This is a genomic window from Mesorhizobium sp. M1273 (genome assembly GCF_040318195.1).
Taxonomy (GTDB): domain Bacteria; phylum Pseudomonadota; class Alphaproteobacteria; order Rhizobiales; family Rhizobiaceae; genus Mesorhizobium.
Window position 1 is genome coordinate 57169 of the sequence record NZ_JAMYLV010000004.1, and the last position, 57671, is coordinate 114839.

The following is a 57671-nucleotide window of genomic DNA, read 5'->3' on the forward strand; positions in this document are numbered from 1 at the left end:
TCGGAGGCGATTTCCAAAGGCGACGTGCAGGCGCTCAACTACTTCGTCGCGCTGAAATACACCGAAGCGCTGACCAGGATCGGCTCGGCGACAAACAGCAAGCTCGTGCTGATGCCGATGGAGGCCTCATCGCTGATCGGCACGCTCGGCGGTATTGGCGAAATCGCCAAGGAAGTTTTCCGAAGCGAAGGCACCGCCGGTGCCGCACGACAGGCCGCCCGCCCGCCGGTCGTTCGTCCGAGCGAAACCTGAGGCCACAGCCATGCTCGGCCGCATTGTTTCCGAACTCGGCCCGTGGAGCTGGATGGTCCTCGGCTTCGTCCTGCTGGTAATGGAGGTCATCGCGCCGGGCATTTTCATGCTGTGGATCGGCATTGCCGCGCTGTTGATCGGCGTCGTCTCACTGCTCGTCTGGGATGCCGGTTTCTGGACCTGGCAGATCCAGGTCCTCGCCTTCCTCGCGCTGTCGCTGGTCTCGGCCTATGTCGGAAAGCGGCTGGTGGGCGGGCGCCATGATGAAACCGACCAGCCCCTGCTCAACCGTCGCGGCGCACAGATGGTCGGCCGGACGGCGACCCTTGCCGAGCCGATCAAGGACGGGCGCGGCCGCATAAAGCTGGGCGACACGTTGTGGCGCGTCTCCGGCCCTGACCTGCCGGCCGGCACGCAAGTGCGCGTGACGGGCGCCGCTGATACCGACCTGGAACTGACGGTCGAGGCGGTCTAGGAACCCGCTAGGCAGCACCGATGCGCAGCAGGTCGTGTAGATGGACGAGCCCGATCGGCCGCCTGCCTTCGACCACCATCAGGCTGGTGATAGCCGAGTCGTTGATTGTCTGCAGCGCCGTCGCAACAAGCGTGTCGGGCGAAGCCATTTTCGGCTCTCTGGTCATCACCTGATCGACGCTCATTGCCAGGAGATCGCTGCCGATATGGCGCCTGATGTCGCCATCGGTGATGATGCCGATCAGCTTGCCGTCCGCGGCAGTCACGGCCACGCAGCCAAACCCCTTGCGCGACAATTCGAGGATTGCCTCGCGCATGCCGGTACCTGACGACACCAGCGGCAGCCTGTCGCCGACATGCATGATCTCGCGGATCTGCGTCAGGTTGGCTCCGAGCTGGCCGCCGGGATGGAACGTGCGGAAATGGTCCGGGGTGAAGCCGCGTGCCTCGAGGAGCGCGATGGCCAGCGCATCGCCCATCACCATTTGCAATAGTGTCGAGGTCGTCGGCGCAAGCCCGTGCGGGCAGGCTTCCGGTGCTCGCGGCAGCAGAAGCACAACGTCGGCCGCGCGCGCCAGAGCCGATTTTTCACCCGCGGTGACCGCGACCAGCGGGATCGAGAAGCGCCTCGAATAGGCGATGATGCCCTTGAGCTCAAGGCTTTCGCCCGACCACGAAAGCGCGATTATGGCGTCGTTTCTGGCGATCATGCCAAGGTCGCCGTGATTGGCTTCGGCAGGGTGGACGAAGAAGGCCGGCGTGCCGGTCGAGGCGAGCGTTGCGGCGATCTTCGAGCCGATATGGCCGCTTTTGCCGACCCCGGTGACGATGACGCGGCCATCGATCTGCGACACCATGCCGACGGCTCGTGCGAACGGCTCGGCCAGCCCGTTTTCGAGAGCGTCTGCCAGTGCCGCGACGCCGGCCTGCTCCGTCGCCACGGTTCTCAGCGCCGAGGCAATCGCGGCCTGCCCGTCATGCCGCTTCCTGTCTGGGGATTTCACGTCCATGGACGATGCGATTAGCGCTTCGGCGCGCGCCTGTCCAACGGAATTGCCGTCCCGAACCTCCTGACGGGCCATGCCTCAACGCTCCGTTAACCATCCCCATTTACGGTTTCGTAAGTATGGCGCGCGTGCGCCGCGCAAGCAGTGGTGCCGATGTCCGGGTTTCAGCCTCAAAACAAAATGGGACGAAAGGGCAAGGCGGTCTGCGCTTTGCTGCTGGCAACCAGTGTCTTTGCGTTGTCGCGGCCGGCACTGCTTTGCGCCCAGGAAACCGAGCTGCGCGGCGAGGTTTCGGAATCGACAATCCTGGACGAACAGCAGTACAAGATCAGGCAATCGAGCATAGCCGGAACCCAAGCCGCGCAGGCTGCTGCAACCGCCAACGACAATACGCCGCTGCCTACCTATCGCCCGGCCAGCCAAGGGGCGTTGCCTGACGACGGCACGGGCGAGGCGGCCACAACCGGCGGCACTTTCGATCAACCAGCGGCCAGCGGCGACCCATTTCCCGACAACCCTGCTCCGCCACCCCGACGGCGGCCAAGCGCGACGCCACGCGCCGCCAATGCGGCCAACGCCGAAGACGAGACCGCTGACAGCCAGAAGCGCATGAGAGCCGCGACTGCAGCCGCGGCGGCGACCGATGACACCGATACCGCCGCTATAGACGAGCAGGATACGGTCAACCGCCGTGCCGTCACCATCGATTCCGCCGAGAGGCTCAGGCTCGACCCCGGCGCCGAGCGCACCGAAGCCATCGACGGCCAGAACAAAAAGAACGAGGACGACCCGTTCGCCGCCACCGGCATCAAGCTCGGCTCTTTCGTAATCCGGCCGACGCTCGAGCAAGGCCTGACGTCTTCGACAAACGCCGATTCGAGCAGCCTCGGCAAGCCGGCCTTGCTGTCGGAAACGACTCTGCGCTTCAACGCCGTCTCCGACTGGCGGGAGAATTCGGCGACGGTTGAGGGCTATGGCATCTTCCGCGAAACCTTGTCCGGCTATGACATTCACGAGGCGCAAGGCCGCGTCGACGGCACACTCAACATCGATCTCGACAATGATCTGCGCGCCATCGCCAAGCTGGGCTATGAGGCCGTGCCCGAATCGGCCTCGGCGCCGGACGCGGTCGTCGGCGCCGTTGGCCAGCCGGTGCGCCAGACCATGAACGGCAGTCTCGCCGTCGAGAAGGATGCCGGCAAGATGCGCTTCGCGCTGACCGGCGCGATCGAGCACGACATCTTTGGCGACGCCAAGCTTTCGTCGGGCGGATCGCTGTCGCAGAAGGGCCGCGACTCGACGCTCTACACGGCCATTTTGCGTACCGGTTACGAGATCTCGCCTGCCATCACCCCGTTCACCGAAATCGAGATCGGCCGGCGCGCTTATGATTTGCGCGTCGATCCAAACGGCTTCCAGCGCTCCTCGACCAGGCTTGGCGCACGGGCCGGCGTCGAGCTCGATCTCCGCGAGAAGCTTACCGGCGAGTTCTCGGTCGGCTGGCTGCGCGAAGCTATCGACGACGATGCCCTGCCGGCTATTTCGGGCGCGACGGTCAATGCCGATCTCAAATGGTCGCCGGAACGCGGCACCACGATCGGGCTCACCGCACAGACGACCGCCGAGAACACGACGAATGCGGGCGAAAGCGGCGACATGCTCTATTCCGGCAGCCTCACCGGCGAGCGGCAGATCCGCGCCAACCTGACCGGAAATGCCGCTCTCGGCCTCGAATGGCGCGACTATACCGGCTCCGACGATCATGATTTGACGCTGAGCGCCGAGGCTGGGCTGACGTGGTGGCTGAACCGCTACACCGGGCTCACCACCCGCGCCAGGACTGAAAAACTGACCAGCAACCTGATTGGGCGCGACTACACGGCCAACAGTATCTTCGTCGGCTTGAAGTTGCAGCGCTAAATGCATGTCGCGCAAAAGTGTGCAGCGGTTTTGCGATAACGACTTGCCTAAAACAAGAACCTAAAGCGCGTCGCATGAGGCCGGTCGAACGCGGCGCGCTTTAGCCGATCAGCGCGGCAACCGGTGTTGAAACTACAAGGCTATGCCGCGGCGTTCTGACGGCGCGAGTTCGTCGAGAAGCGTGCGAATGACACCGGCCATGCTGGCATTCATGTCTCTGCGCCACAGTGCGAAGGCAACGTTGGCCTCGACGAAGCCTTCGGGCGAGCCGCAGTCGAACGTCCGCCCGCGGTAGTGGTAGCCGTAGAAGGGCTGTTGCTTCTGCAGCTTCAGCATTGCATCGGTGAGCTGGATCTCGTTGCCGGCGCCTTTTTCCTGACCTTCGAGTATCTTGAATATCTCCGGCTGCAGGATATAGCGCCCGTTGATGTAGAGGTTCGACGGCTCCGTGCCGGTCTTCGGCTTTTCCACCATGCCGGTGATGCGGAAACCGTGATGCGCGTCCTCGCCGCGGCCGACAATGCCGTATTTGTGCGCCTCGGCCGGATCGCATTCCTGCACGGCGACGATGTTGTTGCCGGTCTCGGCGTAAAGCTCGACCATGTCCTTCATGCAGCTTTTTTCCGACTGCATGATCATGTCGGGCAATAGCAGCGCAAAGGGCTCGTCGCCGACGAGCTCGCGCGCGCACCAGACGGCGTGGCCAAGGCCGAGCGGTACCTGCTGGCGGGTGAAGCTGGTCTGCCCCGGCGCCGGTTGCAGCCGCTGCAGGCGGGCGAGCTGGTCGTCCTTGCCGCGCTGCGCAAGCGTGTCGTAGAGCTCGAACTGGACATCGAAGTGATCCTCGATGACCGCCTTGTTGCGGCCGGTCACGAAGATGAAATGCTCGATCCCGGCATCGCGCGCCTCATCGACCACATACTGGATGACCGGCCTGTCGACGACCGTCAGCATTTCCTTGGGAATGGCCTTGGTAGCAGGGAGAAAGCGCGTGCCGAGACCGGCAACCGGGAACACTGCCTTGCGAACTCTCTTCATGTGCCAATTATCCATTTGCATGCCTGTTCGGCAATCCCGATTCGAGACATTTTCATGCCGAAATCGAGGATTACTGAACGGCGGGTCATAAATCTCAGCTGGTAAAGCATTGACGCATCTTTTCACCCCGCACGGCACCTATGGTAAACCAAATGCTAACCGGGTTCGGCGATGAATAGTCTTCCTGAGATGAAGAAGGAGGAAAAGATGTCCGTTCGCAACGCCGCAAGGCGCTTCACCAGCGTCCTGACGGCCGCCAGCCTCTCGCTTGCTTTGCTCATGCCCAGCGGGCCGGCTTTTGCCAATGCCGGCTTCCGCCAATGGGTCGCCAGCTTCCGTGCTACCGCCGTGGCGAGCGGCGTTTCCGGCTCCGTCTACGACCAGGCATTCAAGGGCATCAACGATGCTGACCCGGTGGTACTGGAAAAGGCCCGTACTCAACCCGAATTCACCGCACCCGCCTGGGATTATTTCGACAACCGCGTCCATGACCAGTCGGTCGCCGTCGGCCAGCAGATGGCAAGGAAATGGAAGCCTTGGCTGGACAGGATCGAGGCAAGATACGGCGTCGACCGCTACATCCTGCTGGCCATCTGGTCTATGGAATCGAACTACGGCGAAACCCTCAAGCGCGATGATATCATGCGCAATGTCGTGCGCTCGCTGGCGACGCTTGGTTATGCCGATCCGAAGCGAGCGAAATTTGCCCGCACCCAGCTGATCGCGGCGCTGAAGATCCTGCAGACCGGCGACATCGACGAAAGCCATCTCAGCGGCTCATGGGCCGGCGCGATGGGCCATACCCAGTTCATCCCCACCAGCTACCAGTCCTATGCGGTCGATATGGACGGCAACGGCAAGCGCGACATCTGGAATTCGATTCCCGACGCACTGGCGACAGCCGCCAATTTGCTGAGGAAGAACGGCTGGCAGGCAGGCAAGACCTGGGGTTATGAGGTCAGCCTTCCGGACGGCAAGAAGCTGCCCGGAGGCTCGAAGTCGCTGTCGCAATGGCAGGCGCTGGGGGTCAGCCGTGCCAACGGCAAGCCGTTCAAGAACGGTGCGGACAAAGCGACGTTGAAGCTGCCCGGCGGCAGCGGCGGGCCGGCTTTCCTGATGATCAAGAATTTCTCGGTCATCAAGCGTTACAACAATGCCGACAAATATGCGCTCGCCGTGGGCCTTCTTGCCGACGAAATTGCCGGCTATGGCGGGCTTGTGCAGGACTGGAAGCGACCGTTTACCAAGCTCTCCTTCGAGGAAAGGCAGGAGCTTCAGAAGCGACTTTCCGAGCACGGCTATTACGACGGCAAGTTCGACGGCAAGATCGGTGACGGATCGAAAACCGCCATCATGGCCTTCCAAGCAAAGGCTGGCTTGACCCAGGACGGGTATCCGAGCAAGGAAGTGCTCAAATGGCTCAGGCAGAACTAGAGCCGGTTGCGGGATGGAGAGGGTGATTGGTTTCGGCTGCGCGCATCCGGTTAATCGTTCGTCGCGTGCCGATCCTCGTTCTGGCGATCGCCGTTCTGGCGGTCGGCGGCGCCAGTGCCTTTCATACCGCGGCCATGGCGCAGGAGCCGGAAAGTCGTGGCTGGTCGCTGCGCGACCTGTTGTTTCCGCGCAGAAGCGAGCGGTTTGAGCAGCCGCCGCCCGAATTCCAGAGAGAATTCCAGAGAACAAAGCCCAGGCCCAAGCTGAGAAAGCCCCGGTCAGTTAGCCGGCCGCCGCCGGCCGAGCCGACAACCCCAGTAGTCGAGAAGGCGCCGGATGCACGCGTCGTTCTGGTGGTCGGCGATTTCATGGCGTCTGGGCTGGCTGAGGGGCTCGACGCCGCCTTTGCCGAAAACACTGGCGTCAGGATCGTCGTCCGTGCCAACGGATCGTCCGGCTTCGTGCGTGACGATGTCTACAACTGGCCAGAACAGGTCAAGTCGCTGATCGCTGCCGAAAAACCGGCAGCCGTCGTCGTCATGCTCGGATCCAACGACCGGCAGCAGATGCGCGTCGGCGATGTACGCGAGCAGCCGCGATCCGAAAACTGGACCAAGGAATACGAGCGCCGGACCGATGCGTTCGGCAAGGCCATCGCCGCAACCAAGGTGCCGTATCTGTGGGTCGGCATGCCGGCCTTCCGGGTCTCGAAAATGACCTCCGACATGCTGGCCTTCAACGACATCTTCCGCTCGTCCGCCGAAAGCCACGGCGGCGAATTCGTCGACGTCTGGGACGGGTTCGTCGACGAGAACGGCGCCTTCATCACCAGCGGACCGGACATCAACGGCCAATCGGTGCGCCTGCGCTCCGACGACGGCATCAACATGTCGAAGGCCGGCAAGCGCAAGCTCGCCTTCTATACCGAAAAGCAGCTGATGAAGATCCTGGGGCTGGCCGCGCCAGGAAGCGTGGTGACGGCTTCTGCCCCGGCCGGCGCTCCCGTCGAGGCGCCGGCACCTGCCGCGGCACCGATAGCTGTCGATCGCACCGTGCCGATGCTGCTCAGCGATCCGGCGCTGGACGGCGGCTCGGAACTTCTCGGCGCCGCCCCGCCGGCAAAAGCTGACAAGAATTTGCTGGGCGAAAGGCTGATCGTCGAGGGCAAGGCGCCCGACGCCTCACCGGGCCGCGCCGACGATTTCTCCTGGCCGCCCAAGACACAGCCTGCGACGGCGGCCGCATCCGATACGACGACGGCGATCCGCCAGTAAACAGAACCTCTTCGGAACGGGCTCAGCGCGGCAGCACGCTCGATCCCATCAGCGCCTCGTCGATGGCGCGCGCCGCCTGGCGACCCTCGCGGATCGCCCAGACGACCAGCGACTGGCCGCGCCGCACGTCGCCCGCCGCATAGAGCCTTTCGACGCTGGTCCTGTAGTCCCGGTCATTGGCCTCGACATTCTTCGAACGGCGGCTGTCGGTGACGATCTTCATCTGCCCGTCGAGTTCCGAGATCGGCCCGCGAGCGGCTGGCCCGGCAAAGCCGATGGCGATGAACGCGAGATCGGCGCGGATGACGAATTCCGTGCCCGCGATCGGCTTGCGCTTTTCGTCGACCTCGCAGCATTTGACCCCGGTCAGCTGGCCGTCTTCGCCGATGAATTCAAGCGTCGCCACCTGGAATTCGCGCTCGGCGCCTTCGGCCTGCGACGATGACGTGCGCATCTTGGTCGCCCAGTAGGGCCAGACCGACAGCTTGTCCTCCTTTTCCGGCGGCTGCGGCCGGATGTCGAGCTGGGTGACGCGTACCGCGCCCTGGCGGAAGGCGGTGCCGACGCAGTCTGAGGCAGTGTCGCCGCCGCCGACGACGACGACGTGCTGGCCGCCGGCGACGATCGGGCGCGACGGCCATGCCACCGACTGGATCGGCTCGCCGCCGATACGCTTGTTCTGCTGCACCAGATACGGCATGGCGTCGTGCACGCCGTCGAGATCGTCGCCCGGGATGTTGGCCGGGCGCGGCGTTTCGGAGCCGCCGCAATAGAGCACGGCGTCATATTCGGCGAGCAGTTCGGCGACCGGCTTGTCGACGCCGACATTGACGCCGCAATGGAAGCTGACACCTTCGCCCTGCATCTGCTCGATGCGCCGGTCGATATAATGCTTCTCGATCTTGAAATCGGGGATGCCGTAGCGCATCAGCCCGCCCGGCCGGCTCTCGCGCTCATAGACGTGAACGTCATGGCCGGCGCGGCCGAGTTGCTGGGCAGCCGCCATGCCTGCCGGCCCCGAGCCGATGATCGCGACGCGCTTGCCGGTCTTCCGTTCCGGCGGATAGGGCCGGATATGGCCGGTTTCATAGGCTTTGTCGGCAATGGCCTGCTCGATGGTCTTGATGGCGACCGGAATATCCTCGAGGTTCAGCGTGCAGGCTTCCTCGCAAGGTGCGGGGCAGATGCGGCCGGTAAATTCCGGAAAATTGTTGGTCGAATGCAGGTTGCGGATCGCGTTTTCCCAGTCGCCATTGTAGACGAGGTCGTTCCAGTCCGGGATCTGGTTGTGGATCGGGCAGCCGGTCGGTCCATGGCAATAAGGAATGCCGCAATCCATGCATCGCGCGGCCTGTTTCTCGACCTCCTTGTCCGACATCGGCAGCGTGAACTCGCGGAAATGCCGGATGCGGTCGGAAGCCGGCTGGTACTTGTGCACCTGCCGGTCGATCTCGAGAAACCCTGTTACCTTGCCCATAGTCCAGTCCCTGCTGTCCGGAAGGCACGCCTGGCGACGCACCCGTTAACCTCATAAGGCAGCTGTGGCAACCTTCAGTCCGAGGTCAGGATTGTTGATGAAGATGGTTGCCGGGACGCATGGCCTCCCGGCAATTTCCAAATCTATTCCGCCGCCACGTTCATGCGCATCCGCTCCATCTCGATCAGCGCGCGGCGGTATTCGACCGGCATGATCTTCCGGAATTTCGGCCGGAAAGTCGCCCAGTCGTCGAGGATTTCGCGACCTCGTACCGAGCCGGTGTAGTGGACGTGGTTGGAGATCAGCTGGTAGAGCCGCTCCTCGTCATGGCTGGTCATATCGCCGGATACGTCGACACGGCCCTTATGGTCGAGATCGCCGCCATGGTGGAGCAGCTTTTCCATCAGGTCGTCCTCTTCCGGAACCGGCTCCAGCTCGACCATCGCCATGTTGCAGCGTTCGGCGAAATCACCCGCCTCGTCGAGCACATAGGCGACGCCGCCCGACATGCCGGCGGCGAAGTTGCGGCCGGTCTGGCCGATGACGACGACGATACCGCCAGTCATGTATTCGCAACCATGGTCGCCGACGCCTTCAACGACGGCGGCGACACCCGAATTGCGCACGGCAAAACGCTCGCCGGCAACGCCGCAGAAATAGGCCTCGCCCTCGGTTGCGCCGTAGAGCACGGTATTGCCGACAATAATGGATTCGGCAGCAACGATTTTCGTGTTCTCCGGCGGGCGGATGACAATGCGGCCACCCGACAGGCCCTTGCCGACATAGTCGTTGGCGGCGCCCACCAGTTCGAACGAGACACCGCGCGCCAGGAAGGCGCCAAAGGACTGGCCGGCCGTGCCGGTGAGCTTGACCGAGATCGTGTCCTCGCGCAGGCCCTTGTGCTTGAAGCGCTTTGCCACCTCGCCCGACAGCATGGCGCCGGTCGAACGGTCGACGTTGCGGATCGGCAGTTCGATACTGACCGGCTGCCTGGCTTCGAGCGCCGGCTTTGCGAGTTCGATCAGCTTGCGGTCGAGCACGTCGTCGATCGGATGCTTCTGCCGCTCGGTCCAGTGCACCGCCTCGTGCGGCGCATCGGGCTTGTAGAACATCTTGCTGAAGTCGAGCCCGCGTGCCTTCCAGTGCTGGATCAGCTCGCGCTTTTCCAGAAGGTCGGTGTCGCCGATGATCTGGTCGAGATGGGTGTAGCCCATCTCGGCAAGCAGCGCCCGCACCTCTTCCGCCACATAGAAGAAGAAGTTGATGACGTGCTCGGGCGTGCCCTTGAAGCGCTTGCGCAGCACCGGGTCCTGTGTCGCGACGCCGACGGGGCAGGTGTTGAGATGGCACTTGCGCATCATGATGCAGCCGGCCGCGATCAACGGCGCGGTCGAAAAGCCGAACTCGTCGGCGCCGAGCAGTGCGCCGATAATGACGTCACGCCCGGTGCGCAGGCCGCCATCGACCTGCAGCGCGACGCGCGACCTGAGGCCGTTGAGCACCAGCGTCTGGTGCGTCTCGGCAAGGCCCATCTCCCACGGGCTGCCGGCATGCTTGAGCGAGGTCAGCGGCGAGGCACCGGTGCCGCCGTCATAGCCTGATATGGTGATGTGGTCGGCACGCGCCTTGGCGACGCCGGCCGCAACCGTGCCGACGCCGACTTCCGAGACCAGCTTGACCGATACGTCGGCCGCCGGATTGACGTTCTTCAGGTCGTAGATGAGCTGCGCCAGATCCTCGATCGAATAGATGTCGTGATGCGGCGGCGGCGAGATCAGGCCGACGCCCGGCGTCGAGTGCCTGACCTTTGCTATGGTCGCATCGACCTTGTGACCCGGCAGCTGGCCGCCCTCGCCTGGCTTCGCCCCTTGCGCGACCTTGATCTGCATCATGTCGGAATTGACAAGATACTCCGCCGTGACGCCAAAGCGTCCCGAGGCGACCTGCTTGATCGCCGAGCGTTCGGGGTTCTTGCCGCCGCCCGGCAGTGGCAGATAGCGATCGGCCTCTTCGCCGCCCTCGCCGGTGTTCGACTTGCCGCCGATGGCGTTCATGGCGCGCGCCAGCGTCGTGTGCGCTTCCCTTGAGATCGAGCCGAAGGACATCGCCCCGGTCGAGAAGCGCTTGACGATATCGGCCGCCGGCATCACCTCGTCGAGCTTGACCTTCTTGCGCCCGGTCTCTTGCGCAAGCTTGATCTTGAACAGGCCGCGAATGGTCTGCGCCTGTGCCGTCTCGCTGTCGATCTGGGCGGAATAGTCCTTGAACGTCTCCCACGAGCCTTGGCGCACGGCGTGCTGCAAGGTCGCCACTGCGTCGGGCGACCAGATATGGGCCTCGCCGCGCATGCGGAACATGTATTCGCCGCCGACCTCGAGGCTGTTGCGCAGCACCGGGTCGTTGCCGAAGCCGTCGGTGTGGCGGCTGACCGTTTCGGCGGCGATCTCGTCCAGCCCGACGCCTTCGATCAGCGTCGCCGTGCCGGTGAAGTACTTCTGCACGAAATCCGACTTGAGCCCGATGGCGTCGAAGATCTGCGCGCCGCAATAGGACTGGTAGGTCGAGATGCCCATCTTGGACATCACCTTGAGGATGCCCTTGCCGATCGACTTGATGTAGCGGGAGACGACCTCGTAGGCATCGACCTCCGCTGGCAATTCGCCACGCTTGTGCATGTCGAGCAGCGTGTCGAAAGCGAGATAGGGATTGATCGCCTCGGCGCCGTAGCCGGCGAGACAGCAGAAATGATGCACCTCGCGCGGCTCGCCGGATTCCACGACGAGCCCAACCGAGGTGCGCAATCCCTTGCGGATCAAATGATGGTGCACGGCCGCCGTTGCCAGCAGCGCCGGAATGGCAATGCGATCCGGCCCGAGCTGACGGTCCGAAAGGATGATGATGTTGTAGCCGCCGGCGACCGCCGCCTCGGCGCGCTCGCACAGCCGGTCGATGGCGCCCTGCATGCCGGCCGCGCCTTCATTCGAACCGTAAGTGATGTCGATCGTCTTGGTGTCGAAACGGTCTTCGGTGTGGCCGACGGAGCGCAGCTTCTCCAGATCGCCGTTCGTCAGGATCGGTTGGCGCACTTCGAGCCGCTTGCGGCGCGAATTGCCGACAAGATCGAAGATGTTGGGCCGCGGCCCGATGAAGGACACCAGGCTCATCACCAGCTCCTCGCGGATCGGGTCGATCGGCGGATTGGTGACCTGTGCGAAGTTCTGCTTAAAATAGGTGTAGAGCAGCTTCGATCTGTCCGACATTGCCGAAATCGGCGTGTCGGTACCCATCGAGCCGACGGCTTCCTGGCCGGTGGTCGCCATCGGCGACATCAACAGCTTGGTGTCCTCCTGGGTGTAGCCAAACGCCTGCTGGCGGTCGAGCAGTGAGACATCCCTGCGCAGGGCGCGCGGCTCGACCGGGTTCAGATCCTCGAGGATGAGCTGTGTGTTGGCGAGCCAGCTCTTGTAGGGATGCCTGGTCGCGATCTCCGACTTGATCTCCTCGTCGGAAACGATGCGGCCCTTGTCCAGGTCGATCAGCAGCATGCGGCCGGGCTGCAGCCGCCACTTCTTGACGATCCTTTCCTCCGGCACCGGCAGCACGCCGGCTTCCGAAGCCATGATGACGCGGTCGTCATCGGTGACGATGTAGCGCGCCGGCCGCAGCCCGTTGCGGTCGAGCGTGGCACCGATCTGGCGGCCGTCGGTGAAGGCAACCGCCGCTGGCCCGTCCCACGGCTCCATCAGCGCTGCGTGATACTCGTAGAAGGCCTTGCGGTCCTGACCCATCAGCTTGTTGCCGGCCCAGGCTTCCGGGATCAGCATCATCATGGCGTGGGCGAGCGAATAGCCGCCCTGCGTCAGGAATTCGAGCGCGTTGTCGAAGCAGGCGGTGTCGGACTGCCCTTCATAGGAGATCGGCCACAGCTTCGAGATGTCGTTGCCGAACAGTTCGGAATCGACCGAAGCCTGCCGCGCCGCCATCCAGTTGACGTTGCCGCGCAGCGTGTTGATCTCGCCATTGTGGGCGACCATGCGGTAGGGATGCGCCAGCTTCCACGACGGGAACGTGTTGGTCGAGAAGCGCTGGTGGACAAGGATCAGCGCCGTCTCGAAACGCGGGTCGGTGAGGTCCTTGTAGTAGGCGCCGACCTGATAGGCCAGGAACATGCCCTTGTAGACGATGGTCCGCGACGACATCGAGACGACATAGAAGCCGTTATCGACGCCTTTGGTCTCCTCATGGATGCGACCGGAGATGACCTTGCGCAGGATGTAGAGCCGCCGCTCGTAATCGTCGTCGTTCTCGATCTCGGCGCCGCGGCCCAGGAACACCTGCCGGTGCACCGGCTCGGAAGCGGCGATGTCGGGCGCCTTCGACAGCGATGAATTGTCGACTGGCACGTCGCGAAAGCCGAGCAGCGGCTGGCCCTCGAGCTGCGCCACCTCGGCGATGATGCCTTCGATATGCGCCTGCAGCTCCGGGTCGCGCGGCATGAACACGTGGCCGACGGCGTAGTGGCCGGGCTTCGGCAGTTCGACCCCTTGCTTGGCCATCTCCTCGCGGAAGAAGCGGTCCGGCAGCTGCACCAGCACGCCGGCGCCGTCACCCATCAGCGGATCGGCGCCGACCGCGCCGCGATGCGTCAGGTTTTCGAGCACGGCAAGGCCGTCCTCGACGATCTGGTGCGACTTCACGCCCTTCATGTTGACGATGAAGCCGACGCCGCAGGCATCATGCTCGTTGCGCGGATCATAGAGGCCGTGCGCAGCATAGCCGGTGCTGGTTCGCCGAATATTGGTCAGGGACGGATTTTTGACGGCTGCCGCTGTCGTCTGCGCGGCCTTCGTCGCAGATGGCGTCATGTCCGTCATCGTCCTGTCCTCCGTTCCGTCCCCTTCGGGCGCTGGTTTCCGTCGGGAAGCGCGTGGCTCCCCTTTCAATCTGCGGCACGTCTTGCGAAATTCTTGCCGACCGTGCGGCTTTCCGCATGGTTCGCATATGGTATTCGTACAGGCCGGAGCCAGACTGTCTAGCTGTCGCTCGCGGCAATGGCCGCAGAGGCGCAATCATATGCCAATGCGGCCAGTTTTGTGCGACAAAATAAGACAGCACTACTGTCCTAAATTTTTATGACAGAAATTTTGGATGCACACAAGACCGATTCACAAATTTCTTGAAGCTTTCGCGACAGAAAATTGCGCGGAACGCCGTGTCAGCGTAACCTTCCGTCGCTGCATCTACGCTCATGCGTTTCACTGGCTTTAGCGGATTTTCGGTATCTGCCCCTTGCGACCGGCATGCGAAAGCGGCCAAGCTCGCACCGATTTCCCCAGCATAGGCAGACGCATGATTTTCGCTTCCGACAATTGGGCAGGCGCCCATCCCCGTATCGCTGCCGGCCTGTCGGCCCATGCCGACGGCTTCTCCACCGCCTATGGCGACGGTGCCCTCGACAAGACCGTTTACCAGCGCTTCAATGAGATCTTCGAATGCGAAGTCGCGGTGTTTTTCGTCGCCACCGGCACCGCTGCCAATTCGCTGTCGCTGACTACCTATAACAAGCCAGGCGGCATTTCCTTCTGCCATCGCGAATCGCACATCATCGAGGACGAATGCGGTGCACCGGAATATTTCACCGGCGGTTCGCGGCTTTGTACAGTCGAAGGCGCACTCGGCAGGATCGATGCCGGCAATCTGGAACGGGCGGTGGACCGTTTCGCACCCGAAAACGTCCATTCCGGGCGGCCGGTTGCCGTTTCGATCACCCAGTCGACCGAAGTCGGCACCGTCTACACACTGAACGAAATCGCCAGGATTTCGGCGATCGCAAAGCAGCATGGACTGCCGCTGCACATGGATGGGGCCCGCTTTGCCAATGCGCTCGTCGCGCTGGAAACGACGCCGGCCGAAATGACCTGGAAGCATGGCGTTGACATCCTCTCCTTCGGCGGCACCAAGAATGGCTGTTGGTGCGCCGAGGCGATCGTGCTGTTCGACCTCGAGCGAGCCAAGGAATTGGCCTTTTTGCGTAAGCGCGCGGCCCAGCTGTTCTCGAAATCGCGCTTCATCGCCGCGCAATTCGATGCTTATTTCAGGGGTGGGCTGTGGCTCGACACAGCACGGCACGCCAATGCGATGGCGGCACGGCTTGCCGCGGCGATAGAAGATTCCCCTTCGGCCCGGCTGGCCTGGCTGCCGCAGGCGAACGAGGTCTTCGCAGTCATGAAAAAGGCCGAGGCCGAAAGAATGCAAGCGGCAGGGGCGGCCTTCCACGACTGGCACAGGCCGCTCGGCTACGACGGCTACATTGGCGAAGACGAAGCGCTCTATCGGTTTGTCACCAGCTTCGCGACCACGCCCGACGAGGTCGACCGTTTCGGCTACCTGCTCGCCGGATAGCAAGCCTTGCCCACCAGCAAAAAGAGCGGCGCATTGCTGCACCGCCCTTTCTTCCCGGGGAGTTGGCGTCCCGGAGTTTAGCTGCCTGGCTTAGGCGGCAGTCTTGGCCTCGATCTGCTTGGCCTTGGCCGGAGCCGAGGTGATCGCGATCTTGCGCGGCTTCAGCTCTTCGGGGATGTTGCGCTTGAGGTCGACGAAGAGCAGGCCGTTCTTCAGCGCGGCGCCGACAACCTCGACGTGATCGGCAAGCTGGAAGCGGCGCTCGAAGGCTCGGCTGGCGATACCGCGATAGAGCAGTTCGGAGCCTTCGCCATTGCCTTCCTCCTTGCGCTCACCCTTGACGGTCAGCACATTGCGGTGAGCTTCGATCGAAATCTCATCTTCCGAGAAGCCGGCCACAGCCATCGAGATGCGATAGGCATCCTCGCCCGTGCGCTCGATGTTGTAAGGCGGATACGTCTGGCCTTCCGGCTGCGCAAGCGAATCGAGCATGGTGAACAACCGGTCAAAACCGACGGTCGAACGGTAGAGCGGGGAAAAATCAACGTGACGCATGGTGTGTTCTCCTGTTGAGCAACAAGGTTGCGTATGGCCGGTGCGAAACCCGTGACGGCGTTCCGGATGGGCCAGCGGCCCCGACATTGGCGACCGCATTACAAATTTGGGAAGCCGGCGACGGCATTTCAAGATTTTCCCGCGTCCGAACGGGACCGGTCCCCGGCCCACGTCCCGATGCCGATGAACGGCAGATGAACCGTGGCTTCGGCGAGCGTTCAGCCAGGCGGCATTAAAACTGTTCTCGAGATAACGAACAGGTCGCGAAAAAGGCGACACGACGAGGCCGAACCGGGTGTAACGTCCCTTCCTCCCGGTCGACAGAGGCCGGAAGCACGCCAAGGCTGCTTCCGGCCTTACTTGTTCGCTGCCTGGCGGTCGACCTCCCCGGCGTCCCAAATTCCTTTGCTTTTGGCGCATGGGCGTTTATGCCTGACTTGCGCCCACGCCGGCACCGACACCAACCAAAAACCGCATGACCGATCTTCCCCACCAGCCCCCTCTCTTCCAGGAAACTCCGGGCAATCCGCTGCCGGAAAACGCGGCCGGCGGCTTCTTCACCACGCGCGACGGCAAGAAGATCCGCTATGGGCTGTTTGCCGCGGTTGCCCGCCCGATGAAGGGCACCGTCGTCGTCCTGACCGGCCGCAACGAGTGCATCGAGAAGTATTTCGAGACCATTCGCAACCTTGCCGACCGGGGCTTTGGCGTGGCAACCCTCGACTGGCGCGGACAGGGCGCTTCCGACCGGCTGATCGGCGACCGACAGCGCGGCTTCGTCCGGAGCTTCTTCGACTACACCGGCGATCTGGAGCAGTTCTTCGAGGAGATCGTGCTGCCCGATTGCCGAGGACCCTACTACATACTGGCCCACTCGGCCGGCGCGGTGATTGCGCTGCTCGCCGCGCCCTCGATGGCGAACCGCGTGCGCCGCATGGTGCTGATCGCACCGTTCTTCACCGTGCCGGACCTGCCGGTTTCGGTAAAAACCGTCCGCCGCCTCTGTTCGCTGTTCTGCCTTCTCGGCCTTGGCCGGCTCTATGCCGCATGGGGGCCGCGGCCCAAGGAATCGGTGCCCTTCGCCATAAACAAGCTGACCAGCGACCCGGAACGCTATCGGCGCAACACGCTGATCTACGAAACCTATCCGCAGCTGGCGCTCGGCGGACCGACGATCCGCTGGCTGAAGGCGGCCACCGAGGCATCCTTGATCGTCAGCGACCCGGATTTCATGGCCAAGATCCAGGTGCCCTTGCTGATTATCGCCGCCGGCGCCGACCAGGTCGTCTCGACCAGGGCAGTCGAAGCCTATGCGAGACGTCTGCGCGTCGGCTCGCTAGTGATGATCGACGGCGCCCGCCATGAGATTCTCCAGGAAGCCGACCTCTATCGCGAGCAGTTGCTTGCGGCATTCGATGCCTTCATCCCCGGAACCGGCGACGCTGTTTGACCGCTTCGCCGGCGCCCGCCAACAAAGCCCGCACGGGTCGCTTGTCCGACGCAGCGTGCCCCCTTATTCCCGTTAAGGCATCGAGCGCTAGGTTGCTGCCAAAGAGAATGGAGGCCATTTGCCGGGAGAAAAACGACCATGAACGCATCGAACACGCTGTCACGTCAGGGGCATCGGCTACTGCAGATTGGCGTCGCGCTGCTGCTGTTTTCGTCATTCGAAGGGTTTGCAATACCGTATCTCGCCGCACCGCGGCTCGGACTGTCCGCGCACACGCTCAGCGCCCTGGAGGGCGTTCTCTTGCTGGCTCTAGGCCTCACATGGTCTAGGCTCAATCTCGGCGCGGCGACGTCGCGGATTGCTTTCTGGCTGCTGATCTATTCGGCTTTGGCGATCCTGGCCGCCTACGTGATCGCCAGCGCCTGGGCGGCCGGCAACGAGACTATGCCGTTGGCGGCCGGAGCCTTCCACGGAAGTGCCTTTCAGGAAGCTGTGATCAAAGGTGTGGCGTATTCGTCCGCGCCGACCGGCCTCATCTCTTTCGTGCTCATTTTGTGGGGCCTGCGTCTCTCGGACGCTTGGCCTGCCGACAGCTAATGCATGTCGCGCAGCGGTTTTGCGATAACATGCATAAAACAAGCGCGTCACATAAGTTCACTCAAACGCGACGCGCTTTGCTTTAGGACCGTACCGCGGTTTCCGTCGGATTTGCGCAAAACAGACGCGTGGGTGCACCGGATGCTTAGCCGCGCAGCGCCGCCATCGCGGCTGCGTGCAGCTCAGGTGTCGCCGCCGCCAGGATGTCGCCGCCGTTTTCCGCCGGCCCGCCTTCGAAGGTGGTGACAACGCCGCCTGCCTTCTCGATGATCGGGATCAGCGCGACGATGTCGTACGGTTTCAATCCGGGATCGGCAACGATATCGACGCTGCCCGCCGCCACCATCGCGAAGGCATAGCAGTCGGTGCCGTAACGGGCGAGCTGGACCTGTTGCTCGAACAGGTCGTAGCGCAGGCGCGCGTCTCCCTTGAACAGCGCCGGCGTGGTGGTGAACAGCGTCGCCTCGGCGAGATTCGTCGTCTTGCGCGTAGCGAGTTTTCGGGAGCCACCGGGACCTTCATAATGCGAGCCGGAGGCATTGGCGTAGAACAACTCGCCGGTGAAGGGCTGCGACATCATGCCGGCGACGGCATCGCCGTCGACCGTCAGCCCGACCAGCGTGCCCCATACCGGCAGGCCGGAAATGAAGGCGCGCGTTCCATCGATCGGATCGATCACCCAGACATGCCGGCTGGAGATGTTTTCGCTGCCATGTTCCTCGCCGAGAATGCCGTGATCGGGGTATTGCGCTGATATCAGCGCCCGGATGGCGCGCTCGGCCTCGCGGTCGGCCTCGGTGACCGGGTCGAAGCTGCCGCGCTCCTTGTTGGTGACCGCGCCCTGGCTGCGGAAGCGCGGCAAGGTCTCCGCTGCGGCGGCACGCGCAATGCGCCGCATGAACTCGATGCTGATGTCCAACTGATTCTCCCGCTCCAGCATGTTTGGAGATACCCGTTTGCCTAGGGATTTATGCCGAAACAAGGGCGTTCGGAGCCTTTCGCATGGTGCCAACTGTTGCTCGAATGCAACGCCGTCGTCATGGAAATGCAGTTTCCACTTCACAGTGAATTAAAAAAGCCGGAACGCGCCTTGACATTTGTGCAGCGCACAATACGTTTGTTCTCGGACAGGGGTTCCTGTCCATGCCCTCCTTGGGCGTTTCCTCCCTAGACTTCGACCGTGTCGTGCAAACGATGCGGTCTTTTTTTACGCTGCCGCATGAGCGGCGGTACCGCGATTCCGCGGCTATTCGGCGGCCAGCGGCAGATCCATGAAATTGTGATCGGGCATCGCCATCAGTTCGGCCGAAAACCGCGCCAGATCGTCGGCCAGTGCGTCGAAACCAGCCGATCTCTGGAACGTCCGCTCATTCATGTAGAGCCCGCGATTGACCTCGATCTGCAGCGCATGCAGATGGCGCACGGGGCGGCCATAGTGCTCGGTAATGAAGCCTCCGGCATAGGGCTTGTTGTGGGCGACGCTGTAGCCCATGCCGGTGAGCAGGCCGATCGCCGTCTCGGTCAACGCCGCCGCGGCCGAGATGCCGAAACGGTCGCCGACGATGAAATCCGGCCGCAATCCGCTGTCGCCGACCCTTATGCTTGCCGGCATCGAGTGGCAGTCAATCAGCACGGCGTAGCCGAAGCGCGCATGGGTTCTGGTCAAAAGCCGTTTCAGCGTCTCGTGATAGGGCTTGTAGACCGCTTCGATGCGCGCCACGGCTTCCGCCAGCGGCAAGCGGCCGGAATAGATGTCGAGCCCCTCGCCGACCAGCTTGGGCACGGTGCCGAGCCCGCCGGCCACCCGCGCCGAGCGGATGTTGCAGAATGACGGCACCGGTTCGGCGAACATGCGCGGGTCGAGTTCCCACGGCTCCCGATTGACGTCGAGATAGGCGCGCGGGAAGTTTGCCGCCAGCATCGGCGCTCCGAGCGCGACGGCGCCGCCGAACAATTCCTCGACATAGCAGTCCTCGGAGCGGCGGATGGCGTTGCGGTCCAGCTTGGCCATAGCCATGAACCGGTCCGGATAGTAGCGGCCGCTATGCGGCGAGTTGAAGAGGAAGGGAACGCGCTGTTCGGCGCCCGATCGGATTTCGAAGGGTGGAACGACCGAAAAATCCTCGGCTGCCGTTTTCAATTTGGACGAACCCGGGAATACCAATGCATCATGATGGGAAAGTGCCACCTCGCCGCCCGCATGTCCAGCCGCCGAAGCGCCAGCCAAATCAGGATTGTGCGGCCAACGTTCACTTGATGTTTACCGTCACCTCCTCATATACAGCATGGTTAACGGGCTTGCCGCACGGCATTGTCGGTTGGGTGATTCGGACGGGACAACATGGCACGCATTCTGCTGGCGGAAGACGACGACGACATGCGCCGGTTCCTCGTCAAGGCGCTGGAGCGCGCCGGTTATCAGGTCAGCGATTTCGACAATGGCGCCAGCGCCTATGAGCGGCTGCGCGAGGAACCTTTTTCGCTGCTTTTGACCGACATCGTCATGCCCGAGATGGATGGCATCGAGCTCGCCCGACGCGCCACGGAGATCGATCCCGACCTCAAGGTGATGTTCATCACCGGCTTCGCCGCCGTCGCGCTGAACCCTGATTCCAAGGCGCCGAAAGACGCCAAGGTGCTATCGAAGCCGTTCCACCTGCGCGACCTCGTCAACGAGGTCGAAAAGATGCTGCAGGCCGCCTGACGCGCTTTTTGTCGCGTCTTGACCGACGCCGCAAGCCAGGCGTTCTTTCCCTTTTCCCGCTATTGACGTGCCGAACCAAAAATGGTGTATGCGCGGCTTCGGATGGGCGTGTAGCTCAGCGGGAGAGCACTGCATTGACATTGCAGGGGTCACAGGTTCAATCCCTGTCACGCCCACCATCCAAATAATCCCTCAATTGGCCGTCGGTATTTTTCGTCGACTGAGGTTCCCGGCCAATACCGGCCTCAGGCCGCACCGAGGCGCAGATCGCCGGTCTCGACGTGCTCCAGAAACCAGGCATAGGTCTGTTCCAACCCGCTGCGCAGCGAGTAGCGCGGGCGCCAGCCGGTGGCGAACAGACGCGACACGTCCATCAGCTTGCGCGGCGTGCCGTCCGGCTTCGTCGCATCGAATGTTATTGCGGCATCGGCGCCAGCGACCGACACGATGGTGCGGGCAAGATCGGCAATGGTGATGTCTTCCCCCGAGCCGACATTGATGTGGCTGTCGCCCGAATAATTCTTCAGCAACCAGACCAGCGCGCCGGCGGCGTCGTCGACATGCAGGAATTCGCGCATCGGCGTGCCCGATCCCCACACCTCCAGGCTCTTGCGGCCGGCGCGCCTGGCCTCGTGCGCCTTGCGCATCAGAGCGGGCACGACATGGCTGGAATTGAGGTCGAAATTGTCGCCCGGACCGTAGAGATTGGTCGGCATCGCCGAGATGTAGTCGACGCCGTACTGGCGCCGATAGGCCTGGCACAGTTTCAGCCCGGCGATCTTGGCGATCGCATACCATTCGTTGGTGGGTTCGAGCGGCCCTGTCAGCAAGGCGTCCTCGGAGATCGGCTGCGCCGCGAATTTGGGATAGATGCAGGATGAACCGAGAAACAGCAGCTTCTGCACCTCGTTGCGGAAGGCGCTGTCGATGACATTGTTCTGCATGACGAGATTGTCCTGCAGAAAATCGACCGGAAGCCTGTTGTTGGCCAGGATACCGCCAACCTTGGCCGCCGCCATCACCACTGCATCCGGCTTGCGGTCTGACATCCAACGCCGCACGCCGGCCTGGTCGAGAAGATCGAGCTCGGCGCGCGAGGCGGTCAGGACCTCGCAATCCTCGTCGGCCAATCTGCGCAGGATGGCCGAGCCGACCATGCCGCGATGTCCGGCCACGAAAACGCGCTTACCCTGAAGGTCGAAGGTCATCAGCTTACCCCAATGCAGAACGGCAGCTATGCCAGTTGGCCGGCGGAGCGCCGGATCGGCTTCTCTGTTGCCCGACGCATACCGCATACAGATTTGCCCAGACAAGGCAAATCGCAAAGCCACCCGAAGCAACCTTTGGATCGGACACTGTAGCGCTCGCGATCAGACGCCCGCTACCGCGCACAGGCTTGTCATTCTGGCAATGGCAAGCCCGGGGTCGGCCAGCAACCCTGCCTGGTCGGCAAGGCGAAAGACATCGGCATAGTGACGGACGCCGCGCGCCGATTGCATGCCGCCGACCATCGAAAAATGCTCCTGATGGCCGTTCAGCCATGCCATGAAGACGATGCCGGCCTTGTAGTATTCGGTCGGCGCCTCGAAGATCTTGCGCGACAGCGGCACTGTCGGGGCCATCAGCGCGTCGTAGCCCGCGCGGTCGCCGTCGGCCAGCTTTGCCAGCGCCGCATTGGCGACCGGCGCGATGGCATCGAAAATGCCGAGCAGCGCGTGCGAATGTCTGTCGCCGTCGCCGGCGATCAGCTCGGGGTAATTGAAATCGTCGCCGGTGAACATCAGCACGCCCTCGGGCAGCCGATCCCTGAGCGCAATCTCCTTGCCGGCATCGAGCAGCGATATCTTTATGCCTTCGACCTTGCCGGCATGGCGTTCGATGATCGCGACCACCGTCTCCAGCGCAGTTTCGAAGTCGCTGCTGCCCCAGTAGCCTTTCAGCGCCGGGTCGAACATGTCGCCCAGCCAGTGCAGGATGACCTTGCCGGAGGCCTGGGACAGGATGCGGTCGTAGACGCCGATATAGTCGTCGGGGCCTTTGGCGACCGCCGCCAGCGCCCGGCTGGCCATCATGATCGCCTTGCCGCCAAGCCCTTCGATGAAGCCGAGCTGTTCTTCATAGGCCGCGATGACATCATCTAGCCTGCTGGCGCCCCCCGGCGCCAGATGGTCGGTGCCGGCGCCCGACGCAAGATCGGCGCCTTCGACGCTGCGCGCCTCGGCGATCGAGCGGCGGATCAATTCCTTGGCATTCGCCCAGTCGAAACCCATGCCGCGCTGAGAGGTGTCCATCGCTTCGGCGACACGGAAGCCAAGCCGCCAGAGGTGACGGCGAAACGCCATCGTCTTGTCCCAGTCGACCGCGGGCCTCGACCACGGATCGGTCATGGCGAGGGGATCGGCAACGACATGGGCGGCGGCGTAGGCGATGCGCGAGAAGCGAGCGCCGGCCACCGGCTGCACCGGCTGGCCGACAAGCCGGTAGCGGACACGGCTGGCGCCTTCCCCGGGCAAGGTGATGTCCATGGCTCTCTCCCCTACCAATGCCTATTAAATGGAACGTTCCAACAAATCAAGATATTTTGCCCCCTGCCTCGTGCAGCGAAAATTGCTGCATCGCAGTAGCCGAAAGCCCTGCTTGCCGGAGGATTGCGCCGCCGAGCCGCATTTTTCCCGGCTTCGCAAAAACGCGATTGACTCAAATGCGCCGCAGGATTAGATCGTTCCAATAAAATCGCACAAGAAACCACCGGGAGGACAGATCTGGATGGCCAGCCGGGCCAAGGCAACGATACTCGACATCGCCCGTGAGGCGGGCGTGTCCAAATCGACGGTATCGCTGGTGCTGCAAGGCAGCGGGCTGATCCGGCCCGAAACCGCGCTCAAGGTGCGCAAGGCGATCGAGGACGTCGGCTATGTCTACAACCGCGGCGCCGCCAATCTGCGCAAGGCCCATTCCAACGTCATCGGCATGGTCATCAACGATCTCACCAATCCGTTTTTCGCCGAGCTCGCGGTCGGCATGGAGCGCGTCTTCCAGTCGGCCGGCGTCGTGCCTTTCATCGCCAATACGGCCGAAAACCCGGTGCGCCAGGAAGAGGTTCTGAAATCGTTGATGGAGCAGGGTGTCGCCGGGCTCGTCGTGTCGCCGGCGCGCGGCACCACGCCTGGCGCGTTCCGTCGCCTTGAGACCGCAGGCGTTCCGGTCGTCTTCGTCATGCGCCGGCTTCCCGAAAGCCGCATCCCGGTGATCACGCCCGACAATCATCGCGGCGCTTATCTTGCCACCGCCCATCTGATCGGCAAGGGCCACAGCCGGCTGGCCTTCTTCGGCGGCTCGTCCGACCTTGTCGTCTATCACGAACGCCTGGGCGGCTTTCGCGAGGCCTGTGAAGCGCTCGGCATCGATCCGGCCGACAGGCTGGTCTTCGAGGGCGAAACCAGCCGCAAGGGCGGTATTGCCTGCCTGGAAACCGCACTTGCCATGGCCGCGCCGCCGACCGCGGCCCTTTGCTTCAACGATGCGGTCGCCTTCGGCGTCTTGCTGGCGCTGCGCAAGCGCGGCCTGGAACCCGGCGCGGACTTTGCCGTCGTCGGCTTCGACGACGTCGCCGAGGCCGAGCACTATATGCCGGCGCTGACCAGCGTCGCGGTGAACACCGCCGGCCTCGGCGAGCGCGCCGCCCATGTCGTGCTGAAGATGATCCAATCGCGCACCACGCGCGCCGAGGATCATATCGGCGCCGTCAACCTCGTGGTCAGGGAAAGCTGCGGCCCCGATCGCAAGGAGCATGGCTGCGCAGGAATGGGAGACGCGGCATGACCGTCAGTTGGGGGCTGATCGGCGCCAGCACGATCGCAAGACAGTTCATGATCGGCGCCATCCGCGCGCAGCCGGACGGCGAGATCGCCGCGGTGATGAGCTCCAGCCCGGAGCGGGCTACCGCCTATGCTCTGGAAAACCGCATTCCGGCGGCGGTCGCGACGATTGATGAATTGCTCGGCTCCGACATCGACGCCGTCTACATCTCGACCACCAACGAATTGCATCTCGAACAGGCACTCGCCGCCATCGAGGCGGGAAAGCATGTGCTTTGCGAAAAACCACTGGCGCTGACCAGCGCCGACGCGCGCAAGATGGTCGCGGCGGCCAGGGCCGCCGGCGTCGTGCTCGGCACCAATCACCACCTGCGCAATGCCGGCTCGCATCGGGCGATGCGCGAAGCGATCGCTGCCGGCCGCATCGGCAGGCCGATCGCCGCGCGCGTGTTCCACTCCGTCTATCTGCCGGAAAACCTGCAGGGCTGGCGCATCACCAGGCCGGACGCCGGCGGCGGCGTGGTGCTCGACATCACCGTCCACGATGCCGACACGCTGCGCTTCGTGCTCGGCGACGATCCCGTCGAGATCTCGGCATTCACGCAGTCGGCCGGCATGGCCGCCGGCGGGCTGGAAGACGGCGCCATGTGCCTCTGGCGCTTCGGATCGGGGATCATTGCCCAATCGCATGAGGGCTTCACCACCAAATTCGCCGGCACCGGCTTCGAGGTGCATGGCAGCGAAGGCTCGCTGATCGCCAAGGACGTGATGACGCAGAAGCCGCTCGGCTCTGTGTTGCTTCGCACGGCACAAGACGAAGAGGAATTGAGCTTCGACCGCGAAGACCTCTATGCCCGTTCGCTGCGCCAATACCACGCGGCGATCCGCGGCGAGGGCCAGCCTTCCGCCACCGGCGAGGACGGCGTCTGGTCGCTGACATCAGCCGAAGCGGCATTGCAGTCGGCCAGGTCCGGCAAGGCCGTTGCCATCGACCCGAAGCTCGGGAGCGCAGCGTGAGCAAACTCGTTTCCGCGGCTGAGGCTGCCGGCCTGATCAAAGATGGCGTGGTCGTTTCCGTGTCGTCGTCGAGCGGCCTCGGCTGCCCGGATGCGGTGCTTGCCGCGATCGGCGAGCGCTTCGACGCCGAAGGCCATCCTAGGGACATCACGACGCTGCACCCGATCGCCGCCGGTGACATGTACGGCATCAAGGGCATCGACCATCTAGCCAAGCCCGGCCTGTTGAAGCGCACGTTGTGCGGCTCCTATCCATCCGGGCCGTCATCTTCCGAACCGCCGCAGATCTGGAAGATGATCGGCGACAATATGGTCGCCGCCTACAACGTGCCGTCCGGCATCCTGTTCGACATGCACCGCGAAGCCGCCGCCAAGCGTCCCGGCGTGCTGACCAAGATCGGGCTCGATACCTTTGCCGACCCGCGCCATCAGGGTTGCGCCATGAACGCGGCCGCCAGCGAGCCGATCGTTTCGGTGCAGCAGTTCGATGGCGAGGAGTGGCTCTATTTCCGCTCGATCGTACCTCAGGTCGCGATCATTCGCGCCACCACGGCCGACGAGCGCGGCAACCTTACCTATGAGCATGAGGGTGCCTATCTCGGCGGCCTCGAACAGGCGCTGGCCGCCCGCAACAATGGCGGCATCGTCATCGCGCAGGTCAAGCGCATCGTCGAGAACGGCACGCTGAAGCCGCACGATGTGCGCGTGCCCGGCGTGCTGGTCGACCATATCGTGGTGGCGCCCGACCAGTTGCAGACGACGCTGACGCCCTATGATCCGGCCATCTCCGGCGAGATCTTCCGGCCGCTGTCGAGCTTTCGCAACGCCGAGATGAACGTCCAGAAGGTCATTGCGCGCCGCGTCGCCATGGAGCTTGCCGACGGCATGGCGGTCAATATCGGCTTCGGCATCTCGGCCAATGTGCCGCGCATCCTGCTCGAGGAAGGCCAGCACGGCAAGGTCACCTGGGTCATCGAACAGGGCGCGGTCGGCGGCGTGCCGCTGCTCGATTTCAAGTTCGGCTGCTCGTCGAACGCCGATGCCTTCATGCCTTCGCCGCACCAGTTCATCTATTTCCAGGCCGGCGGCTTCGACGCCTCGCTGCTGTCCTTCCTGCAGATCGACCGGCACGGCTCGGTCAATGTCTCGAAGCTTTCGGCGCGGCCCCATGTCACCGCCGGCGCCGGCGGCTTCGTCGACATCACCGCGCGGGCGAAGAAGATCGTCTTTTCCGGTTTCTTCAATGCCGGCGCCAAGTTGTCGCTTGCCGGTGGCGGCATCCGCATCGACCAGGAGGGCAAGGTCAAGAAGGTCGTCGGCGAGGTCGAGCATATCTCCTTCTCGGGCAAGCGTGCCGTCGCGCAGGGACAGGATATCACCTATGTCACCGAGCGCTGCGTGATGAAGCTGACGCCTGCGGGGCTGATGGTGACCGAGTTGGCGCCGGGCATCGACCTCGAGCGCGATGTGCTGGCGCAGGCCGAGATCCCGCTCGCCGTCGCCAACGACCTGAAAGTGACGCCGGATGCGCTCTACCGGGCCCGGCCGATCGGCCTATCGCTCAATGGCGGCGCGTCGCTTGGAGGCGCACATGGCTGAGCGTCTGGTAACCTTTGAAACCGACGGCGCCATAGGCATTGTCACGCTGCGCCGGCCGGAGAAATTCAACGCGCTCGATATTCCGATGCTGCGGGCGCTGGAAGCGGCATTCGACGAGGCCGAGACAGCAACCGGCGTCCGCGTCGTGCTGGTCTGCGGCGAAGGCAAGGGCTTTTGCGCTGGCGGCGACGTCGAGGCTTGGGCAGAAATGAGCGCTGCCGATTTCCAGGTGCAATGGGTGCGCTACGGCCACCGCGTCTTCGACCGGCTGGCGCGGCTGCGGCAGCCGACCATCGCCGTTCTTGCCGGCCATGCGCTGGGCGGCGGGCTGGAACTGGCGGCGGCTTGCGACTTTCGCGTGGCAGAAACGCAGGTGAAACTGGGGTTCCCCGAAACCTCGATCGGCGTCGTTCCCGGCTGGTCCGGCACCCAGCGCGCCGTGCGCCGCTTCGGTGCGCAGGCAGTGCGGCGGATGGCGCTCGGCGGCGAGGTGTTTCTGGCTACCGATGCGATGGCAGTGGGGATTGTCGACCGGGTGGTCGAGACCGGCAAGGCGTTCGCCGAAGCCAAGGCCTGGGCCGGCAAGATCGCCGAGCGCGGCCCGCTCGCGACCGAAGCCGCCAAGCTGATGATTGCCATCGCCGAGGGCGAAGAGAGTGCTGCCGCGACCGAAGCGCTGGCCAGCGGCTTCATCGCGCTGACAAGCGATCTCAGGACCGGCGTCGAGGCTTTCAAGGCCAAGCAGAAGCCGGCGTTCTCAAGATCTTAGGAACCTGGAAATCACATGAACGCACCCCTCAACATCGCCATACCCGCCGAGGCAGCCGCAGCGCCGAAAAGCTACCGGCTGCTGATCGGCGGCAGGTTCGTCGACGCCCAGGACGGCCGCACGCTGGAGCGCAGCAGCCCTGGCCACGGCTTCACCGTCTCGCGCTATGCACAAGCCGGCGCGGCGGACGTGGAGGCTGCGGTACAGGCCGCGCACAGGGCCTTCGAGACCGGCCCGTGGCCGCGCATGAAGGCCGCCGAGCGCGCCGCGATCCTGCTCAAGGCTGCTGACCTGATCGAGGCGCGGCTGGACGAGATTGCCCGGCTCGACGCACTGGAATCCGGCAAACCGATTGCGCAGGCGCGCGGCGAGATCGGCGGCGCCGTCGATATCTGGCGTTATGCCGCGGCACTTGCCCGCACGCTTCACGGCGAAAGCTACGCCAATCTCGGCGATGCCATGCTCGGCGTCGTGTTGCGCGAACCGATCGGCGTCGTCTCCATCATCACGCCGTGGAATTTCCCGTTCCTTATCGTCAGCCAGAAGCTGCCCTTCGCGCTCGCCGCCGGCTGCACGGCGGTGGTCAAGCCGAGCGAGATGACCTCGGCCTCGACCTTTGTGCTCGGCGAGATCCTGATGCAGGCCGGCCTGCCGAATGGCGTCGTCAACATCCTTGCCGGGTTGGGCGCCGATGTCGGCGCACCGATGGTCAGCCATCCGCTGGTCGAGATGGTGTCGTTCACCGGCTCCACCCGCGTCGGCAAGATGACCATGGCGTCTGCCGCCAACTCGCTGAAGAAAGTCGCGATGGAGCTCGGCGGCAAGAACGGCCAGATCGTCTTTCCCGATGCCGACCTCGAGGCCGCCGCCGACGCGGCGGTGTTCGGCGGCTTTTTCAATGCCGGCGAATGCTGCAATGCCGGCAGCCGGCTGATCGTCCATGAGGCGATCGCCGACGAGTTCCTCGGCGCCGTCAATGCCCTCACCGCCAAGGTGGTTGTCGGCGACCCGCTCGACGACCGCACCAAGGTCGGCGCGATGATCTCCGCCGACCATATGGCCAAGGTCACCGGCTACGTGACGGCAGCGGAAAACGGCGGCGGCCGGATCTGTAGCGGCGGCAATCAGCTTGCTTCGAGCGCCGGCCAGTATCTTGATCCGACCATCGTTCGCGATGTCACCGAAGACATGGCCATTGCACGCGAGGAAGTGTTCGGTCCGGTGCTCTCGGTGCTGACTTTTGAATCGATTGAAAGGGCGTTGCACATCGCCAACAACACGCCCTATGGTCTGTCGGCGGGCGTGTGGAGCGCCAGCATCGATACCTGCATGTCGGTGGCGCGGAATGTGCGTTCGGGAACCGTTTGGGTGAACACGTTCATGGAGGGTTACCCCGAGCTGCCTTTCGGCGGCTACAAGCAGTCCGGTCTCGGACGCGAACTCGGCAAGCGCGCCGTCGAGGATTATACCGAGGAAAAGACAATCCAGTTTCATCGCGGCCAGCGCACCGGATGGTGGGTCGGCTGAGTTGGGAAGAACCCGGCGGGCATCCGCCGGTCGTGTAAGTTCAACAAGGGAGGAAGTACATGTTGCGCAAACTGCTTATCGGGACGGCTCTCGCATCGGGCGTTGCGTTCGCGGCCCATGCCGAGGACGTCAAGGAAGTCCAGATGCTGCATTGGTGGACGTCGGGCGGCGAAGCTGCCGCTCTGAACGTGCTCAAGCAGGATCTGGCCAAGGAAGGCTTTGCCTGGAAGGACGTGCCGGTGGCCGGCGGCGGCGGCGACGCTGCCATGACCGCGCTGAAGGCGATGGTGGCAGCGGGCAACTACCCGACCGCCTCGCAGATGCTTGGCTATACCGTGCTCGATTACGCCGCAGCCGGCGTTATGGGCGACCTGACCGAGACGGCGATAAAGGAAGGCTGGGACAAGTCCGTTCCCGCGGCCCTGCAGAAATTCTCCGTCTATGACGGCAAGTGGGTCGCGGCTCCGGTCAATGTCCACTCGGTCAACTGGCTATGGATCAACAAGGCGGTGATGGACAAGATCGGCGGCACCGAGCCCAAGACCTTCGACGACTTCATTGCGTTGCTGGACAAAGCCAAGGCGGCGGGCGTCATCCCGCTCGCGCTGGGCGGCCAGAACTGGCAGGAAGCGACAATGTTCGACTCAGTCGTGCTGTCGACCGGCGGGCCTGAGTTCTACAAGAAGGCCTTCAACGACCTCGACGAGGAGTCGCTGAAGTCCGACACGATGAAGAAGTCGTTCGACAATCTCGCCAAGCTCGTCACCTATGTCGACCCGAACTTCTCGGGCCGGGACTGGAACCTCGCCACCGCCATGGTCATCAAGGGCGATGCGCTGGTGCAGGTGATGGGTGACTGGGCCAAGGGCGAATTCAACGCCGCCAAGAAGGTCCCGGGCACCGACTTCCTGTGCTACCGCTTCCCGGGCACCGACGGCAGCGTCGTCTACAACTCCGACATGTTCGGCATGTTCAACGTTCCGGAGGACCGCAAGGCCGCCCAGATCGCCCTGGCCACCGCCACGCTGTCGAAGAGCTTCCAGTCGGCCTTCAACGTCGTCAAGGGCTCTGTCCCGGCCCGCACCGACGTGCCGGACACCGACTTCGACGCTTGCGGCAAGAAGGGCATGGCCGACCTGAAGGCCGCCAATGAAGGCGGCACGCTGTTCGGTTCGCTGGCGCAGGGCTATGGCGCGCCTCCCGCGGTTGCCAACGCCTACAAGGATGTCGTCTCGAAATTCGTGCACGGCCAGATCAAGACCTCGGACGAGGCCGTGACCCAACTGGTCAGCGCGATCGAAGACGCCAAGTAAGGCACCCGCCCATGTGAATGATCTCCCCGGCGCAAGCCGGGGAGATCCCCTGCGGCGAGGTTTTGCGGTTGCGCCGACCGGCACGCTTTCGTGCCGCAGAGCCCGAGACAGCAGAATTCCGGACCCGCCATACGGAATGGACAGATGAGCACAGTTGCTGAAACCAGTATCACGCTGACGCCGGAGCACGATGCCCGTCCGGGCGCCACGGTGCGCTCGCGCCTTCAGAATGCGCTGCCGAAGCTCGTGCTGGCGCCGAGCTTCGCCGCCACAATCGTCTTCGTCTACGGCTTCATCCTGTGGACGATCTATCTGTCCTTCACCAATTCCAAGACCTTTCCCTCCTATGCGATCACCGGGCCACGCGCCTATCAGCGGCTATGGCGCTGGACTTTCGAAAGCGATCCGCCGTCCTCCTGGTACACGTCGATCACCAATATGGGGATTTTCGGCTTCCTCTACATTTCCATCTGCCTGGCGCTCGGCCTGTTCCTGGCGATCCTGCTCGACCAGAAGATCCGCGGCGAAGGTGTGCTGCGGCCGATCTACCTCTACCCGATGGCACTGTCGTTCATCGTCACCGGCGTTGCCTGGAAATGGTTTCTGGACCCCGGCCTCGGCCTCGAGCAGACACTGCACCAATGGGGCTGGACGAGCTTCCATTTCGACTGGATCAAGAACAAGGATTTCGTCATCTACACGGTGGTCATCGCCGGCGTCTGGCAGGCGTCGGGCTTCATCATGGCGATGTTCCTGGCCGGCCTGCGCGGCATCGACGGCGAGATCCTGAAGGCGGCGCAGATCGACGGCGCCACCACCTTCCAGCTCTACCGTCGCATCGTCATCCCGCTGCTGCGGCCGATCTTCCTGTCCGCCTTGATCGTCCTCGCGCATCTCGCCATCAAATCCTACGATCTGGTGGTCGCGCTGACCAGCGGCGGGCCGGGCGGTTCGGCCTGGCTGCCGTCCAACTTCATGTATGAGTACACCTTCAAGCGCAACGAGATGGCCGTCGGCTCGGCCAGCGCCGTGATCATGCTGATGACCATCACCGCGATCATCGTTCCCTATCTCTATTCCGAGCTTCGGGAGAAGCCGCGATGAGCGCCGTGGCCACTCCTGCTCGCCAGAGCACTGGCGGTATCAGCGCCAGGACGGTCAACCGTATTGTCATCTACGGGCTGCTGGCGCTGTTCGCGCTGTTCTATCTGATGCCGCTGTTCGTCATGCTTGTGACCTCGTTCAAGACCATGGACGAAATCCAGAACGGCAACATGCTGGCGCTGCCGCAGGAGCCGACCTTCGCACCTTGGATAAGGGCGTGGAGCGAGGTTTGCTCGGGTCTCACCTGCGTCGGCATGAAGGGTTATTTCTGGAACTCGATCAAGATGGTGGTTCCGGCCGTCATCATCTCGACCCTGCTCGGCGCGCTCAACGGCTATGTGCTGACGAAGTGGCGCTTTCGCGGGGCGACGCTGGTGTTCGGGCTGATGCTGTTTGCCTGCTTCATTCCGTTCCAGTCCGTCCTCTTGCCGATGGCAACGATCCTCGGCAGCCTCGGCCGGTTCGGCGTCAAGCTGCAGAACGCGACCGGCCTCACCTTCGGCTTCGGCAATCCGACCGTGAACCTGGTGTTCGTTCACGTCGTCTACGGCATCGGCTTCACCACCCTGTTCTTCCGCAATTATTACGAAGCGTTTCCGAACGAGCTGGTGAAGGCGGCGCAGATCGACGGCGCCAGCTTCTTCCAGATCTTCCGGCGCATAATGCTGCCCAACTCGCTGCCGATCATCGTGGTGACGGTGATCTACCAGTTCACCAACATCTGGAACGACTTCCTCTTCGCTTCCGCCTATGCCGGCTCAGGCGACGTGATGCCGATGACGGTGGCGCTGAACAATGTCGTCAACACCTCGACCGGCGTCGTCGAATACAACGTCAACATGGCGGCGGCGATGATCGCCGCGCTGCCGACGCTCCTCGTCTACGTGCTCGCCGGCCGCTATTTCGTGCGCGGCCTGATGGCCGGCGCCGTCAAAGGATAATCGCATGGCTTTTCTGGAAATTGACGGGCTGAAGAAGCGTTTCGGAGCGGTCGAGATCCTGAAAGGCATCGACCTCGACCTGGAAAAGGGCGGCTTCCTCGTGCTGGTCGGGCCTTCCGGTTGCGGCAAGTCCACGCTGCTCAACACTATTGCCGGCCTGGAAACCATCACCGAAGGGGAAATCCGCGTCGACGGACGCACGATCAACGATCTCCACCCCTCCAAGCGCGACATCGCCATGGTCTTCCAGAGCTACGCGCTCTATCCGAACATGACGGTTGCCGGCAATATCGCCTTCGGCATGGAGATGCGCGGCGTGCCGGCCGGCGAGCGCCAGAAGGCGATCGACAAGGTGGCGAAGGTCCTGCAGATCGGCCATCTGCTGAAGCGCAAGCCAAGCCAGCTCTCCGGCGGCCAGCGCCAGCGCGTCGCCATGGGCCGGGCGCTGGTGCGCGATCCAAAGCTGTTCCTGTTCGACGAGCCTTTGTCCAATCTCGACGCCAAGCTGCGTGTCGACATGCGCATCGAGATCAAGCGCCTGCACGCCACCACCGGCACCACCATCGTCTACGTCACCCACGACCAGATCGAGGCGATGACGCTGGCCACCAAGATCGCGGTGATGCGCGACGGCGAGGTGCAGCAGTTCGGCACGCCAGCCGAAATCTATAACAACCCGGTCAACCTGTTTGTTGCCGACTTCATGGGCTCGCCGGCGATGAACCTGATCCCGGCGACGATCGGCAGCAACGGCAGCGGCTTCTCCGTCGTCATGGAGCGCGAGGCGCGCCAGCCGATCTCGCTGCCGCTGGGCAATGCGCCGGCCGGCCTGTCGGCATTCCAGGGAAAACCGATCATCTTCGGCGTCCGCCCGGAAGCACTGACCGATCCCGAGGGTGCCGAACGCAACGCCTCGAACATCGCCCGCGCCGACTGTCACATCGAGGTCATCGAGCCGGCCGGCTCGGATACGTTCGCGGTCACCAATCTCGGCGGCAAGGCGGTGGTGGCGCGGCTGCGCGCCGATGCCAAAATCCAGCCCGGCACGGTCACGCCGCTCGCCTTCAACCTGACCAAGGCGGTGTTCTTCGATCCGGCGACCGAGAAACGCATCGTCTAACGGCCATGACAAATCCCGACATCGTCATCATCGGCTCCGGCATAGGCGGCGCCACGATCGCCTCCGGCCTTGCCGGCAGTGGCGCCTCGATCCTGATGCTGGAGCGCGGCGAAGCCCTGCCGGCAACGCCGCACACACGCGACACCCGCGCGATCTTCGTCGATGGTCATTATCGGCCGAAGGAGATGTGGCTCGAGGCCGGCGGAGCGCCTTTCAACCCGGGCAATTACTACTATGTCGGCGGCAATTCGAAATTCTACGGCGCTGTGCTGATCCGCTACCGCAGGGAAGACTTTTCGGAGATGGAGCACTATGGCGGCATCTCGCCGGCCTGGCCGTTTTCCTATGAGGAATTCGAGCCCTGGTATTCCAAGGCCGAGCAGCTTTTTCACGTGCGCGGTGCACTCGGCGAAGACCCGACCGAGCCGTTCCACTCTACGCCCTACCCTTTCGGGCCGGTACCAGACGAGCCGTCGATCGCGCGTGCGCGCGCCGAGTTGAAGAGCCTAGGCCTGCATCCGGCATCGCTGCCGCTCGGCGTCGACATCGAAGCCTGGCTGAAAGATGGCAGCACGCCGTGGGACGCGTTTCCCAACACCGGGACCGGCAAGATCGACGCGCAATCCGGGCCGTTGGCAGCAGCCCTTGCCGATCAGAATATCCGGCTTGAGACCGGCGCCCATGTCGAATATCTCGAGGCATCGCCGGACGCCAGGACGATCGAGACCGTCCATTACCGCCAGAACGGTGCGCTGAAGAAAGTCGCGCCGAAGCTGGTGATCCTGTCGGCCGGCGCGGTCAATTCAGCCGCCGTCCTGCTGCGTTCGCCTTCCCCTTCTTCCAAGGGCAAGGGAGGTGGCAAAGGCCTGGCCAACCGTTCCGACCAGGTCGGCCGCAACTTCATGAACCACAATTCGAGCGCCATGCTGGCGATCGATCCATGCCGCCGGAACAAATCCGTCTACCAGAAGACGCTGATGCTGAACGATTATTATCTGTCCGACGGCAAGGGCGGCAAGCCGCTCGGCAATGTCCAGCTCCTCGGCAAGATCGACGGCAACATCCTCAAGGCCAATGTCAGGCGCGCGCCCAAATTCGCGCTCGATTTCATGGCCGGCCACGCCGTCGACTGGTATCTGATGTGCGAGGACCTGCCCGATCCCGAGAGCCGCATCACGGTCGACGGCAAGGACATCGTCATGCAGTGGCGGCGCTCTAACATGCAGTCGCTCGACGGACTGACCAAGGTGATGCGCGAGAATTTCCGCGCCTGCGGCTATCCGATCGTCCTGTCGCGTCCGTTTGACAAGCGCACGCCCTCGCACCAATGCGGCACTGTGAAGATGGGCAACGATCCAGCGACCTCGCCGCTCGATCCGTTCTGCCGCTCCTTCGACCACAGCAATTTATTCGTCGTCGATGCCGGCTTCCTGCCGAATTCGGCCGCCGTGAATCCGGCGCTGTCGATCGCCGCACAGGCGCTGCGCGTCGCCGACCATATCCGCAAGACGGAGCTCGCAACATGAGCCGCCCGGCAGCGATCGTCACCGGCGGCGCGCGCGGCATCGGCCTTGCCTGTGCCGAGGCGCTGGCCAGCGCCGGCTTCGATATTCTGGTCGCCGACCTTGCTGACGAAGCCGCAGACGGGCTCGCCGCCGACATCACCGGGCGCGGCGCGAAATTCGCCTATGTCAGCTGCGACATCGCCGACCTCGACGGCCACGCAGCGCTGATTGATGCCGCGACAAGCGCCTTCGGCCGCATCGACTGCCTGGTCAACAATGCCGGCATCGGCACTGTCCTGCGCGGCGATCTGCTCGAGCTCAAGCCGGAAAATTTCGACCGGGTGCTCGGCATCAATCTGCGCGGCACCGTATTCCTCAGCCAGGCCGTCGCCAAAGCGATGCTCGGCCTGCCAAGCGATGGTGCGAGATCGATCATCACCATCACTTCGGTCAGCGCCGCCATGGCCTCGCCGGAACGTTCCGATTACTGCATCTCCAAGGCTGGGCTTTCGATGTGGGTGAAGAACCTGGCACTGCGGCTCGCCGCCGAAAATATCGCCGTGTTCGAGGTGCGCCCGGGCATCATCCGCACCGACATGACCGCCGGTGTGACCGCCAAATATGACGGGCTGATCGACGGCGGGCTGGTGCCGGCGATGCGCTGGGGCGAGAGCGAAGATATCGGTGCCGCCGTGGCGGCGCTCGCCGGCGGCAAGTTCGGCTTTTCGACCGGCTCGGTCATCAATATCGACGGCGCGCTGTCGGTGCCGAGGCTATGAACAGGTGATGCCATGACCGACTACATAATCGTCGGCGCCGGCCCGGCCGGGTGCGTACTCGCCAACCGGCTGAGCGAAGATCCGTCGCATCAGGTGCTGCTGCTCGAAGCCGGCGGCAAGGACTGGCATCCGTTGATCCACATGCCGGCCGGTTTCGCCAAGATGACCAAGGGCATCGCCGCCTGGGGCTGGTCGACGGTGCCGCAAAAGCACATGCAGGACCGTGTCTTCCGATACACGCAGGCCAAGGTGATCGGTGGCGGCTCTTCGATCAACGCCCAGATCTACACGCGCGGCAACGCCCGCGACTACGACGCCTGGGAGAAGGAAGAAGGCCTTGCCGGCTGGGGCTATCGCGACGTGCTGCCCTATTTCAAGCGCGCGGAGAACAACCAGCGTTATGCCAACGATTTCCACGGCGACCAAGGCCCGCTCGGCGTATCGAACCCGATCGCGCCGCTGCCGATCTGCGAGGCCTATTTCCGTGCCGGACAGGAGATGGGCATCCCCTTCAATCCCGACTTCAACGGGGTAGCCCAGGAGGGCGTCGGTTATTATCAGCTGACGCAGAAGGACGCGAAGCGCTCCTCCGCCTCTGTCGCCTATCTCCGGCCGATCCGCGAGCGAAAGAATCTCACCGTCAGGACCGGCGTTCTGGTGACGCGCATCGTCGTCGACAAGGGCCGCGCCGTCGGCGTCGAGATCGTCGACAGGCCGGGCGGCCAGCCAACGATCCTGCGCGCCGAGCGCGAGGTGATCGTCTCGTCCGGCGCCATCGGCTCGCCGAAGCTTTTGCTGCAGTCGGGCATCGGCCCGGCCGACCATCTGAAGGCGGTCGGCGTGACACCGGTGCACGATCTGCCCGGCGTCGGCTCCAACCTGCAGGATCATCTCGACCTGTTCGTCATCGCCGAATGCACCGGCGATCACACCTACGACAACTACGCCAAGCTGCACTGGACGGCGTGGGCCGGGCTGCAGTATCTGCTCCTGAAGAAAGGCCCGGTAGCCTCCAGCCTGTTCGAGACCGGCGGCTTCTGGTACGCCGATCCGACCGCCGCCTCTCCCGATATCCAGCTGCATCTCGGCCTCGGCTCCGGCATCGAGGCCGGCGTCGAGAAGCTGAACAATCCGGGCGTGACACTGAACTCGGCGTTCCTGCGCCCGCGCTCGCGCGGCACCGTGCGGCTGAACAGTGCCGATCCGGCCGACCGCCCGCTGATCGATCCGAATTATTGGTCCGATTCCTATGACCGCGACATGTCGATCAAAGGGTTGAGGCTGGCGCGCGAGATCATGCGGCAGAAGGCGCTGGCCCCCTTTGTGCTGCGCGAGGTACTGCCGGGACCCGACCTGCAGAGCGGCGACGAGCTGTTCGACTACGCTTGCCGCAGTTCCAAGACCGACCACCACCCGGTCGGCACCTGCCGCATGGGCCACGATGCGATGAGCGTGGTAACGCCAGATCTCAGGCTGCGCGGTATCGAGGGCCTGCGCGTCTGCGACGCCTCGGTGATGCCGCGCATCCCCTCCTCCAACACCAATGCCCCGACGATCATGGTTGGCGAAAAAGGCGCCGATCTGATCCTTGGCCGCGAGCCGCTGCCGCCGGCGGTGTTTTCCACCAACCGAGCGGCATGAGGGACAAAGAATGATCAGGCACTGTGTCTTCGTCAGATTTCGCAACGATGCCGCCGACGCCGAGCGCGCGGCAATCCATGCCGATCTCGAAGCGTTGCGGGCCGTGATCGACGGCATGGGCAAGGTCGAATTCAGCGCTAATACCAGCCCGGAACCCTTCGCCCGCGGCTTCACGCACGGCTTCACCATCGACTTTCGCGACGCTGCGGCACGCGATGCCTATCTGGAGCATGAAGCGCATCAGCGAGCCGGCGCAAAACTGGTCGCGGCGCTCGAAGGCGGCACCGACGGGCTGATGGTGTTTGATCTGGAGATCGCGTGACTATCCCATTCTCAGCGCAACGACGCCGGCAACGATGCTAAGCACCGCGGCACCTCGCCATGCCGTCATCTTCTCGCCGAGCGCGAAGACCGAGATCATCATGGCGAACAGGATCGATGTTTCGCGCAGCGACGCCACCGAGGCGATCGGCGCCTTGGTCATCGCCCACATCACGATCCAGTAGGCGCCGCCGCTGAGCACGCCGGTATAGATTCCGGCCTTCCAGTCGCGCGCCAGCACCGGCAGCGCCTGTGGGCCGCGAGAGACGACGCATAGCACCAGCGCCCACAGCGCATCGCAGACGAACAGCCAGGCGGCATAACTCGACGCGGTGGCGGCCAGCCGCGCGCCGCTGCCGTCCGACAGCGTGTAGCTGGCGATGAAGATCGATGTGCCCAACGCGAAACCGACGGCGCGCAGGTTCAATTTCTCCAGATGCGCGCCGCCGCGAAACGACAGCACCAGCGTGCCCGCCGACAACAAGAGGATGCCGAGAATGGCGAGCGGCGCCGGCATCTCGGCAACCACCACAACGCCCCCCAAAGCGGCCAGCAATGGCGCGGTGCCGCGCGCCAGCGGATAGGTCTGGGCGAAATCGCCGGCCTTGTAGGCGCCGATCAGGAACGTCCTGTAGCCCATGTGGAAGACAACCGAGGCGAGGATGTATGGCCACACTTCCGGCTTCGGCACCTCGACGAAAGGCAACGTCACCAGCGCAGCGGCACCCATGCCGAGCGTCATCAGTGTGATCGACAGGAAACGGTCGAGATGGACCTTGACCAGCGCGTTCCAGATCGCATGCATGGAAGCGGCGGCGAGCACCGCGAAAAAGACAAACAGGCTCATCGGCGGTTCATCCGCCGCCCGTCCCGATGACGATCGGCGTCTCCAGGTCGATATCGACCCAGAGCGGAAAATGGTCGGAAGCGATTTGGCCGATATCGGCGCTGACCGAGCGCACGCGCCCGGCAAACATGCCGCCGACGAAGCAATGGTCGAGCCGGCGCTTTGCCAGCCTGCCATCGATAGTCTTCACATGGGTGTGGAAATCCGCTGTCGGTTCCATTGCGACGGCGGCGACATCGACAAAACCGTCGAGATAGGCGGCACCGCGATGATAGGGCGCGCTGCCGACAATGCGCCGGTACTCGGCGCTATCCGGCTCCATGTTGAAGTCGCCCAACCAGATCGCCGCTACGGGGTTTTCTGGCTCCTGTTCGCCATTGCTCCAGTTGCGCGCCGGCTCGTCGTCGGCGCCGCTCCATGGGCCGCCCTCGGACGGCGCACGGCGATGCTCGGCGAGCAAATAGTCGATCTGCTCCAGCCGCTCCTCGGCCGCGATATGCGCCAGATGCAACGACAGCACCCGCACCGGACCGGCAGGGGTGCGGATCATGCATTCGAGTGCGGCATTGCGGGTGTTGAGCGGCCGCAGCGTGCGCCTGAGCGGCAGCGTATGCAGCCGCGACCAGACGATCGGAAGCTTCGACAGAACCATGGTGCCGAATTGCCGCCGCCGGTTGACGATGCGGCCTTCACGCCGGTGGCTGGCATCCATGTCGAAGGCCGGCCCGTAGACCCAATGGTAGTCGGGCAGAAATTGCGAAAGAAGTTCCGGCTGGTCGTCCTCGTTGCTGCGCAACCAGTGCCGTTCCACCTCCTGCAAGGCGACGATGTCGGCGCCGGCCACGACCTTGGCACAACGCGCCAGGTCGTAGCGGCCATCGCTGCCGAAGCCGTACTGGATGTTATAGCTGACCAGCTTCATTGCTTATCCGGCTCAGTTTCCTGCTGGCAGTAGCCGTTCGCTGACAGCCTTGCAATGTGCACCCGGGCGGAGGGAGCTTGGGCCAGATGCTAAGTGGTCAGCGGCTGGAACCGACCGGGCGGGGATGCTGCCAGTTCCGACCAGTCGATTTCTTCCTCAAGGCGGTGGTAGGCTTCGTCGCCGATCGTTCCGTCGATGCGCAAACGCTCCAGCGCATCGCGCTGGCTCTTGATGGCGTAGAGACGCAATCTGTCATACTCGGTCGCCGCCTGGGCATCCTCCGGGTTTTCGGCGATGGCGCGCTGGGCGGCATATTGCTCTCGCACCGCCCCGGCCGCGCTCGATGTCTTGCCGCTGAGCACGTCCAGCGCCGCCTGCATGATGGCGACGCGCGCCTGCGCCACCTCCCGGTCGACCGTCCGGTCGAGGTCGAGATTGAGCAGAAGCAGCAACGGTTTCAGGCTGACGCCTTGCAGCACCAACGTGCCGAGCACGACCGTGAAAGCGGCGAGCACGATCGGATCACGGCCCGGAAAGTCGGCCGGCAAGGCGAAGGCTGCCGCAAGCGTCACCAGGCCACGCATGCCGCACCAGCCGATGAGCACGCCGCCGCGGAATGTCGGTGCGTCCTTCCGCCTGTCCTCGTCGCCCAGACGGGCCAGCGCTCTGAGGATCGCGCCGCAGCCCAGAACCCAGACGAGCCGTGATACGATGACGACGGCCAGCACAGCCAGGGCAAAGACGAACGCCTCGCTTTGTCCTTGCTCGGCAAGTCGCCCGACGATGGACCGCGCTTGCAGGCCCATCAGAACGAAGGCCAGCACGTTGAGCACGAACACCGCCGTCTCCCAGACCGAGTAGGAGCTGACACGATTCCTTGCCGGCATGCGGCGCGGCGATGTACGTGCGATCGTCATGGCATAGACGACGATCGTGATGATGGCGGAAAGCCCTATCCTGTCGGCCAGGATCCAGACGCCGAAGGTTGAGGCGAATTGCACCACGGTGCCGCTCGCCGGGTCGTCGATGCGGCCGAGTATGGCGAGAGACAACCGGCCGAGCACATAGCCTGCGGCAAGGCTGCCGACCGTCGACAGCAGGATCATTGGAACGGCACTGCTCAACAGGATGGAGCCGGCGGCTGCGGAAACCGACATCCTGTAGATCAACAGCGCCGTGGCGTCGTTGAGCAGGCTCTCGCCTTCCAGGATGGCGGTGATGCGGTGCGGCACCTTGAACTGTCCGAGCACGGCCGCCGCCGCCACCGCATCGGGCGGCGCCACGATCGCGCCGAGCGCTATGGCCGCGGCAATGGGCAGGCCTGCCATCGTCCAGCCGACCAGCGCGACCGTCACGGTGGTGAAGATGACGGCGCCAAGCGCCAGCAGGATGAGCGAAACCTTGTAGCGGTTGAGATCGCGCAGCGACGTGTCATAGGCCGCGTCGAGCAGAACCGGCGCGATGAACAGAGCGAGCGCCAGCTCCGGGTCGATCTCGATGGTCGGGGCAAACGGCAGGAAGGCGATGCCGGCGCCGGCCAGCGCCAGCAATGACGGATAGGGAATCTGCAGACGCCGCGACAGCGCGGTCAGTGCGACCGCGATGAGAAGCAGGACAAGCGTGAGTTCAAAAAGCGCCATGCCTTATCGTAGCGGTGAAGCCGGGCGATTGGCACTGCAAAAACGGCGACGGCTTTGGCTGCTCGTGAATGGTGAATGGCTGCGTGCAGAGGAATTTCGGCGCGTAAAGCGCATTCTTACTATTCACTATTCACTATTCACTATTCACCATTCACTCTTCTCCTAATGCAGCACCAGCATGTCGCCCGACGAGAACGAAATCTCGGCCTTTTCGCCGACGGCCGGCGGCGGTGTGGCCGGACTGTTGAACGTGTCGAGCGAGACCGTGCTGCCGCCGATGCCGACGCGAACCCGGATGACCGAGCCGAGGAAATGCACCTCGGCGATTTCGCCCGAAAGGCTGGAATCGCGGCCGGGGTGTCGGCCGAGCGAGATCGCCTCGGGCCGCAACGCCAGCGACAGCGTGTCGCCGGATTTCGAGCCGTTGAGCTTGCCCTTGAGCGAGACCTCTTGCGAGTTGACGCGCACCTTGCCCGAAGCGGCGTCGGTGACCGTGCCTTCGAGCACGTTCAGCGTGCCGACGAAATTGGCGACGAATTTGGTTGCCGGCCGGTTGTAGATCTCGAACGGCGTGCCGACCTGCTCGGCCTTGCCGCCATACATGACGGCGATGCGGTCGGAGATCGACAGCGCTTCTTCCTGGTCGTGGGTGACGAAGATGGTGGTGATGCCGAGCTTCTTCTGGATCGAGCGGATTTCCTCGCGCAGCGACACGCGCACCTTGGCGTCGAGCGCCGACAGCGGCTCGTCGAGCAGCAGCAGTTTCGGCTTGGGCGCAATCGCCCGCGCCAGCGCGATGCGCTGCTGCTGACCGCCGGAGAGCTGATAGGGATAGCGGTCGCCCATCTGCGGCAGCTTGATGATGTCGAGCATTTCGGCAATGCGCCTGTCGGCATCGGCCTTCGGCATACCGGCGACCTTCAGCCCGAACCCGATATTCTGTGCCACCGTGAGGTTCGGAAACAGCGCATAGGCCTGGAACACCATGCCGATATTGCGCTGATTGGGTTTCAGCCGGGTGATGTCCTTGCCGGCCACGACGACCTTACCGGCGCTTGGCTCCTCGAAGCCGGCGACCATGCGCAGCACCGTCGTCTTGCCGCAGCCCGACGGGCCAAGGAATGAGACGAATTCGCCCGGCTCGACGTCGAGGTTGAAATCCTGCACCACCGTGGCGGCGCCGAAGGATTTTCGCACCTGCTGGATTGAGAGGAATGGCTCGGCCATGGCTTTTTCTTTCGGCTTGTCGATCAGTTCGGGCTGTTCGCCGATCGCGGCGCGAAGCGCGACAGTATCTGGATCAGCGACATGCAGCCCCAGGTAATGGCGAAGGCGATCACCGCAAGGGCGGCGGGTTCATAGGCGCGGTTGGCACCGATGTTCTGCAGATAAGGGCCGAAAGCCGGGCGGCTGAGCAGGCTGGCCATGGTGAATTCACCAATGACGATGGCGAAAGTCAGGAAGGCACCGGACAGCACTGCGATCAGCACGTTGGGCAGGATCACGCGGCCAATGATCGTGCCCCAGCCGGCGCCCAGAATTTGCGCGGCTTCGGTCAGCGTGCGCACATCGATGGTGCGCAGGCCGGTGTCAACGGCCCGATACATATAAGGCAGAGCCAGCGTCGTATAGCCAATGACCAGCAACGCGTTCGCGCCCCAATTGCTACCCAGGAACGGCAATGGCGAATTCGAACCGTACATCCTGATATAGCCGAAAACGATGACGATGGCCGGAATGACCAGCGGCAATAGGGTGATGAATTCGACGATTGGCCGCAACTGCGGCAGACGCAACCGGATCCAGTACGCCGCCGGCACCACGATCAGCACGCCGAGAATGATGGTGCAGACGGCCGCGATGACCGAAAACAGGAAGGTTGACTGGAAGCGCGCGTCGCCCAGCACGACCTGATAGGCGTCGAATGAATGAACGCCGCGCCGCATGCGCAGCGAGAATTCCACCGTCGCAATCAGCGGAATGAAGAAATAGGCGGCCCCGACAATGAATAAGACCCAGGCCCAGAACTTACCCGACTTCATTTGAGCCACCTTTCGGAGCGAGTCCGAAACCAAATGTAGAAGACATTCGCAAGGCCGGTGATAACGATCATGCCGAAGGCTATGGCATAAGCGAGTTGTGGGTTGTGCAACACGTCGCCATTCATCTGCGAGTAGAGCTTAATGGGAACGATATTAAGCGTCGGACCGGCGAACGCATAAGCAGTCGCGATGGCGCCGAAAGCGTTGGCGAACAACAAGATGACCGTGCCGAGGAAGCTCGGCCATATCACAGGGATGACCACCATGCGCCAATACTGCGACTGAGTGGCGCCGAGTGTGGCGGCGGCCTCTCCCCATTCCTTCTTCAAGCCGTCAATGGCCGGCACGATGATGACCACCATCAGAGGTATCTGGAAGAACAGATAGACCGCAATCAACCCCGATGTGGTGAGAAAGTTGAAGCCCATCGCGTAGATGTTGATATTGAGGACGTCACGCAGAAGCGTTGTGACGATGCCGACACGGCCGAGCGTAGCCAAGAATGCGAAGGCGAGCGGCAAGCCGGCGAAATTCGAGGCGACGCCCGAAAAGGTCAGGGTCGCGGAGCGCGTCCAGCTTGGAAGTCCGCCGCGCACTATCGCGATCGCTATTGCGAGCCCAGCAAACGCCCCGATGATGGCCGACCAGAAACTGATCTTGATCGAAGACCAGTAGGAATTGCTGATCGAAGGATCGCTGACCAGCTGCAAGATGTTGTCTAGCGTGAACTGGCCTTCGCTGCCTTGGAAAGCCCCCACGACGAGATAGAGCGTGGGCAGGATCAGGAACATCAGGGCGAAGATGAAGAACGGCGCCACTCCGATCCATTGCGTCGGCAAACGGAAGGCGGTCGCCTCCTTCGGTGGCGCCGGCTTGGTGGCAGATGCCTGATTTGAAAGCGAGAGATCGGCCATGGCCGGCTACCGTCTGCTAGAGAGCCGGGCGGCCTCGCGACCGCCCGGTGGATTCAAGTCTTACTTGACGTTGGCGCCGACAGTGGCGTCCCAGTTCTTGCTGATGGCTTCCTTCGCCTTGCCCTGCTCGTCGAGCGACGGGAACACCGCCGCCGCATAGGACTCGGCCGGCGGCAGCTTGGCCATCACGTCGGCCGGAAGCTTGCCGTTCTTGGCGAGGTCATTGAAGCGGATGGGGTGACAATAGCCCTTCAGCCAGCCGATCTGGCCTTCGTCCGAGTAGAGGTATTCCATCCAGAGCTTGGCTGCATTTGGATGCGGCGCATAGGCGCTGATTGCCTGCACGTAGACACCGGCGACGACGCCGGTCTTCGGCACGATCACGTCGACGGGTGGGTTGCCCTTCAACGTGTCGCGGCCAGCGAGCGCATTGTAGTCCCAGTTGATTAGGATCGGGGTCTGGCCCTGTGCGAGCGTTGCTGGCTTGCCCACGACCGGGACGAAATTGCCGGCAGCGTTGAGCTTCTTGAAGAAGTCGAGGCCAGCCGTGCCGGCGGCTTCACCAGCGGCCGCGCCACCGGAAAGCCCGGCAGCGTAGACGGCCTGGATGGCTTGGTTCGACACGCGTGGGTCACCGGCCAACGCGACCGAATTGGCGAATTCCGGCTTCAGGAGGTCCGCCCAGTCGGTAGGTGATTCCTTGATCAGGTCCTTGTTGACCATAAATGACAGAACACCGTAATAATCGCCGTACCAGGCGCCTTCGGCATCCTTGGCGCTGTCGGGGATCGAGTCCCAGGTCGACACTTTGTAGGGCATCAGCAGGCCGTCGGCCTTGGCGGTCGGGCCGAAGCTCAGGCCGACGTCGATGACGTCGGGCGCTTGCGGGCCCTTGTTGTCCTTGTTGGCCTTGATCGCCTCGACCTCGTCGCCGGAGCCGGCATCGGGGTTGAGCTCGTTGACGGTGATCCCCGGATATTTTGCCTTGAAGCCGTCGATGACCGCGCCGTAGCCGCACCAGTCATGCGGCAGCGCGATGGTGGTGAGCTGGCCTTCAGTCTTGGCTGCGGCGACCAGTTCATCCATGGACTGGGCCGACGAGATGGCAGAGGTCGCCATCAGGGCGACGGCCGAAAGGGAAAGCAGTTTTCCCGTGAATTTGAACATGTGTTCTCTCCGTTGAACTGACGCCGTTGGACGCCTGCGATGCGGTATCGTTTTCGTGTGACAGCCAGATGAAAGCTTTGTGAAAGCGATGCCCCGCAGTATGAAAAAGTAAACTCTTTTTAACCGACTGTAGCAATCGCTTCGCGATTCTTTTTCCGGCTAACTAGTTTCGATCTTGCCTTTCATCTTTCCCCCTTTCCTTTGCCTCTTTTCCCAAGTCGATTTCCGATGCGAAAATTTCTCAGACGGTGCCGGCGATGGCGTTTTCGAGCAGCGTCAGCGCCGCCTTCTTGGTCAGCTTGACCGGGTTGCCGCCGGCGGTCGGATCGACCACCGCCATGTCGGCAATCAGGCCCTTGCGTTTCTTGTCCATGTCGAGCCCCTTGATCAGGCCGGGCAGCGCGTGCGGCACCTTGAGCTCCTTGCGCAGCTTGACAACAGCCTTGGCAAAACCGTCGAAGCCGCCCTTGATGCCGCAATAGGCGGCGAGCCGGGCTATGCGCGGCTCGATCGCCTCTCGGTTGAAGGCCAGCACGTAGGGCATGAACACGGCGTTGGTCATGCCATGATGGGTGTCGTAGAGCGCGCCGATCGGATGCGACAGCGAATGAATCGCTCCAAGCCCTTTCTGGAAGGCGGCCGCTCCCATGGCAGCGGCGCTCATCATGTTGGCGCGGGCGACCAGATCCTTGCCGTTGCCATAGGCTTTCGGCAGGTTTTCGAAGACCAGCCTTATGCCTTCCACGGCGATGCCGTCGGCCATCGGGTGATAGCCCGGCGCGCAATAGGCTTCGAGGCAATGGGCAAGCGCATCCATGCCGGTGCCGGCGGTGATGAAGCCCGGCATGCCGACCGACAGCTCCGGATCGGCAATGACGATCGCCGGCAAAAGCTTTGGATGGAAGATGACCTTCTTGGTATGGGTCGCCTCATTGGTGATGACGCCGGCGCGGCCGACCTCCGAGCCGGTGCCGGCCGTGGTCGGCACGGCGATGATCGGCGCGATCGCATCGGCATCGGCGCGCGTCCACCAGTCGCCGACATCCTCGAAATCCCAGACCGGCCGCGTCTGCCCGGCCTGGAAGGCGATCAGCTTGCCGAGGTCGAGCGCCGAGCCGCCGCCAAAGGCAATGACGCCGTCATGCTTGCCCTTCTTGAACACGGCAATGCCGGCGGTCAGGTTGGAATCCACCGGGTTCGGCTTGACCTCGGAAAATACGCCATACGGCACCTTGGCGTCGTCCAGTATTTTCAGCGTCGAGGCGACGACCGGCAATTTGGCCAGCCCCGGATCAGTGACGAACAGCGGCCGCTTGATGCCGGTCGCCGCCAGCACCTCCGGCAGCTCCTTGATGCGTCCGGCGCCGAAGCGGACGGTCGTCGGGTAATTCCATTTGGAAACGAGTTTTGTCATTTCGACCTTCTTGACTGCTTTCGTGCTCTCGGATGTCGTCAATTCACAAAGGTATTGGCCACACGGTCTGACCGCATCATGTACGGAATCCAGACGGCTGCGGCCCAGACGGAACGGTAAATTCCGCGCATCGTTTCGCCGTCGAACGCATCAGCCAAGGTTGGAAAGCTCTCGCGAAAAACCAGATGCGCGGCCCATGGGTCGAGGATGGCATATACCGGCATCGCGACTGCCCAAATCATGTACCAGCCCGGGAATATCTCCCAGCGCTTGAACATGAAGAACAATAACAGGACCGGGGCTGTAAGGCTTAGAACGCCTGCTGTCACCAGTTCGGCAACGAGCAGCGCACCTTGAGAAAAACTGAAGGCCTGCCAGTCGAAGCCGAGATAGTCGGTATTGTGCAGTTGTACCAATCCCAGTATCGGCGTGAGCATCAACCCGAGCATCGGCAGGACAAGCCATCCGCCGATACCCTCGGGACCCTCACCATCTGGCAGCGCCGATTGTTGTGTATCCGCCATTACTCCCCCTCAACAGCGATCGCATGCCTGTCGATCGCCACCTTAGATCACCTCGCGCAGATGGTATGATTTCGGCCTGGTCAGATTGTCGTAGCCGATGGCCGACAGTGCCGCGCCCTTGCCGGTGTCCTTGACGCCGGTCCAGACCAGCGCCGGGTCGAGATAGTCGCAGCGGTTCATGAACACGGTGCCGGTCTCGACACGATCGCCGATCGCCGCCGCATGCTCAATGTCGCGCGTCCAGATCGAGGCCGTCAGCCCATAGGGGCTGTCGTTCATCAGCGCGATCGCCTCCTCGTCGTTGCGCACCTTCATGATGCCGACGATCGGGCCAAAGCTTTCCTCGCGCATGACGCTCATCTGGTGGTCGACCTGGGTCAGCACTTCCGGCGCCAGATAGGGCGAACCTTGCCTGTCGTTGGCCACCTTCATATCGATGTGCGCCCTGGCGCCCTTGCGCAACGCCTCGGCCTTCTGCTCGCGGATCAGGTCGGCGAAGCGCGCCTGCGCCATCGGCCCCATGGTGGTCGCCTGGTCGAGCGGATTGCCGACGACGTAGTTCCTGGTCTCGGCAATGAAGCCCTCGACGAATTCATCGTAGACCGTCTCATGCACATAGACGCGCTCGATGCCGCAGCAGCACTGGCCGGAATTGTAGAAAGCGCCGTCGACCAGATTGGCAACGGCATGGTCCATCTTTGCGTCCGGCAGCACATAGGCCGGATCCTTGCCGCCGAGTTCGAGGCCGAGCGTCATGAAGGTGCCCGCCGCCGCCTTCTCGATGGCGCGGCCGCCGGCGACCGAGCCGGTGAAGTTGACATGGTCGATCTTGCCGGAGCCGAGCAGCCTTTCGGTCTGCGCGTGGTTCAGGACGAGGTTCTGGAACAGGCCCTTGGGCAGGCCGGCCTTATCAAACGCCTGCTGAAACCGCTCGCCGACCAACAATGTCTGTGCCGCATGCTTGAGGATGACAGCGCTGCCCGCCATCAGCGCCGGCACGATGGTGTTGACGGCAGTGAGATAGGGATAGTTCCACGGCGCGATCACCATGACCACGCCGAGTGGCACCTTCTTCACATAGCGGCGAAAGCCGTCCTTCGGATTGGAGGCCATGACCGGCTTCAGGGCCGCCTCGGCGATCTCGACCATGTAGCTGACGCGTTCCCTGACGCCGCCGAACTCGCCGCCATAGCGCACCGGCCGGCCCATCTGCCAGGCGATCTCCGGCACGATCTCGTCGGTCATGGCGACCAGCGCTTCCAGCATGGCAAGCATGTATTTGCCGCGCTCGATGACCGGCGTCTCAGCCCACTTCTCCTGCGCCGCCTTGGCACGTTCGACCGCGGCACCGATCGCCTGGTCGGTGGCAAGAGGCCGTTCGGCATAGATCGAACCGTCGACGGGGGATTTTATCTTGACCGTTTCGGTCATGCCTTGGGTCCTCGCATTCTACAATAATGTCGTTGGTTAGCGCCGCCCCTCATCCGCCTGCCGGCACCTTTTCCCGTATACTGACGGGGAGAAGGGACAAGCTCAGCGGCGGGCCCCCTCTCCCCCGTTCTTCACGGGAGAGGCTGAGGGTGAGGAGCGGCGCCAACGTTGCCAGATTATTCAATACCGCTCGAACCCCCTGTGCAGTTCCCAGTCCGTAATCCGGCGGTCGTACTCGAACTGTTCCCAGTGTGCCGTGTGGACGTAATGTTCCAGCACATCGTCGCCGAGCGCTTGCCTCAGCATTTTCGATTCCGCCAGCGTCGCGGTGGCGTCGCGCAATGTCTTTGGAATTTCAGGCAGCTGCGAGGCCTGGTAGGCATCACCGACGAAGGGCTTCTGCAGTTCAAGCTTTTCATCGATGCCGGCAAGCCCGGCCGCGATCAGCGCGGCGAAAGCCAGATAGGGGTTCAAATCGGCGCCGCCGATGCGGCATTCCATGCGGATGCCCTTGGTGCCCTCGCCGCAAAGACGGAAACCGGCGGTGCGGTTGTCCTCGCTCCACATGATCTTGGTCGGCGCAAAGGTGCCGGCCTGGAAGCGCTTGTAGGAGTTGATGTAGGGCGCCAGGAACCAGGTGAATTCCTTGGCATATTTGAGCTGGCCGGCCGCCCATTGCTGGCCGAGTGTCGACAGCGTCCACTCGGCATTTTTGTCGTAGAACAACGGCGTCTTGCCGTCGGCGCTCCACAGCGAATTATGGATGTGGCTGGAATTGCCGGCGAGCCCGTAATTGTACTTGGCCATGAACGAGATCGCCTTGCCTTCGGACTCGGCGATTTCCTTGGCGCCGTTCTTCAGGATGACGTGGCGGTCGGCCATGTCGAGCGCCTCGGCGTAACGGACATTGATCTCTTCCTGGCCTGGCCCCCACTCGCCCTTCGAATTCTCGATCGGGATGCCGGCCGCCTCCATCTCGTTGCGCAGCCGGCGCATGACGCCTTCTTCCTTGGTGGTGATGCCGATCTGGTAGTCGCCGATGTAGGGCGATGCCGTCTCGAGGCCCTGCCAGTGCTTCTTGCGGGCGGAATCGTAGGTTTCGCTGAACAGATAGAATTCGAGCTCGGAAGCGAAATAGCCGATATAGCCGCGATCCTGCAGCCGCTTGACCTGCTTCTTCAGCATGGCGCGCGGCGAATGCGCCAGGTCGTCATGGGTATGGTGGTCGAGCACGTCGCAGATCACCAGCGCCGTCTTCTCCAGCCACGGAACGAGCCGCAGCGTCGCAAGGTCCGGCTTCATGACGAAATCGCCATAACCCTTCGACCAGCTCGCCGCCTTGTAGCCGGGCACCGGTTCCATATCGATGTCTGCCGCCAAGAGATAGTTGCAGCCATGCGTCTCGTCATGCGCGGAATCGACGAAATAACGGGCCAGGAACCGCTTTCCCGCGAGCCGCCCCTGCATATCGACGATGCAGGCCAGCACCGTGTCGACCTCGCCGCTGGAGACCGCTTGCTTCAACTGATCGAACGAGAAATTTCCGGCCATTCCTTTGGCACTCCAGCGCTTTGTCGTTTCGGGCTTGTCACTTTGAAAAGGAAACGAAAACCACGGCCGGCGCGAATGCCGGCCATGGTCGTGAGAGGGGGTCAGGCGCCGGCTTCGCCTATGGCTAGCTCGGCTGCCTTGATCGCCGCCTGACGCTTTGCGATCTGGTCGCCGATGGGCGGACCCTGGAAGCGGCGGTTCTCGAAACCGAACCAAAGCACCGCGGTCAGCACAATGAAGCCCAAGGTGATATAGAGCACTTTGTCGTTCGGCGGCTGGATGGCGATGTAGAAGATGATCGCCATGCCGATGACCGACAGGATGCAAAACAGCTTGAACAGGCCGGCGCCGAGGTTCCATGGGCCGGGGTTCGGCCATTTTTCCGTTCCGAAAGCCATCATGCCGAGCACGATCGGAATGATGAAGGACAGAAACAGGAACACCAATGTCGAATTGACGACGATGGTATAGATGTTCGTGCCGCCGACCGAGATGAACTGGGCAAGAAAGACATAGATTACCTCGAGCACAGCAGCCGTCCAAATCGCATTGACCGGCGTGCGCCAGGTCGGGCTGACCTTGGCTAGCGAGGCCGAGCCGACCGGCATGCCGCCGTCACGCGAGAAGGCGAAAAGCATGCGCGAGGCAGAGGTGACCGTTGCCAGACCGCAGAGGAACTGCGCGATCAGGATGCCCAGATAGAGCAGTGTCTTCAGCCACGCCGGCAAGATCGCGTCCATCGTGGCGAAGAACACGCTCCAGCCCTGCTTGGCGCCGGCCGCCAGATCCGGAATCGCCAGTACGATCGCGCACAGCATCACCCAGCCGATCAGCGACGACCAGACTACGGACGAAACGATTGCCCGCGGAACCGAGTGCGCCGCCCTCAACGTTTCTTCCGAAGTATGCGCCGACGCGTCATAGCCAGTGATGGTGTAAACCGGCAGCAGCAGGCAGAGCAGGAAGAGATACGTCATGGAATCGGACTGCGGGAAAACACCGCCGCCCGCGTCGCCCGAATAGTTCGTGAACGTCCACAGCCGTGTGATGTCGATCGCTGGAGCAAACATCAGGCAGGCGACGATCAGCACGGCTGTCGTTGCCAGGATCAGGAAGCCGGAGGCGTCCGTCAACATAGCCGTCAATTTGATGCCGAAATGATTGAGCAGCGCCTGCAACACGGTGATGAAGGCGACAAACCCGACGATCTCACCAGGCGTGCCAGTCATGCCGAAGGCTCCGCCGAAAGTGCCGACGAAGAAGAAAGCAGTACCGATGTTGATGGCGCCGAGCACGGTGATCAGGCCGAGCAGATTGAGCCATGCGGTGAGCCAGCCAGTGAAACGGTTCCCTAGGATGGATGCCCAGTGATAGAGGCCGCCGGCGGTCGGAAATGCAGAGGCGATCTGGGCCATGGCGAGCGCGAAAAATCCCGAAACCATGCACCCGACGATCCAGCCGATGCCAGCGCCGGCGCCACCGATGGACGACGTCGCTTGCGCGAAGGAATTGATGCCGCCTGAGAGGATGCAGATGATCGAGAACGAGATCGCGAAATTCGAGAAGCGGCTCATGCTTCGCGACAGTTCCTGAGCATAGCCCATTCCGTGGAGAACTTTCAGGTCCTCCTTCTTGTCAACTTCGCTGTAACCCGGTGCTACCATTTTAAAGTCCCCTTTTGGTTTCTTAGCTGGCCGATTGAACTGACTTTCCGACTGCGCTTGGTCTGGAGTCCTTGGCCGCTTCGGGCTCCAGATTGAGAAAAATACCGGTGAGCAGATCCGCCCATTTCCGCTGCCCGGCCGCGCCGGCGATCTCGTCGTTGCGGATTTCAATCATTGCGCAGGGCAGCCCGCGCGAGCGCGCATGGCGTTCCAGCGTGAAATAGACCCGGTCGGCCGGCGAATAGGGTTCGTTGACGCCGACGCTGACGCCGGCAAGCCGCTTCAGTGTCGCGATCAGCGGCGCCGCCAGCCGGCGATCCTCGTCGTGGATGATGCCGATGTGCCAGGGCCGGCTTTTGCCTTTGTAGAGCGGCGTGAAGGAATGGATCGAGACCAGCCTGGTCTCCCGCCCGGCCGCCAGGCGCTCGTCGATGACCGTTGCGATCCGCTCGTGAAACGGTCGCCACGCCAGCGCGATGCGCGCCTCCCGCTGGTCGGCCGAAAGTCCCTGGTTGGCCGGGACCACGGTTTTTTCGCTGGCGCTGACCGTCACTATCAGGTCCGGCGCGTCGAGCGGGCGGTTGCAGTCGATGATGAGCCGCGAGATGCAGGTCTCGACCAGCGTCGCATCGAGCGCCTCGGCCATGCGGCGCGCCACCGGCAAGGCGCCGGGATCCCAGGCGATGTGGCGGGAAAGTTCCTCGGCGGCAAGGCCGAGCGTTCCGAATTCCGGTGGAAGGAAATTGGAGGCGTGGTCGCAGGTCAGCACGAAAGGGCTTGATCCGCCGGGGTTCGTCACCCTTACGGTTTCAGGCGATGCAAGGCTGGCGGGCCGTGCTGTCTCCATTGTCTGCTGTCCCCGGGGAGCGCTGTATCGTATGTTACGTATTTTGCCTCATTGCGTCCCTGCGGATGATTTCATACAGTTTGGCCGGCTTTGTCAAACGCGATTTCGATAATGCGCTAACGGCACGGCCAGGGTGGGGAAAAAGCATGGTTTCGAGCATTGCCGAACTGATCTCCGACCGTATCGGCACCATGCCGGCCGGCGAGCGGCGCGCAGCGCAAGCGCTGATCGCCAGCTATCCGCTGATCGGGCTGAAGACAGTCGCCGAATTCTCGGCTACGGCCGGCGTATCATCGCCGACGATCCTGCGTTTCGTCGCCCGGCTCGGCTTCCAGAACTATCCGGAATTCCAGTCGGCGCTGCAAGACGAGCTGGCGGCGCAATTGCAGTCGCCGGCTTCGCGCACGCTCAATCCCCCCTCGCAGGGCAGCAGCGCCGTGTCGCCGATGCTCGAGGCGACCCTCGACAACATGCGCGAGACATTCCGGCATCTCTCGGACAAACAGCTTGCCGACATCGTCGCCAAGCTAGCCGACCGGCGCGGCAAGACATTCCTGATCGGCGGCCGCTTCACCGACCCGCTGGCGCGCTACATGGCCGCCCACCTCGCCATCATCCAGCCCAACGTTTTTCACCTCGGCGGGCAGGAAAGCGTCTGGCGCGACCGACTGATCGACATGGGCAAGCGCGACGTGCTGGTGATCTTCGACATCAGGCGCTACCAGGACAGCTTGGTCCGTTTCGCCGAGACGGCCAACCAGCGCGGCGTGCAGATCGTGCTGTTTACCGACCAGTGGCTGTCGCCGATCGCCCGCTTCGCCCGCCATGTCATCGCCGGGCGCACCGCCGTGCCTTCGGCCTGGGACTCATCCGCCGCGCTTTTCGTCGTTGCCGAAGCCCTGATCGGCGCGGTCACAAGGCAGCTCGAAGCCGACGGCGCCAAACGCATCCGCGAACTGGAAAGCCTGCGGTAGAGCTCCTCCGGAAAGGCACGCCTTTCGCTTCGGTCTAGTCCACTAGAAAACTGATCATCTGCAGGATCAGGATCAGCAAAAGGACGCCAAAGACAGTCGCAACCACCGCTGCCAGCAGGACGGTGCGTTGTTTCTTACCCATGGCTTTCCCCCCGACAGCATAGTCCCCGTCCACGACTGCGAATATCAGTCCCGCCCCACTGCTCGGCCACCTCCCAACTCCTCAAGACCCGCCTGCGGCTTGGGCGGAGGAGTAATGACGACTGGTTCACGTGCGAAATGAACCGCTTACCAAGGTGCTCGCTAACGGGCACGGCCGCATCATTCATCCGACCCATGTCACGGCCGAATGACCACCTTGCATTTCGGGCTTAACCATTCAGCCGCTAAGCGTGCCCCACTCCAGCTACTTTACCCATGGCAAGCATGATCGAAGTTCGGCTAACCTTGTCGACGTGAAGCCGCTTCCTTGAACCAAAGCGCGGTGAACTGCGCGGAGGAATTCGATGAGCTATCTGGACGAGCTGTTCTCAGTCGCCGGCAAGACGGCGCTGGTCACCGGCGCCGCGACCGGCATCGGCCGCATGGCGGCGACCGCTCTGGTCATGGCCGGCGCCTCGGTGATGATTGCCTCGCGCAAGGGCGAGGACTGCGCCAAGGTTGCCGGCGAGTTGAACGGACTTGGCGCATCCGGCCGGGCGGAAGGTTTTGCCGGCGACGTCTCCAGCGAGGCCGGCATTGCGGCGCTTGTGGCCGAGGTCAGGGCGCGGACCGAGCGGCTGCATATCCTGGTCAACAATGCCGGCATCTCCTGGGGCGCGCCGCTGGAAAGCTTTCCCTACCATGCCTGGGCCAAGGTGTTCGGCGTCAACGTCAGCGCGGTCTTCCACCTGACGCGCGAATTGCTGCCTCTGCTCGAGGCGGCCGCCGGCGATGCCGACCCGGCCCGGGTGATCAACCTCGGATCGGTGATGGGCACGCAGCCGTTGGCCGAAGATGCCTACTCCTACTCGGCCTCGAAGGCCGCGGTTCACCACCTGACGCGCATCCTGGCAATCGAGTTCGCCGCCCGCCGCATCACCGTCAACGCCTTTGCGCCTGGCCCTTTCCAGAGCCGGATGACGGCCTTCGCCACCGGCACCGAGGACCAGGCAAGACACATCGGCAACCACGTTCCGATCGGCCGCATCGGCGCACCGGATGACATTGCCGGCGCAACGCTCTATTTGTGCAGCCGGGCCGGCAGCTATGTCACCGGCGCCATCCTGCCGATCGATGGCGGGCAGTCGGTGCAACACGGGCTGACATTGTTCAAGGAATGAGACGCACGCCATCCGGCAACGAAATGCCGGGGGTGAAGATGGAGGACATCAGCGTGGAACCGATCAGTCTCGATGTGCTTCTGGCCAACGTCGGCAAGGAAGTCGGCGTGTCGCCATGGCGGGTCGTCACCCAGCGCATGATCGACCAGTTCGCCGATGCCACCGACGACCATCAGTTCATCCATTGCGATCCGGAACGCGCCAGCCGCGAAACACCGTTCGGCGGCACCATCGCGCATGGCTTCCTGTCGCTTTCGCTGTTGTCGGCGATGACCTTCGAAACCATGCCGCCGCTGGAAAACAGCAAGATGGGCGTCAATCATGGCTTCGATTCGCTGCGCTTCCTGGCGCCGGTGAAGACCGGCTCGCGCATCCGCACCCGTTTCGTGCTGGCCGACGTCAAGGTCAGGCCGTCGGGGTGGGTGCAGACGGCGCACGACGTGACGATCGAGATCGAGGGCTCGAAGAAACCGGCGCTGACCGCGCGCTGGCTGACGCTGACGCTGATCGAACGCCAGCCGGAAGCGGTCTGACTCTCGTCGGGCGGAGAAGCCCGAATCTATCTGTGCCAAATCTATTTGGCTTCGGCCGCGACGTACTTCATGTGGCGGCTGACCTGCAGCGCAATGTAGACGACCAGTGAACAACCGATTGGGAACACGATCTCGTTGAGGCCGGTTGCGATCGCCTGTGGCATTGCGAGAGCAGCGTCGTTCGCCGCGGCCGTCTCGATGGTCAGCACCGTGATGCCGCCGCCGAATACCGCGCCTATCAGGGCGCCTGCCAGCGCGAAATGGAGCGGACGCGGTTCTTCCTTCGATGCCAGCGACGCCAGTGCCCAGCCGAGCAGCCCGTATTCGATAGCCCGCAGCACACCGAGCGTCGTGAGCGACAGGATGGCCGGCTTTGCCGCCGCGTCCAGCGCGCTGACCATAACCTTTTGCGTCCCTTTGGCGATGCCCATCGCCAGTGGCGCCGAAATCGCACCGATCAGGCCACCGAGCGAGGCTCGCACCTTGGTGAGCGCCGTGCCGAGGCTGACGCCCGCGCAGACGAAGAACGACCAGGTCACGCCTTGCGCCAGTTCGATCAGAACCTGCGTCGTCGCCGGGTAGGCACCTGCCGCAAATCTGACGGTCAGAATGAGAGCTTCCATGGCGAAGCCGAGCGCGATCGCCAGCCATGCGACCATGACGACGCGCCTGAGCGCCATCCTGGCGCGATGAGAAAGCGGGTCCACGTCCGGCACGCCGGACGAAAGCTCAGTTCCGGTCATAACGGCCTCCCGAAACGAAATTTTTGCAGAGCCGCGAATTAGTCTTTGTCTGTAACAGTCCGATGTTGCCGGCTTTATTGCCTGGTTACATCGTTTTGTGAGGTCAAGCCTCTGCTTCACACCGCCCTTGCCCGACGCCGTACAGCGTATATATGCTGCATCCAGCATCAGTCATAAGGCAGTAGAAAGTTGCAGCTAAGCGTCCAGGAGCGCCGCGAAAAACAAAAGGCCGAACTGCGTTCCGAACTTGTCGACGCCGCGCACAAGCTTGTCCAGGAAGAAGGCTATGACGGCCTCACCATCCGCAAGCTCGCCAAGCGCGTCGGCTATGCGCCGATGTCGGTCTATTCCTATTTCGCCGACAAGCAGGACATCCTGTTCGCGCTGGCCGAGGATGCCTTCGAGACCCTGGCCAGGCGCATCGCAAATCATACGGCCGACGACCCGATCGAGGCGCTCAAGGCGGTGCTTGTCGAATACGCCGCCTTCGGGCTGGAAAATCCCAACGAGTACCGCACCGTGTTCATGACCGAAAAAGTCAAGCCGCCGACCGGCAAGACCTTTGCCGAGATGGAAGGCGGCAACCCGGCGATGAAAGTGCTGATCGAGAGGGTCGAAGCCTGCGTTGCCGCCGGCAGGCTCAAAGGCGATCCACGCGCCATCGCCACCATGCTGTGGGCGGTCGGCCACGGCGCCATCTCGCTGCTGATCACCTTCCCGTTCTACCCGTTCGGCGACCAGACGACGTTCATCACACGGATCGGCGACATCATGCTCGAAGCCATCGCCGCGCACGAGATTGCGCCGCTCACGCCGCCCGTCAACTGCTGAAGAGCGGCGCTCCTCCCGATCTGCAGGATCTTCTCCGAACGATCCGCGCCACAGCGCCGAGCGTTCGGCAATTCTCCGTACGCGTACGATTCTGCTTGAACATCGGGAGTCCAGGGCGTATCTGTACGCAATACCGTACAAGTACGAGAAATTCAATAGCTGAACCGGAGACCGACGATGAAGAAGGCAATCCTCACGCTCGCCGCCCTGCTGGCGCTCTCTGGCGCCGCATTTGCCGGCAGCAGTCAGACAGGCAAGCAAGAAGCGG

50 protein-coding genes and 1 tRNA gene (2 of these 51 only partly in view) are annotated in these 57671 nt (G+C 63.1%); 28 read left to right on the top strand and 23 right to left on the bottom strand.

The genetic code is table 11. The features are described from left to right. Both NKH30_RS06150 and NKH30_RS06155 read left to right on the top strand, forming a co-directional pair. Positions 1-252, top strand: the end of a protein-coding gene (locus tag NKH30_RS06150; RefSeq protein WP_352539357.1) for an SPFH domain-containing protein. Its footprint begins 699 nt before the window's first position; only the last 252 of its 951 coding nucleotides appear in the window; its start codon lies beyond the left edge, outside the window; the stop codon is at positions 250-252. Positions 253-262: 10 nt separating this feature from the next. After that, entirely contained in the window at positions 263-727 is a 465-nt protein-coding gene (locus NKH30_RS06155) for an NfeD family protein (protein WP_352539358.1), read from the top strand. Between the two features lie 7 nt (positions 728-734). On the opposite strand, the gene NKH30_RS06160 is transcribed toward NKH30_RS06155, so the two are convergent. After that, positions 735-1736: a KpsF/GutQ family sugar-phosphate isomerase gene (locus NKH30_RS06160; protein ID WP_352539488.1), complete on the bottom strand. Its 1002-nt coding sequence runs from the start codon at positions 1734-1736 to the stop codon at positions 735-737. A gap of 177 nt (positions 1737-1913) precedes the next feature. On the opposite strand from NKH30_RS06160, the gene NKH30_RS06165 reads away from it, so the two are divergent. After that, positions 1914-3653 carry an outer membrane beta-barrel protein gene (locus tag NKH30_RS06165; RefSeq protein ID WP_502904265.1) on the top strand — a complete coding sequence of 580 codons (1740 nt, stop codon included), beginning with the start codon at positions 1914-1916 and terminating at the stop codon, positions 3651-3653. Between the two features lie 132 nt (positions 3654-3785). On the opposite strand, the gene galU is transcribed toward NKH30_RS06165, so the two are convergent. Then, positions 3786-4691: a UTP--glucose-1-phosphate uridylyltransferase GalU gene (gene galU, locus NKH30_RS06170; protein WP_352469528.1), complete on the bottom strand. Its 906-nt coding sequence runs from the start codon at positions 4689-4691 to the stop codon at positions 3786-3788. Between the two features lie 207 nt (positions 4692-4898). Between galU and NKH30_RS06175 the strand changes: the two genes are divergently transcribed. After that, entirely contained in the window at positions 4899-6125 is a 1227-nt protein-coding gene (locus tag NKH30_RS06175) for a lytic murein transglycosylase (RefSeq protein WP_352539360.1), read from the top strand. A gap of 26 nt (positions 6126-6151) precedes the next feature. Beyond that, complete coding sequence (locus NKH30_RS06180; RefSeq protein ID WP_352994571.1) at positions 6152-7399, top strand: SGNH/GDSL hydrolase family protein; 1248 nt, start codon at positions 6152-6154, stop codon at positions 7397-7399. A gap of 22 nt (positions 7400-7421) precedes the next feature. On the opposite strand, the gene NKH30_RS06185 is transcribed toward NKH30_RS06180, so the two are convergent. Together NKH30_RS06185 and gltB are read right to left on the bottom strand one after the other, a co-directional pair. Then, positions 7422-8876 carry a glutamate synthase subunit beta gene (locus NKH30_RS06185; protein ID WP_352469525.1) on the bottom strand — a complete coding sequence of 485 codons (1455 nt, stop codon included), beginning with the start codon at positions 8874-8876 and terminating at the stop codon, positions 7422-7424. Positions 8877-9019: 143 nt separating this feature from the next. Further along, on the bottom strand, positions 9020-13750 hold the full coding sequence (gltB, locus tag NKH30_RS06190; RefSeq protein ID WP_352469523.1) for a glutamate synthase large subunit: 4731 nt from the start codon (positions 13748-13750) through the stop codon (positions 9020-9022). A 475-nt stretch (positions 13751-14225) separates the two neighbouring features. On the opposite strand from gltB, the gene NKH30_RS06195 reads away from it, so the two are divergent. Continuing rightward, positions 14226-15278, top strand: a complete 1053-nt coding sequence (locus NKH30_RS06195) for a threonine aldolase family protein (RefSeq protein WP_352501928.1) — start codon at positions 14226-14228, stop codon at positions 15276-15278. Positions 15279-15368: 90 nt separating this feature from the next. On the opposite strand, the gene NKH30_RS06200 is transcribed toward NKH30_RS06195, so the two are convergent. After that, on the bottom strand, positions 15369-15833 hold the full coding sequence (locus NKH30_RS06200; RefSeq protein WP_023675381.1) for an Hsp20 family protein: 465 nt from the start codon (positions 15831-15833) through the stop codon (positions 15369-15371). 475 nt (positions 15834-16308) lie between these two features. On the opposite strand from NKH30_RS06200, the gene NKH30_RS06205 reads away from it, so the two are divergent. Together NKH30_RS06205 and NKH30_RS06210 are read left to right on the top strand one after the other, a co-directional pair. Beyond that, positions 16309-17283 (top strand): alpha/beta fold hydrolase, encoded by a 975-nt coding sequence (locus NKH30_RS06205; RefSeq protein WP_352994574.1) that lies wholly within the window; start codon positions 16309-16311, stop codon positions 17281-17283. 138 nt (positions 17284-17421) lie between these two features. After that, positions 17422-17880, top strand: a complete 459-nt coding sequence (locus NKH30_RS06210) for a styrene oxide isomerase (RefSeq protein WP_352469520.1) — start codon at positions 17422-17424, stop codon at positions 17878-17880. Positions 17881-18025: 145 nt separating this feature from the next. Here the strand turns inward: NKH30_RS06210 and hisN are convergent, their stop codons facing one another. After that, complete coding sequence (gene hisN / locus NKH30_RS06215; protein ID WP_352814364.1) at positions 18026-18799, bottom strand: histidinol-phosphatase; 774 nt, start codon at positions 18797-18799, stop codon at positions 18026-18028. 327 nt (positions 18800-19126) lie between these two features. Beyond that, positions 19127-20068: an N-formylglutamate amidohydrolase gene (locus tag NKH30_RS06220; RefSeq protein ID WP_352539364.1), complete on the bottom strand. Its 942-nt coding sequence runs from the start codon at positions 20066-20068 to the stop codon at positions 19127-19129. Between the two features lie 153 nt (positions 20069-20221). On the opposite strand from NKH30_RS06220, the gene cpdR reads away from it, so the two are divergent. Next, complete coding sequence (gene cpdR, locus NKH30_RS06225; RefSeq protein WP_006199474.1) at positions 20222-20584, top strand: cell cycle two-component system response regulator CpdR; 363 nt, start codon at positions 20222-20224, stop codon at positions 20582-20584. Between the two features lie 104 nt (positions 20585-20688). Beyond that, positions 20689-20763: transfer RNA gene (locus NKH30_RS06230), tRNA-Val, on the top strand. A gap of 66 nt (positions 20764-20829) precedes the next feature. Here the strand turns inward: NKH30_RS06230 and fcl are convergent. Both fcl and NKH30_RS06240 read right to left on the bottom strand, forming a co-directional pair. Continuing rightward, positions 20830-21792 carry a GDP-L-fucose synthase gene (gene fcl, locus NKH30_RS06235; protein ID WP_352994577.1) on the bottom strand — a complete coding sequence of 321 codons (963 nt, stop codon included), beginning with the start codon at positions 21790-21792 and terminating at the stop codon, positions 20830-20832. Between the two features lie 162 nt (positions 21793-21954). Further along, positions 21955-23109 carry a dihydrodipicolinate synthase family protein gene (locus tag NKH30_RS06240; protein ID WP_352612914.1) on the bottom strand — a complete coding sequence of 385 codons (1155 nt, stop codon included), beginning with the start codon at positions 23107-23109 and terminating at the stop codon, positions 21955-21957. Positions 23110-23350: 241 nt separating this feature from the next. On the opposite strand from NKH30_RS06240, the gene NKH30_RS06245 reads away from it, so the two are divergent. The 13 genes from NKH30_RS06245 (at position 23351) to NKH30_RS06305 (ending at position 38038) form a co-directional block, all read left to right on the top strand. Then, positions 23351-24406 (top strand): LacI family DNA-binding transcriptional regulator, encoded by a 1056-nt coding sequence (locus NKH30_RS06245; protein ID WP_352469516.1) that lies wholly within the window; start codon positions 23351-23353, stop codon positions 24404-24406. Next, complete coding sequence (locus NKH30_RS06250; protein ID WP_352539366.1) at positions 24403-25419, top strand: Gfo/Idh/MocA family protein; 1017 nt, start codon at positions 24403-24405, stop codon at positions 25417-25419. Before NKH30_RS06245 ends, NKH30_RS06250 begins: the two co-directional genes overlap by 4 nt. Next, a complete protein-coding gene (locus NKH30_RS06255; RefSeq protein WP_352539367.1) occupies positions 25416-27017 on the top strand; it encodes an acyl CoA:acetate/3-ketoacid CoA transferase in 1602 nt (533 codons plus the stop codon). Before NKH30_RS06250 ends, NKH30_RS06255 begins: the two co-directional genes overlap by 4 nt. Next, positions 27010-27786, top strand: a complete 777-nt coding sequence (locus tag NKH30_RS06260; RefSeq protein ID WP_352539368.1) for an enoyl-CoA hydratase/isomerase family protein — start codon at positions 27010-27012, stop codon at positions 27784-27786. The genes NKH30_RS06255 and NKH30_RS06260 overlap by 8 nt, the downstream gene beginning before the upstream one ends. Before the next feature lie 15 nt (positions 27787-27801). Beyond that, positions 27802-29313, top strand: a complete 1512-nt coding sequence (locus NKH30_RS06265; RefSeq protein WP_352539369.1) for an aldehyde dehydrogenase family protein — start codon at positions 27802-27804, stop codon at positions 29311-29313. Positions 29314-29372: 59 nt separating this feature from the next. After that, entirely contained in the window at positions 29373-30626 is a 1254-nt protein-coding gene (locus tag NKH30_RS06270; protein ID WP_031194023.1) for an ABC transporter substrate-binding protein, read from the top strand. A 144-nt stretch (positions 30627-30770) separates the two neighbouring features. After that, positions 30771-31730: a carbohydrate ABC transporter permease gene (locus tag NKH30_RS06275; protein WP_352469510.1), complete on the top strand. Its 960-nt coding sequence runs from the start codon at positions 30771-30773 to the stop codon at positions 31728-31730. Next, positions 31727-32671: a carbohydrate ABC transporter permease gene (locus tag NKH30_RS06280; RefSeq protein WP_023675367.1), complete on the top strand. Its 945-nt coding sequence runs from the start codon at positions 31727-31729 to the stop codon at positions 32669-32671. Before NKH30_RS06275 ends, NKH30_RS06280 begins: the two co-directional genes overlap by 4 nt. Positions 32672-32675: 4 nt before the next feature. Continuing rightward, positions 32676-33791: an ABC transporter ATP-binding protein gene (locus NKH30_RS06285; RefSeq protein ID WP_023675366.1), complete on the top strand. Its 1116-nt coding sequence runs from the start codon at positions 32676-32678 to the stop codon at positions 33789-33791. Positions 33792-33796: 5 nt separating this feature from the next. Continuing rightward, complete coding sequence (locus NKH30_RS06290; RefSeq protein ID WP_352994582.1) at positions 33797-35317, top strand: GMC oxidoreductase; 1521 nt, start codon at positions 33797-33799, stop codon at positions 35315-35317. Continuing rightward, complete coding sequence (locus tag NKH30_RS06295; RefSeq protein ID WP_352469507.1) at positions 35314-36075, top strand: 3-ketoacyl-ACP reductase; 762 nt, start codon at positions 35314-35316, stop codon at positions 36073-36075. The genes NKH30_RS06290 and NKH30_RS06295 overlap by 4 nt, the downstream gene beginning before the upstream one ends. 12 nt (positions 36076-36087) lie before the next feature. Continuing rightward, the gene (locus NKH30_RS06300) at positions 36088-37716 is read left to right on the top strand and encodes a GMC family oxidoreductase (RefSeq protein WP_352979016.1); all 1629 of its coding nucleotides are present in this window, start codon (positions 36088-36090) and stop codon (positions 37714-37716) included. A 10-nt stretch (positions 37717-37726) separates the two neighbouring features. Next, positions 37727-38038, top strand: coding sequence for a Dabb family protein (locus tag NKH30_RS06305; RefSeq protein WP_352682488.1), 312 nt, complete (start codon positions 37727-37729; stop codon positions 38036-38038). Here NKH30_RS06305 and NKH30_RS06310 read toward each other — a convergent pair whose 3' ends face one another. The 13 genes from NKH30_RS06310 to NKH30_RS06370 form a co-directional block, all read right to left on the bottom strand. Continuing rightward, complete coding sequence (locus NKH30_RS06310) at positions 38039-38884, bottom strand: EamA family transporter (protein WP_352539371.1); 846 nt, start codon at positions 38882-38884, stop codon at positions 38039-38041. Between the two features lie 7 nt (positions 38885-38891). After that, entirely contained in the window at positions 38892-39806 is a 915-nt protein-coding gene (locus NKH30_RS06315; RefSeq protein ID WP_352767697.1) for an endonuclease/exonuclease/phosphatase family protein, read from the bottom strand. Positions 39807-39895: 89 nt separating this feature from the next. Then, complete coding sequence (locus NKH30_RS06320; protein WP_352620344.1) at positions 39896-41446, bottom strand: cation:proton antiporter; 1551 nt, start codon at positions 41444-41446, stop codon at positions 39896-39898. Between the two features lie 162 nt (positions 41447-41608). Further along, positions 41609-42673: an ABC transporter ATP-binding protein gene (locus NKH30_RS06325; RefSeq protein WP_352690465.1), complete on the bottom strand. Its 1065-nt coding sequence runs from the start codon at positions 42671-42673 to the stop codon at positions 41609-41611. Between the two features lie 23 nt (positions 42674-42696). Beyond that, entirely contained in the window at positions 42697-43488 is a 792-nt protein-coding gene (locus tag NKH30_RS06330) for an ABC transporter permease (RefSeq protein WP_352690462.1), read from the bottom strand. Then, positions 43485-44402: an ABC transporter permease gene (locus NKH30_RS06335; RefSeq protein WP_502898191.1), complete on the bottom strand. Its 918-nt coding sequence runs from the start codon at positions 44400-44402 to the stop codon at positions 43485-43487. Before NKH30_RS06335 ends, NKH30_RS06330 begins: the two co-directional genes overlap by 4 nt. Positions 44403-44462: 60 nt before the next feature. Next, positions 44463-45569: an ABC transporter substrate-binding protein gene (locus NKH30_RS06340; RefSeq protein ID WP_352979019.1), complete on the bottom strand. Its 1107-nt coding sequence runs from the start codon at positions 45567-45569 to the stop codon at positions 44463-44465. Between the two features lie 241 nt (positions 45570-45810). Beyond that, positions 45811-46983, bottom strand: coding sequence for an iron-containing alcohol dehydrogenase (locus tag NKH30_RS06345; RefSeq protein WP_352979021.1), 1173 nt, complete (start codon positions 46981-46983; stop codon positions 45811-45813). Between the two features lie 38 nt (positions 46984-47021). Continuing rightward, a complete protein-coding gene (locus NKH30_RS06350; RefSeq protein ID WP_352979023.1) occupies positions 47022-47507 on the bottom strand; it encodes a DUF2569 domain-containing protein in 486 nt (161 codons plus the stop codon). 42 nt (positions 47508-47549) lie between these two features. Then, a complete protein-coding gene (locus tag NKH30_RS06355) occupies positions 47550-48938 on the bottom strand; it encodes an aldehyde dehydrogenase family protein (protein WP_352682481.1) in 1389 nt (462 codons plus the stop codon). Between the two features lie 180 nt (positions 48939-49118). Further along, positions 49119-50489: a glutamine synthetase family protein gene (locus tag NKH30_RS06360; RefSeq protein ID WP_352469498.1), complete on the bottom strand. Its 1371-nt coding sequence runs from the start codon at positions 50487-50489 to the stop codon at positions 49119-49121. 101 nt (positions 50490-50590) lie between these two features. After that, complete coding sequence (locus NKH30_RS06365; RefSeq protein WP_352448255.1) at positions 50591-52153, bottom strand: amino acid permease; 1563 nt, start codon at positions 52151-52153, stop codon at positions 50591-50593. Between the two features lie 22 nt (positions 52154-52175). Next, positions 52176-53000 carry an N-formylglutamate amidohydrolase gene (locus tag NKH30_RS06370; RefSeq protein WP_352979025.1) on the bottom strand — a complete coding sequence of 275 codons (825 nt, stop codon included), beginning with the start codon at positions 52998-53000 and terminating at the stop codon, positions 52176-52178. 146 nt (positions 53001-53146) lie between these two features. Between NKH30_RS06370 and NKH30_RS06375 the strand changes: the two genes are divergently transcribed. From NKH30_RS06375 to NKH30_RS06385, 3 genes are all read left to right on the top strand, one after another. Beyond that, positions 53147-53974, top strand: a complete 828-nt coding sequence (locus NKH30_RS06375) for a MurR/RpiR family transcriptional regulator (RefSeq protein WP_352469495.1) — start codon at positions 53147-53149, stop codon at positions 53972-53974. A gap of 506 nt (positions 53975-54480) precedes the next feature. Beyond that, positions 54481-55296 carry an SDR family oxidoreductase gene (locus NKH30_RS06380; protein ID WP_352832493.1) on the top strand — a complete coding sequence of 272 codons (816 nt, stop codon included), beginning with the start codon at positions 54481-54483 and terminating at the stop codon, positions 55294-55296. A 38-nt stretch (positions 55297-55334) separates the two neighbouring features. Continuing rightward, complete coding sequence (locus tag NKH30_RS06385) at positions 55335-55829, top strand: MaoC family dehydratase (RefSeq protein ID WP_031211357.1); 495 nt, start codon at positions 55335-55337, stop codon at positions 55827-55829. Between the two features lie 41 nt (positions 55830-55870). Here NKH30_RS06385 and NKH30_RS06390 read toward each other — a convergent pair whose 3' ends face one another. Next, on the bottom strand, positions 55871-56572 hold the full coding sequence (locus NKH30_RS06390) for a hypothetical protein (RefSeq protein ID WP_352469493.1): 702 nt from the start codon (positions 56570-56572) through the stop codon (positions 55871-55873). Between the two features lie 189 nt (positions 56573-56761). On the opposite strand from NKH30_RS06390, the gene NKH30_RS06395 reads away from it, so the two are divergent. Beyond that, positions 56762-57403, top strand: a complete 642-nt coding sequence (locus NKH30_RS06395; protein WP_352469491.1) for a TetR/AcrR family transcriptional regulator — start codon at positions 56762-56764, stop codon at positions 57401-57403. Between the two features lie 177 nt (positions 57404-57580). After that, on the top strand, positions 57581-57671 hold the start of the coding sequence (locus NKH30_RS06400; RefSeq protein ID WP_352539382.1) for a DUF680 domain-containing protein. It continues 149 nt past the right edge of the window; the window shows 91 of its 240 coding nt (coding positions 1-91); the start codon lies at positions 57581-57583; the stop codon falls past the right edge of the window.

What these genes read in the sequence shown, in the direction of transcription:
- NKH30_RS06325 (WP_352690465.1), bottom strand. Translation starts at nt 42,673, where the DNA reads ATGGCCGAGCCATTCCTCTCAATCCAGCAGGTGCGAAAATCCTTCGGC.
- NKH30_RS06210 (WP_352469520.1), top strand. Translation starts at nt 17,422, where the DNA reads ATGAACGCATCGAACACGCTGTCACGTCAGGGGCATCGGCTACTGCAG.
- NKH30_RS06320 (WP_352620344.1), bottom strand. Translation starts at nt 41,446, where the DNA reads ATGGCGCTTTTTGAACTCACGCTTGTCCTGCTTCTCATCGCGGTCGCA.
- cpdR (WP_006199474.1), top strand. Translation starts at nt 20,222, where the DNA reads ATGGCACGCATTCTGCTGGCGGAAGACGACGACGACATGCGCCGGTTC.
- galU (WP_352469528.1), bottom strand. Translation starts at nt 4,691, where the DNA reads ATGAAGAGAGTTCGCAAGGCAGTGTTCCCGGTTGCCGGTCTCGGCACG.
- NKH30_RS06305 (WP_352682488.1), top strand. Translation starts at nt 37,727, where the DNA reads ATGATCAGGCACTGTGTCTTCGTCAGATTTCGCAACGATGCCGCCGAC.
- NKH30_RS06175 (WP_352539360.1), top strand. Translation starts at nt 4,899, where the DNA reads ATGTCCGTTCGCAACGCCGCAAGGCGCTTCACCAGCGTCCTGACGGCC.
- NKH30_RS06185 (WP_352469525.1), bottom strand. Translation starts at nt 8,876, where the DNA reads ATGGGCAAGGTAACAGGGTTTCTCGAGATCGACCGGCAGGTGCACAAG.
- NKH30_RS06275 (WP_352469510.1), top strand. Translation starts at nt 30,771, where the DNA reads ATGAGCACAGTTGCTGAAACCAGTATCACGCTGACGCCGGAGCACGAT.
- NKH30_RS06340 (WP_352979019.1), bottom strand. Translation starts at nt 45,569, where the DNA reads ATGTTCAAATTCACGGGAAAACTGCTTTCCCTTTCGGCCGTCGCCCTG.
- NKH30_RS06385 (WP_031211357.1), top strand. Translation starts at nt 55,335, where the DNA reads ATGGAGGACATCAGCGTGGAACCGATCAGTCTCGATGTGCTTCTGGCC.
- NKH30_RS06380 (WP_352832493.1), top strand. Translation starts at nt 54,481, where the DNA reads ATGAGCTATCTGGACGAGCTGTTCTCAGTCGCCGGCAAGACGGCGCTG.
- NKH30_RS06290 (WP_352994582.1), top strand. Translation starts at nt 33,797, where the DNA reads ATGACAAATCCCGACATCGTCATCATCGGCTCCGGCATAGGCGGCGCC.
- NKH30_RS06300 (WP_352979016.1), top strand. Translation starts at nt 36,088, where the DNA reads ATGACCGACTACATAATCGTCGGCGCCGGCCCGGCCGGGTGCGTACTC.
- NKH30_RS06155 (WP_352539358.1), top strand. Translation starts at nt 263, where the DNA reads ATGCTCGGCCGCATTGTTTCCGAACTCGGCCCGTGGAGCTGGATGGTC.
- NKH30_RS06250 (WP_352539366.1), top strand. Translation starts at nt 24,403, where the DNA reads ATGACCGTCAGTTGGGGGCTGATCGGCGCCAGCACGATCGCAAGACAG.
- fcl (WP_352994577.1), bottom strand. Translation starts at nt 21,792, where the DNA reads ATGACCTTCGACCTTCAGGGTAAGCGCGTTTTCGTGGCCGGACATCGC.
- NKH30_RS06355 (WP_352682481.1), bottom strand. Translation starts at nt 48,938, where the DNA reads ATGACCGAAACGGTCAAGATAAAATCCCCCGTCGACGGTTCGATCTAT.
- NKH30_RS06310 (WP_352539371.1), bottom strand. Translation starts at nt 38,884, where the DNA reads ATGAGCCTGTTTGTCTTTTTCGCGGTGCTCGCCGCCGCTTCCATGCAT.
- NKH30_RS06345 (WP_352979021.1), bottom strand. Translation starts at nt 46,983, where the DNA reads ATGACAAAACTCGTTTCCAAATGGAATTACCCGACGACCGTCCGCTTC.
- NKH30_RS06280 (WP_023675367.1), top strand. Translation starts at nt 31,727, where the DNA reads ATGAGCGCCGTGGCCACTCCTGCTCGCCAGAGCACTGGCGGTATCAGC.
- NKH30_RS06240 (WP_352612914.1), bottom strand. Translation starts at nt 23,109, where the DNA reads ATGGACATCACCTTGCCCGGGGAAGGCGCCAGCCGTGTCCGCTACCGG.
- NKH30_RS06260 (WP_352539368.1), top strand. Translation starts at nt 27,010, where the DNA reads ATGGCTGAGCGTCTGGTAACCTTTGAAACCGACGGCGCCATAGGCATT.
- NKH30_RS06375 (WP_352469495.1), top strand. Translation starts at nt 53,147, where the DNA reads ATGGTTTCGAGCATTGCCGAACTGATCTCCGACCGTATCGGCACCATG.
- NKH30_RS06205 (WP_352994574.1), top strand. Translation starts at nt 16,309, where the DNA reads ATGACCGATCTTCCCCACCAGCCCCCTCTCTTCCAGGAAACTCCGGGC.
- NKH30_RS06285 (WP_023675366.1), top strand. Translation starts at nt 32,676, where the DNA reads ATGGCTTTTCTGGAAATTGACGGGCTGAAGAAGCGTTTCGGAGCGGTC.
- NKH30_RS06335 (WP_502898191.1), bottom strand. Translation starts at nt 44,402, where the DNA reads ATGGCCGATCTCTCGCTTTCAAATCAGGCATCTGCCACCAAGCCGGCG.
- NKH30_RS06270 (WP_031194023.1), top strand. Translation starts at nt 29,373, where the DNA reads ATGTTGCGCAAACTGCTTATCGGGACGGCTCTCGCATCGGGCGTTGCG.
- NKH30_RS06315 (WP_352767697.1), bottom strand. Translation starts at nt 39,806, where the DNA reads ATGAAGCTGGTCAGCTATAACATCCAGTACGGCTTCGGCAGCGATGGC.
- NKH30_RS06265 (WP_352539369.1), top strand. Translation starts at nt 27,802, where the DNA reads ATGAACGCACCCCTCAACATCGCCATACCCGCCGAGGCAGCCGCAGCG.
- NKH30_RS06295 (WP_352469507.1), top strand. Translation starts at nt 35,314, where the DNA reads ATGAGCCGCCCGGCAGCGATCGTCACCGGCGGCGCGCGCGGCATCGGC.
- NKH30_RS06160 (WP_352539488.1), bottom strand. Translation starts at nt 1,736, where the DNA reads ATGGACGTGAAATCCCCAGACAGGAAGCGGCATGACGGGCAGGCCGCG.
- NKH30_RS06200 (WP_023675381.1), bottom strand. Translation starts at nt 15,833, where the DNA reads ATGCGTCACGTTGATTTTTCCCCGCTCTACCGTTCGACCGTCGGTTTT.
- NKH30_RS06245 (WP_352469516.1), top strand. Translation starts at nt 23,351, where the DNA reads ATGGCCAGCCGGGCCAAGGCAACGATACTCGACATCGCCCGTGAGGCG.
- NKH30_RS06195 (WP_352501928.1), top strand. Translation starts at nt 14,226, where the DNA reads ATGATTTTCGCTTCCGACAATTGGGCAGGCGCCCATCCCCGTATCGCT.
- gltB (WP_352469523.1), bottom strand. Translation starts at nt 13,750, where the DNA reads ATGACGGACATGACGCCATCTGCGACGAAGGCCGCGCAGACGACAGCG.
- NKH30_RS06390 (WP_352469493.1), bottom strand. Translation starts at nt 56,572, where the DNA reads ATGACCGGAACTGAGCTTTCGTCCGGCGTGCCGGACGTGGACCCGCTT.
- NKH30_RS06330 (WP_352690462.1), bottom strand. Translation starts at nt 43,488, where the DNA reads ATGAAGTCGGGTAAGTTCTGGGCCTGGGTCTTATTCATTGTCGGGGCC.
- NKH30_RS06365 (WP_352448255.1), bottom strand. Translation starts at nt 52,153, where the DNA reads ATGGTAGCACCGGGTTACAGCGAAGTTGACAAGAAGGAGGACCTGAAA.
- NKH30_RS06165 (WP_502904265.1), top strand. Translation starts at nt 1,914, where the DNA reads ATGGGACGAAAGGGCAAGGCGGTCTGCGCTTTGCTGCTGGCAACCAGT.
- NKH30_RS06350 (WP_352979023.1), bottom strand. Translation starts at nt 47,507, where the DNA reads ATGGCGGATACACAACAATCGGCGCTGCCAGATGGTGAGGGTCCCGAG.
- NKH30_RS06370 (WP_352979025.1), bottom strand. Translation starts at nt 53,000, where the DNA reads ATGGAGACAGCACGGCCCGCCAGCCTTGCATCGCCTGAAACCGTAAGG.
- NKH30_RS06360 (WP_352469498.1), bottom strand. Translation starts at nt 50,489, where the DNA reads ATGGCCGGAAATTTCTCGTTCGATCAGTTGAAGCAAGCGGTCTCCAGC.